Source organism: Pseudonocardia wallangbongensis (genome assembly GCF_054486945.1).
The window spans coordinates 228,150-281,432 of the sequence record NZ_JBRERS010000005.1 but is presented as its reverse complement, the minus strand read 5'-3'; the positions used below and the strand labels follow the sequence as shown (position 1 = coordinate 281,432).

Genomic DNA, 53,283 nt, shown 5'->3' with positions numbered 1-53,283 from the left:
CTCGCCCTGCGGGCTGTCCAGCCGCGGGATCGACCGGAGCAGGCCGTGCGTGTACGGGTGGCGCGGCGTGCTGAACAGCCGGTGGCGTTGGGCCCGCTCCACGATCCGGCCCGCGTACAGCACGTTCACGGTCTCGCACAACCCGGCGACCACGCCCAGGTCGTGGGTGATCATGATCAGGGCTGCCCCGGTCTCGCGCACCAGTTCGCGCAGGAGCTCGAGGATCTGCGCCTGGATCGTGACGTCCAGCGCTGTGGTCGGCTCGTCCGCGATCAGCAGCCGCGGGCTGCACGCGAGCGCGATCGCGATGAGCGCGCGCTGCCGCATGCCGCCGGACAGCTGGTGCGGGTAGGAGTCGAGCCGCCGTCGCGGGTCCGGGATGCCGACCCGGTCGAGCAGGTCGGCGGCCGCCTTCCGCGCCACCTCCTTGCTCATCCCGCGGTGCCGCCGCAGCACCTCGGTGACCTGCAGCCCGACCGGGATCACCGGGTTCAGCGACGTGAGCGGGTCCTGGAAGACCATCGACAGATCACGGCCCCGGCGCTCCCGCATCTGCGACCCGGACAGCGTCAGCAGGTCGGTGCCGTCCATCAGCACGCTGCCGCTCACGCGCACCCCGCGTTCCGGGAGCAGCCGCATGATCGCCATCGACGTCACAGACTTGCCGCAGCCGGACTCCCCGACCAGGCCCACGACCTGGCCGGGAGCGACGTCGAAGCTGACCCCGTCGACGGCGACGGTCTCGGGCTCGCCCTTGCGCTGGAACGCGACGCGCAGGTCGCGGACCGAGAGCAGCGGCTCCGTACCGGACCGCATGCCGCCGCCGTCGGCTGCCGCCATCTCACTGCTGTGCGCGGCCGTCATCGGCGCCCCTTCGGGTCGATCGCCTCGCGCAGCGACTCACCGAGCAGCGTGAACCCCAGCGCGACCAGGATGATCGCGAGCGCCGGGTAGATCGCGAGCGCGGGCCGCACGTCGAGGTAGGTCTGGGCCTGGGCGAGCATGAGCCCCCACTCGGCGCGTCCGGGGTCGGCGTCGCCGAGGCCGAGGAAGGACAGCGCCGCCGCGTCCAGGATCGCGGTGGCGAGCGTGAGCGTCGCCTGCACGATCACCGGGCCGATCGCGTTCGGCAGCATGTGCCGCAACACCACGGCGGGCCGCTTGACGCCCAGTGCGGTGGCCGCCACGACGTGGTCGCTGTGGCGCTGGGCGAGCATCGACCCGCGCAGCAGCCGCGCGAAGATCGGCACGCTCACGACCGAGACCGCGATGATCACCGTGGTCTGCGACGGGCTCGCCGCCAGCGCGGCCACCGAGATCGCGAGCAGCAGGCTCGGGATCGCCAGCAGCACGTCCGTGACCCGCATCAGCAGGGTGTCCACCCAGCCGCCGAACGCACCGGCCAGCGTGCCGATCACGATGCCGAACGTCAGGCCGATGAGCGTGGCCAGCACGCCGACGAGCAGCGTCTGTTGGGAGGCGAGGATCATCCGGGACAGGAAGTCGCGCCCGAGTTGGTCACTGCCGAGCGGGAACCCCTCCTGGGGGCCGGGGATCATCCCCGGCCTGAGGTTCTCCTGCAGCTGCGGGAACGCCTCGGTGGCGCTGTGCGGGGCGAACACGGGCGCGAACGCGGCCACCACCACGAATACCCCGATGATGATGGCCCCGATGATCGCGGCCGGTTCCCGGCGGAGCCGCCGGAACGCCTCGGCGCTGAGACTGCGTCCACCTGCGATGTCGTCGATGCGGCCGCGACGGCGTTCGAGCCACGTTGCCGTCATGACAGCCGCACCCGGGGGTCGATGATCGCGTACGAGAGGTCGACCAGCAGGTTGACCAGCACGTAGATCAGTGCGCCGAGCATCAGCACGGCCTGCAACCGCGGGTAGTCCCGGAGGGTGATCGCGTCGGCGAGCAGCGTGCCCACACCGCCCCACACGAACACCCGCTCGGTGAGCACGGCCCCGGCGAGCAACAACCCGACCTGCAGCCCGATCGTCGTGGAGACCGGCAGCAGCGCATTGCGCAGCACGTGCCGGCCACGGACGGTGCCGGGCGCGAGGCCCTTCGAGTTCGCCGTCCGGACGAAGTCGGACCCGAGCACGTCGAGCACGGACGCCCGGGTGATCCGCACGATCACCGCGAGCGGGATGGTGGCCAGCGCGAGCGCCGGTAGCACGAGGTGGTGCAGCGCGTCGAGGCTCGCGTCGAACTCGCGCGTGAGGGCCCCGTCGAGCACCGCGAAGCCGGTGACCTTGGTGGCGTCGACCGCCACGGACTGGCGGCCCGACGGCGGGAACCAGCCGAGGTCGACGGCGAAGACGTCCTTCAGCACGTAGCCGAGGAAGAACACCGGCACGGCCACGCCGATGAGCGTGCCGATCACCGTGAACACGTCGAGCGGCCGGCCGCGGTAGCTCGCGGCGAGGTAACCGAGCGGGATCCCGAGCCCGATCGCGATCACCAGTGCGGCCACCGACAGCTCGATCGTGGCCGGCAACGCCCGGCCGATCTCGTCGAGGACGGGCTGACCGGTGATCGACGACGTTCCGAAGTCGCCCGTGGCGACCCGGCCGAGGAACCGGCCGTACTGCACCCAGATCGGCTGGTCGAGGCCCATCACGCGGTTCAGCTCGGCGATGGTCTCGGGAGTCGCGCGGTCGCCGAGGAACGCCGACGCCGGCCCCCCGGGCAACGACCGCAGCCACGCGAACACCACGATCGACAGCAGCAGGAGTGTCGGGATCACCTGCAGCAGTCGGCGCACCACGAAGCGCAGCATCGCCCCCCCTCCGTCGAACCACGCCGAGAGTGGCACCGCCCCTCAGGGCGGTGCCACTCGGAGCCCCTCTCAGTCGACGCTGACCGTGAGGAACCGCTCATCGGTGAGGGGCGAGGGGATCAGCCCGCTCACGCCTTCCCTCACCACGATCGCAGGGGGCGAGCTGGAGAGCGGCACGCCCGGCAGCTGATCCATGATGACCTTGTTGACTTCCCGGTACGCGGCGGCGTGCGCCTCGTCGCCCACGGTCGCGTCCGCGTTGGTGATGCCGTCGATGATCGCCGAGTCCTTGGGGAGGGTGAGCCCGAACTCCGGGCCCGGTGAGCCGAAGAAGCTCCCCAGGAAGTTGCCGGCGTCGTTGTAGTCACCCGTCCAGCCCAGCAGGTGCAGGTCCTGCACGCCGTTGACCTGCACGTCGTCGAGGTAACCGCCGTTCCACGGCCGCGCGACCGGGTTCACGGTGATGCCGACCTGGCGCAGGTTCTCGGCGAGCGCCGTGAAGATGTTGGTGGGGTTGGGCATGTAGGGCCGGCTGACCTCGGTCGGGTAGTAGAAGTTGAGCGTCAGGTTCGACGCCCCCGCCTCGGCGAGCAGTGCCCGCGCCTTGTCCGGGTCGTACGGGATCGCCTGGATCTCCGGGTTGTACCCGGACACCGTGTCCGGGATGAACTGCGTGGCCACGACCGCGCCTTCCGGCATCTGGTTGCGCACCAGCGACTCGCGGTCGAGCGCGTACGCGATCGCCTGCCGGACCCGGACGTCCCCCAGCGCCGGGTTGTTCTTCGTGTTGATGCCGAGGTAGAGGATGTTGAACACCGGCCGGACGAGGACCTGGAAACCCGCGTCCTTCAACGACGGCCAGTCGGCCGCCGACGGGTAGTCGAAGCCGTCGATCGTGCCGGCCTGCAGCTCCTGCTTGCGCGCGTTCTCGTCCGGGATCACGCGGAAGATGAGCTTGTCGAGCTTGGCGGGCTCGCCCCAGTACTGGTCGTTGCGCACCAGCGTGATCGTCTGGTTCGTCCGGTCGTAGCTCTCGAAGCGGAACGGGCCGGTGCCCGTCGGGTGCTCCATGGCGTACGAGCTGTAGGTGAACGACTCCCCGCTCTGCGTGACCTCGTCGCCGTTGTACTGCTGGAGCGCGGCCGGGCTGGAGATCGACAGCGAGGTGAGGCCGAACGCCGCCGGGAACGCACCCTTGGCCCGGTTCAGCTTGACGACGGCCGTGGCCGGGTCGGGCGCCTGACAGGAGTTGTAGACCGGGTCCTTCGCGGCGTCGGTGAGGTTGTTCGAGTAGCCGCCGAACGTCTCGTAGTAGTAGATCGCCTGGCTCTGCGCCGCCGCCGTGGGCAGGTTGAACCAGCGGTTGAAGTTGAAGCAGACCGCCTCGGCGTTGAAGTCGGTGCCGTCGTGGAACTTCACCCCCTCGCGGAGGGTGAACGTCCACTCGGTGCCGTCCGGGTTGGACTCCCACTTGGTGGCGAGCCCGGGCGTGAGCTCGGAGGTGCCCTGCTTGTACGTGATCAGCGTGTCGTACATCTGCCGCGACACCCGGAACGTCTCCCCGTCCTGGGCGAACAGCGGGTCGAAGCTGCGCGGCGCACCGGCCGCTCCGAACACCATCGTGCCCCCGGTGCCGCCGGCACCACCCTGCTCCGCGCCGGAGTCACGCTGGGACTCGGCGCACGCGGCGAGGGTGACGGCAAGCGCGCCGGCCGCGCACACGGCCGCGAATCGTCTGGCAGCTGATCTCATGCGGGCAACACCTCTTCGTAGGAGACCCGCTGGAAACTAGTGCGATCGAATACCGATCGGTAGGTCGCCGAGTCACGGTTCCGCTACGGCCTCTAACGATCGGGTGACGCCGGGCGTGGTCCGAGCGGCTTCGGGCGTGCCGCGGATTGTCGGTGGCCCCCGGCATCCTTCCGCCCGTGGACGTGTCCTGCCGGCTGGTGCAGTCGGGTGAATGTCCACAGAGGCCGCGCCTTGCAATTGCAGGAGGACCTTGCGTACGGCAATCTAAGTATCCGGCCGACCTTCCCCGACGCCGCGGGAGCAGGCCGGGTCATCCCGAGAGGAGGCCGCCGTGACGAACACTCCGGTACCCGCCTCCGCCGTTCTGCACTCATCGCGGAGCTCCTGCAACCCAGGAACCGCCCGTCCCGGAGCGACCGGGACCCACGCCGTCCGGCAAACCCGCCGGCGAGAGCAGCGCACGGGAAGGAGCCCACTGATGTCACTGGGAAAGCACACCGGAGTCGGAGCCGCCGACCGGAGCGGATCGTCGCCATGATCATTCTGATCGTCGCAGGCTTCGGTCTTCTCGTCCTGGTCGCGATCGTGGTCGGCATCGTGGAGGCCGCACAGGCATCCAGCTGGCGACGGATCGCGGCGGAGCGGCGCGCGCAGTGGGAGGCCACGCGGCCGCAGCCGCACGGCGGCCTCGACGCCTACGCCGGTCCTCAGCCCTACGACGACGAGTCGTGGGACGACGACTAGGCGGCGCGATCCCGGGGAGTGATCGCGCGGCCGCCGGGGCCGCTCCAGGTCGGGCGGCGGCCCCGGCCGAACCGGGTCGTTCGTCGGACCCCGCTAGCGCGCGCCGAACGCGCCGTACTTGATCTCGGCCACGAACGCCGCCCATTCCTCCGAGCTGAACCTCAGCTCACGGCTGCGGTCCTTGGTGTCGCGCACCGCCACCACACCACCGCGGCGCATCCCCACCTCCACGCAGTCGCCTCCGGAGCAGAAGCTGCTGGTCCTGAACTCTGCCGCCAGGTGCTGGGTCATCTCGGTCTTCCTCCGGGGGGAGCGTGCTGGAGCTCGTATCGACGGACGATCTCCCGCGAGGCGTCCGGGTCCAGTGCCCGGTCCGACACGTCTGCGAGGACGTCTTTATACAGGTCCACATCGGACTCGTGTTCGTAGGTATCCCCCGAAGGGCCCTCGATGAACACGACATCCGCCCCGACCGCGTCGGGGAACTCGAGGATCTGGAACGGCCCTGCGTGCGCCCGGTGCAAGCCGACCGAGAAGGGGAGCACCCGCACGGTGACGTTCGGCAGGGCCGAACGCTCCCGGAGGTGGCGCAGCTGCGCGGCCATCACCTCCGGAGAGCCCACCACGCGACTCAGCACGGACTCGTCCAGCACCACTTCGAGCCGGAGCGGCGACGTCCGGGTGAGCGCCTCCTGCCGGCGCAGGCGCAGCTCGACGAGCCGGTCCACCTCGCTCCCCGTGCGCTCCGACAGCAGCGCATCCAGCACCGCACGGGTGTACTCGGGGGCTTGCAGCAGACCGTGCACCCAGGCCATCTCGAACGAGCGCACCCGCACCGCTTCCGTCTCCAACGCGGCGTACCGAGCCGGGGCGTTCATGACGAACCGCTCCGCCTGCACGCCGTCGGTGTAGCGCTCCCACCACCCCTGCTCGCGACTCTCGTGCACCAGCTTCCGGAGCCGGTCGCGCTGCTCGTCGTCGCCGACGCCGTACAGGCGCATCAACGCGACGACATCAGGCATCCGCGGGATGCCCTTGCCGTTCTCGAGACGGCTGATCTTCGACGCGGAGCAGTCCAACTCGCGGGCGGCCTCGACCAGCTGGAGGTCGGCCCGACGGCGCAGCTGGCGCAACTCGGCCCCGAGGCGTCGTCGCGGACCCGCAGGTCCTTGCGCAGTGGGCATCCGGTCCGCCGCTCGTCGAAATCCACGTGTGCAATTGCACGAGCTGGAACCGAGGATAGCGGAGGCCTCCGGCCGCCCTACGCGGGCGCGCCGTCAGACGGCGTCGAAGCCGCCGTCCTTCACCGTCCGGAGGAACTGGGCCCATTCACCCGCCGTGACCAGCCAGGGCGGCGCGTCCGGGGTGAGGGTGCTGCGCAACGCGACGCGACCGTCGGCGAGGCGCGCGGCCTCCAGACAGTCACCGACGGCACAGAATTCCCGCCCCACGAACTCGAGCTCGCGCCCCGCACCACTCAACGGTCCACCCCTCCGCTGCACGATCGAGTGATCGTACAGCGGCAGGCCGTGATCCACCGGCTCGCCGATGCACGGGCGCCGGCGGGCGAGGACTGCGATCGAAGGCCTACTCGTCGTACGTGTCGGCGACCTCCCGCAGGAAGCTCAGCAGCTCGCGACCCTCGAGGGCCTGCTTCCAGGCCGTGTCGAGGCGGTCGGAGTGGGACCGAACGATGTCGGCCTTCTCCTGGAGGCCGCCCCCGTCCTGCCCCTCGAAGAAGATGACATCACCTTCGCCGTGATCGAACGAGAGGATCTGGAACCCGCCGCCGAGCAGCCCGTGCAACCCGACGGAGAACGGGAGCACCCGCAGCTCGATCGGGGACGGACCCTCCTCGACGATGCGGGCCAGGGACCGGACCTGCTCGCGCATCACGCCCGGCCCGTGGGCGGGGCGCCGCAACACGGACTCGTCGACGAGCGCCGCGACCCGCAGGGGGTCGGGCTCCCGCTGCAGGACGCTCTTGCGGTCCAGCCGCATCCGGATCATCGTCGCCAGCGCCTCTCCGGAGACCGCGGGCTGCGACGCCGTGACGACGGCCCGGGCGTAGCGCTCGGTCTGCAGCAGACCCGGCACGGCACCCGAGGAGAACTGGCGGAGCTTGGACGCCCCGGCTTCGAGGCCGATGAAGCGGTGCAGGGTGGACCCGGGCGCGAGCAGGTCGCCGTACGAGTCGTACCACGCGGCCTGCTTGCCCTCGCCCGCCAGCTGCACCAGCTCCTCGCGGGCGCTCGGCGCCTCGTACAGGCGCAGCAGGGTGTCGATCTCCGGACGGCGGGGGGTGGACAGTCCGGTCTCGATGCGGCTGATCTTGGAGACCGAGCAGTCGAGCTCTTCCGCTGCCCGGCTGACCGCCACCCCGGCCGCTTCCCGCAGGCGCCTGAGCTCGGTGCCGAGGGTGCGACGGGACAGGACAGGGCTGGTGGCCATGCCGTTACCCCTTCGGGTCGGGCCTGAGCTGCTGACGCGCCCACCGTCGACCAGCGAGTGTGCGTGACGGATGAGAGTACTCCAGCCGTATCGCGATGGCCATCACTGTCATGCAGAACACGACACGCTTTGTGCACATCCTGTGAGCAATCCCGCTGTGCACTTGCATGGCGACGGGGCGCGCTCCACACTCGGCAGTAGGTCACCGCCCGAGGAGGCAACGATGACCGGGATCGCGTTCATCGCCATCGGAGGAGTCGTCGCACTGGTCCTGCTGGCCGTGCTCATCGGCAACGCGGACGCGCGAGCACAGCGGGAAGCGTGGAACAGGATCGCCCGCCATCGCCGGCAGCTCGGCGAATGGGAGCGGGAACTGCTCCGGGCCGCCGAGTCGGAGGGATGCCCCGCCTGCCGGCTGCTCCGGGACCGGGGCAAGCTGCACGACCCGATGTAGCGGGGGACGCTAGTTCAGGGCACGCCGGCCGGACAGGGCGCGACCGAGGGTCAGCTCGTCGGCGAACTCGAGGTCGCCGCCCATCGGGAGCCCGGACGCGAGCCGCGTGACCGTGAGGCCGGGGAAGTCGCGCAGCAACCGGACGAGGTAGGTCGCGGTGGCCTCGCCCTCGGTGTTCGGGTCGGTCGCGATGATCACCTCGGCGATCTCGGTCTCGTCGGCGGCCGGACCGGTGCCGCCGAGCCGAGCGAGCAACTCCCGGATCCGCAGCGCGTCGGGGCCCACCCCGGCCAGCGGGTCGAGCGCGCCGCCGAGCACGTGGTAACGCCCCCGGAACTCACGGGTGCGCTCCACGGCGAGCACATCCTTCGGCTCCTCCACGACGCACACCAGCGTGGGGTCCCGGCGCGCGTCGGCGCAGTAGCGGCACCGCTCCCGCTCGGACACGTTGCCGCACACCTCGCAGAAGCGGACGCCCTCCTTGACCTTCTGCAGCGCGTCCTGGAGCCGCCCGACGTCCGCGGGATCGGCCGCGAGCAGGTGGAAGGCGATCCGCTGGGCACTCTTCGGCCCCACACCCGGCAGCCGGCCGAGCTCGTCGATCAGATCCTGGACCGGTCCCTCGAACACGGCGGGAGAGCGCTACGCGTCGAGGCCGGGCAGGCCGAGACCGCCCGCGGCACCACCGAGGCCACCCGCGAGGGGCCCCATCTTCTCCGCCTGCAGCTCCTGGGCCGCTCGCGCGGCGTCCTGCAGGGCGCCGACGACGAGATCCTGCAGCGTCTCGATGTCGTCGGGGTCGACCACCTGCGGGTCGATCCGCACGGACCGCACCTCACCCGCGCCGGTGGTGGTGACCTGCACCAGCCCGTTGCCCGCCTGGCCGACCACCTCCGCGGACGCCAACTCGGCCTGCGCGGCCATCAGCTGCTGCTGCATCTGCTGCGCCTGCTGCAGGATCATCTGCATGTCGGGCTGACCCGGTTGCACCAGCGATCTCCTCGCACATCGTGCCTGTGCCGGCACGGCCGGCTCCCCTGCCAGGCTAAGCCATCCACGATCCGGGTGGCTGGCAGGCTGACCGCGTGCGCACCTCCCGATGGATCCTGCTCGTCGCGGCGGCGGTCCTGACCACCGGCGCCTGCTCGGGAGCGGCCGCCCAGCCCGCCAACCGGGACGCGGTGGCCGCGCCGTCCGCGCCGCCGGCACCGCCCGTGGTGGTGCTCGATCCGGGCCACAACGGCCGCAACGCCGCCGAGCCGGCCGCGATCCGCCGCCTGGTGTCCGACGGTCGCGGCGGGGAGAAGGCGTGCAACACCACCGGTACCTCCACCGATGCCGGCTACCCGGAACACGCCTTCGCCTTCGACGTGGCCCAGCGGGTGACGACGCGGCTGGAGGCGGCCGGTGTCCGCGTCGTGCTGACCCGCCCGGACGACGACGGCGTGGGCCCGTGCGTGGACGAGCGCGGCCACGCCGGTGCGGCGGCGGGCGCCGCGGCAGTGGTCTCGATCCACGCCGACGGGGCCGCTCGCAGCGCCGCCGGGTTCCACGTGGCCTACTCCGACCCGCCGTTGAACCCCGTGCAGGCCGGGCCGGCGCGGGAGCTCGCCACGGCCCTGCGGGACGCCCTTCGGTCCAGCGGTTTCCCGGACTCGGACTACATCGGCCGCGACGGGCTCTCGGCGCGCGACGACCTCGCCGGGCTGAACCACGCCACCCACCCGACGGCACTCGTGGAATGCGCGAACATGCGCAACCCGGACGAGGCCGCCGTGGTGTCCTCCCCCGAGGGGCGCGACCGGTACGCGGCCGCGATCGTGGACGGGGTGCTGGCCTTCCTCGACGTGAAGGGCTGACCCGCTACCGACGATCGATCGCCCGCGCTCCCAGCTGGGTGGTGAGCAGCTCGATGGCGGCTTCCTCGGGGTCACGGCGCTGGCCGTCGCTCGCCGGGACGGCGGCCTCGGCGAGCATCGCCTCCTCGTCGTCGTCCGGGGGGGCTTCGTCGTCCGGGGGCTCCGGAGGCAACGGCACTCCGTCGTCGGGGGCCGGCGACCGGCGGGCCGGGGGCGGCCGGGGAGCGCGCGCTGGCGGGGGCGCCTGCTGCGCGCGCGCCGGCGGCTCGGAGCGCCGCGGGGCGCCGCCACGACCACCGGCGAGCGGGGCGGCGGGCGCCGGGGCATCGCCCGATTCGCAGCGCACCTGCCAGCGCACCCCGAGCACCGTGTGCAGCGCGGCGGAGACGACGTCGGCGTTGCGCGACTCGGAGAGGCGGCGGGCCAGCGAGGGCGCACCGATGCCGAGCACGAGGGTGTCGCCCTGCACGGCCCGCACGGTGGCGTTGACCAGCATCGCCTCGATGCTGCGGCTCTGCGAGCGGGCCGCGGCGAGCACCTCCGACCACACGCGCCGGACGGCCGCGGCGTCCAGCGTGCCACCGGGATCCGCCACAGCCGGCTCCGCGGGCTCCGGAGGCGAGGCGGGCCGCTCCGCAGCGGCCGGCTGCGGCGCAGCCTGCTGGGGCTCGAGCGGTCCAGGCACGGACGGCTGGGGCCCGGACCGCTGAGGCTCGGACCGCTGACCTTCGGACTCCTGGCGCTCGGACTGCTGGGGTTCGGATGGCTGGGGTTCGGATGGCTGAGGCTCGGGCTGCTGAGCTTCGGGCGACTGAGCTTCGGGGGGCCGGGGCTCGGGGGGCTGCGCACGAGGAGGCGGAGCCGCGGGCGGCGGGGCGGCGGGCCGCTCGGGGGGCGGCTGCGTGGCTCGGGGTCGGGCGCCGTCCGCCCGCGCCGGCGGGCCCGGGGGCTCCGCGTCCGGTGCGGTGCCGGCGGCGGGAGCTGCCGCCGGGGCCTCGCTCGGCCGGCGGAACGTGCGCCGCCCATCTGCGGCTTCCTCGTCGCCCGACCCGGGCGGGGCCGAGGCGATGGCGCTGCGTCGCTCCAGTCGTTCGAGCCGCTCCAGAAGCCCCGGCTCGGCGGTGGTGGCCGCGGGGAGCAGCATCCGTGCGCAGAGCAGCTCCAGCAGCAGCCGTGGAGCGGTGGCGCCGCGCATCTCGGTGAGCCCGGCGTGGACGATCTCGCCGTACCGGGTGAGAGTGGAGACGCCGATCTTCCCGGCCTGCTCGGCCATGCGCGCGATCTCGTCGGCGGCCGCCTCGACCAGCCCGCGCTCGGCGGCCTCCGGCACCGCCTGCAGCAGTACGAGGTCGCGGAGCCGCTGCAACAGGTCGGCGGCGAACCGGCGGGGGTCGTGACCCGCCTCGACGAGCCGGTCGACGGCCTCGAACACCGTGGCGCGATCCCCCGCGGCGAGCGCATCGACCATGTCGTCGATCAGGGCGACGTCGGTGACGCCGAGCAGCGCGACCGCACGCTCGTACGTGACGCCCTCGGGACCGGCTCCGGCGAGCAGCTGGTCGAGCACCGAGAGGGTGTCGCGCGCCGACCCGCCACCGGCGCGCAGCACGAGCGGGTAGACCGGCGGCGCCACGACCGCCCCCTCCTCCGCGCAGATCTGCTCCAGCAGCTTCCGCAGCGTGCCGGGCGGGATGAGCCGGAACGGGTAGTGGTGGGTGCGGGAGCGGATGGTGGGCAGCACCTTGTCCGGTTCGGTGGTGGCGAACACGAACACGAGGTGCTCCGGCGGCTCCTCGACGATCTTGAGCAGGGCGTTGAAGCCCTGCGTGGTGATCATGTGGGCCTCGTCGACGATGAACACCCGGTACCGCGACTCGGCGGGCGCGAAGAACGCGCGGTCGCGCAGCTCGCGGGTGTCGTCGACACCGCCGTGCGACGCCGCGTCCAGCTCCGTGACGTCGATGTTGCCCGGCCCGCCCGGCGCGAGGGAGACGCAGGACGCGCAGACGCCGCACGGCTCGGGGGTGGGGCCCTGCTCGCAGTTGAGCGAGCGGGCCAGGATGCGGGCCGAGGACGTCTTGCCACATCCCCGCGGTCCGGAGAACAGGTACGCGTGGTTGATGCGGCCCGAGGCCAGCGCGGTGCTCAGCGGCTCGGTGACGTGCTCCTGCCCGACCACCTCGGCGAACTTCGCCGGGCGGTACTTGCGGTACAGAGCCAGCGCCACGGCCGCGAGGCTACCCACCGCCACCGACACCCGGCTGACCGGGCAAGCCCGCACTCGCACACCAACAGTGACGCCGACACACGAACTGCAGTTCGTGCGTCAGCACCACGGTTGGTGTGCGAGCGAGAGGGGGCGAGCCGACGGACCAGCGGAACGCGCGCCGCCCGAATCGGGACGCGTCGACGCCCGGGTGGCCGCTGGCCGGCTCACACACCAACCTTGGCGCCGACACACGAACTGCAGTTGGTGCGTGAGAGCCACAGTTGGTGCGTGACCACCACGGTTGGTGCGTGAGCGCTGGAGAGCGCGCCGACGGACCAACGCAACCACGGTGGGGGGTCCGGGGGGCGAAGCCCCTCCGGCAGGGGGTCTGGGGGCTTGGCCCCCAGAAGACACGATGAGCGAGGTGGGCGAAGCGCGAAGCGCGAGCACACCTCGCCCACTCGCGAAGGGGACCCCGCGCACCCGCCAGAGCCCGTTGACCCTTGCTGCCTTCCGGCCCTGGGGGAGTTCACAGGATGGACGCCGCGCGGGGTCCGGGGTCGAGTGTAGTGGAGTGGGGTCGTGGGGGCGGTGGGCGGCCCGGCTATGCTTCGACGCGGAGGATTCGCCTAGTGGCCTATGGCGCACGCTTGGAAAGCGTGTTGGGTTCACGCCCTCGCGGGTTCGAATCCCGCATCCTCCGCCGCTGAGAGCAGCGAGAACGCCCCGGGGTGCGCGAGCGCCCGCGGGGCGTTCATGCGTCTGGTCGCTTTTTCCCGGTCAGCGGCACGGTTTCGGGCCGGGTGGCCGCGAGCTCGCGGAGCAGGGCGGCGCTGTCCTCGTCGGCGGGGAGGAACGTCTCGAGGGCGAGGTCGGCGGGGCCGACGTCCAGGGGGGCGCCGAGCGTGGCGATCACGGTCTGGAGGCCGACCACGCCGAGGCGGGTCTTGAGCTCGAAGCCGGCCATGACGCCGTCGCCGGTCCATCGGGGCGGCGGGCGGCCGGCCGCGGCGGCGAGGTGCTCTTCGGATTCGAGCACGAGGTCGAGGAGCGTGTCGTCGGCGTCCTCCTCGGCCCGCCGGCGCAACCGGGTGATCAACGACCGGCTGCAGACGGGGGTGGCGGTGGAGATCCGCGGCAGTCCCTCGGGGTGGGTGGACAGCCGCAGCATGTTGACCGGCGGTGTCAGCAGCCGGGGTCGACGCCGTCCCACAGCAGGTCGGCGGCGGCGTTGGCGACCACGAGGTCCCAGCGGGCGTCGACGACGATCGCCGGGTGCGGCTCGTGGGCGGCGAGCAGCGCGTCGAGCGCCTGCCGCAGCGGGCGCATCGCCCGGTCCCGGGGACCGGGCGCGCCCTGCGGGGGCGCGTAGCCGCCGGCGAGCAGCAGCCGGTCCCGCTCGCGCAGGGGCATTTCCAGGGCGTCGCCGAGGTGGACGAGGAGCTGCCGGCTGGGACGGGCGCGTCCGTTCTCCACGAAGCTGAGGTGCTTGGTGGAGACGCCGGTGGCGGTGGCGAGCTCCAGCTGGCTGATGCCGCGGCGCTGCCGCCAGAACCGCAGCACCTCACCTGCGCCGCCCATCGCTCCAGGATAGGGCCGGGGCGGCGCTGCACCCAGGAGGTAATGGGCGGCCGTACCTGCGGCGGGCGAGGCTCGCGGCATGCGCAGTTACCGGCTCGACGCGGGATCCGGCCTCGACGGCCTCCGCCTCGACGTCTCCGAACTCCCCGTTCCCGGGCCCGGAGAGGTCCTCGTCGAGGTGCGGGCGGCGTCGCTGGGCTACCGGGAGGCGATGATCCTGGAAGGCCGGTACGTGCTCCCGGTCCGGGACGGTGGGATCCCGCTCGCCGAGGGCGTCGGCGTCGTCGTGGCGACCGGACCGGACATCGCCGGCCCGCCCGTGGGGGCGCGGGTCGTCGTCGCGGCGTTCCCGCGCTGGCAGGACGGTCCGTTCTCCCTCGACGTCGTCGACCAGATAGGTGGCTCGCTCGACGGGATGCTCGCCGAGCACGTCGTGCTGCCCGCCACCGCGCTCGTCGAGATCCCGGACGACCCCGCCGACCTCACCGACGCGGAGGCGGCCACCCTGCCGGTCGCCGGCCTCACCGCCTGGAACGCGCTCACCGGCGGGCGCGGGATACGCCGCGGGGACACCGTGCTGACCCTCGGGACGGGCGGTGTGTCGCTGTTCGCGGTCCAGCTGGCCACGGCGATGGGCGCGCGGGTGATCGCCACGACCGGGAACGACGCACGTGCGGGTCTGCTCCGGGAGCTGGGCGCGGACGTGGTGCTGAACTACCGCGACACACCGGACTGGCCGGCCTCGGTCCGCGCTGCGACGGGTGGGCGCGGCGCCGATCTCGTCGTCGAGGTGGCGGGCACCCTGGATTCGTCGCTGGCCGCCGCCGCGCTCGGGGGCGAGATCGCAGTGGTCGGCTTCGTCGGCGGACGCCCGGCGGCGTCCCTCGACCCGTATGCGATCTTCACGACGGGCGCGACACTGCGACCGGTCGCGGTCGGCAGCCGGGCCCAGCTCGTCGCGCTCGTCCGGGCGATGGGCACGCACCGGATCCGGCCGGTCCTCGACCGGGTCTTCCCCTTCGACGACGCGCCCGAGGCGTTCCGCCACTACCTCGGCGGGACCGCCCTCGGGAAGGTCGTCATCACAATCGGACCGAACCACGAGAGGATCTGAGCCATGGCTGCACGCATCGGAAGCGCGACCTGGACCGGCGACCTGCAGGACGGTAGCGGCCGCCTGGCCGTCGGTCCGAAGCGCTGGGAAGCCGACTTCAGCTTCCGCTCCCGCTTCACCGACGACGCCGTGGGCAGCACGAACCCGGAGGAGCTGCTCGCCGCCGCGCACGCAGGCTGCTTCTCGATGTCGCTGACGTACGTGCTCACGCAGGCCGGCATGGTTCCCCGCAGTGTCTCCACCAGCGCCCGGGTCCGCCTGCGCCCCGTCGACGGGGTGCCGACCATCGACCTCGTCGAGCTCGACACCACCGTCGACGCGGACGGCGTCGACGCGGCCGCCCTCCAGGCACACGCCGAGGCGGCCGAGGCGGGCTGCGCGATCTCCCGCGCCCTGACCGGGGTGGCGGAGATCAAGGTGACGGCGCGGTTGCACCCGTGAGCTCCGCGGTGCAGTCGTTCCGCGCGCCCGGCGGCGTCACGCTCGGGGTCGAGCACTTCGGCGACGCGGCGGCGCCCCTCGTGCTGCTCGCGGGCGGCACGACCATGCTGTCCTGGCCGGACGCGCTGTGCGCGGCGCTCGCGCGCGGCGGACGCCACGTCGTGCGCTACGACCTGCGCGACTCCGGCGCGTCGACGACGGTCGACCCCACGGCACCGGCGTACACGCTGCGCGACCTCGCCGCCGACGCCGCCGCGCTCGCCCGCGGACTCGACGACCGGCCCGCGCACCTGGCGGGTATCGGCGTCGGCGGGATGGTCGCCCAGGTCGCCGCGCTCGACCACCCGGACACGTTCTCGGCGCTGACCCTCGCCGGGACCCGGCCCGTCGCGCCGGGCCGGGTCGACGACGACCTGCCCGACCACGACGCGGCGGCGATGAAGCGGCGGTTCGCGCTCCCGATGCCCGACTGGTCCGACCGCGCCGCCGTGGCGGATTTCGCGGCCGCCGGCGCGGAGGTCCTCGGCGACGACCCCGCAGCGGCACGCGCGACCGCCGAACGCGTCTTCGACCGGACGCCGAGCACGGAGCCCGAGGTCCAGATGGCCAACCAGTTGGGCATGGTCTTCTCCAGGCTCGACTGCAAGCCGCGCTGGCGCGAGCGCCTGCCCGGGCTCGCGGTACCGGCGCTCGTGGTGCACGGTCGCCGCGACCCGTTCTTCCCGGTCGGCAACGGTGCGGCGCTGGCGCGCGAGATTCCCGGCGCGCGGCTGCTCGTGCTCGAACGGACCTCGACCGCGATCCCGGACACGGCCGCCGATGAGGTCGCCGCGGCGATGCTCGCGCTCTAGCTCAGGACCCGGGGGGCGTCATCCTTCGATCGGGGGCGCCGTTCCCGTGGATCACCGTCAGGGGTCCCTCGTCGGCGGACGGCACCTCGAAGTGGTCGAAGTACCGCGCGGCGACCACTTCGGAGAGCGTGAAGTCGTCCGGGTGGCTCCCGCGCCTGGCTCGGATCCGCGCCAGAACGGTCTCCCGGTCGGTCGCCAGGTAGACGGTCTCGGGAACGATGCCGGCGGGTTCCAGCAGCCGCCGGTAGTCGTCACGCATCCGACGTGACCAGAACGAGAAGTCCAGTACGACGTCCTGCCCGGCGGCGATGAGTTCCAGGAGCCGAGCGCGCAGGTCCGCCTCGATCTCGTTCCGGACCTCGTCGGACATCCCCGGGAGGCCACGCTTCCAGAGCTCCACGTCGAACGACAGCCGGACCATGCCCGCGCGCTCCAGCCGACGCGCATGGGTCGACTTCCCGGCACCCGCGGGTCCGCACATGAACACCACCCGGCTCATGCCGCCCGACCGTATGCCCCTTCGGCGCTCCGGGGGAGCTGTATCCGTGCGGCGCGGGTTGTGGTCGGGGGCAGGGACGGAGTAGCTCTTCCCCGTGACCGTGATCGCCGTGACGTTCGGGATAATCTTCCTCGCCGAACTGGCGGACACCAGCGGCCTGGTGACGCTCGTCCTGGCGACCCGGTATTCGGCATCCCTGGTGTTCGTGGGCGCCTGCGCCGCCTTCCTCGTGCAGGTGGGTATCGCGATCGCGGCCGGGAGCGTCGTCGCCCTGCTACCCGAGCGGCCGCTGGAGATCGCGCTCGCCGTCGTCTTCCTCGTGGGTGCGGTGCTGCTGCTGCGCGGGGACGACGATGACGACGACGACGCGGACCTCGGAAAGGTTCCGCTGACGCGCTGGCGGGTCGTGGCCACGGCCTTCGGGGTGACCATGCTCTCCGAGCTGGGCGACCCGACCCAGATCATCACCGCCACGCTCGCCGCGCGCTACGACGACCCGCTCGCCGTCGGGATCGGAGCCGTGCTCGCACTGTGGGCGGTGTCCGCGCTCGCGGCCTTCGGGGGCAGCCGCCTGCAACGGGTGGTGCCGGTGCGCTGGGTGACGCGGGTGACGGCCGCCATCCTCGTGGTCCTCGCCGTGCTCAGCGCGATAGACGCGATCCGCGGCTGAGCACGACCCCGCTACGCCTGACCGATCGGCTAGGAGTGGTCCCCGCCGGGAACTGCATGATCAGTGCACCCACAGCCGCATGGAGGGTGTTGCCGAGTCGCCGCTGGGCACAGCCCTCGCCGACATTACTTCAGGGGCTCGCGCCCCCCTTTCCCCTTCACGCACCGGGTCGACGGGACACACCTGGTCAGGCCGCTCCTAGTCGTCATCCGGTGCACCGGGGACGGCCGGTGCCTCGATTCCCGGCCGTTGGCCGTCGTCGTCGGAGCCCGGGGCGTCGTCGACGGGGACCAGCCCGAAGACCGAGAAGCTGATGGCCCAGTACGCGATGTAGCCGACCAGCAGTGCCGCTCCGTGCCAGCGCCGCAGGTGGCCGGTGAGCAGCGCGTACGCGGCGAACCCGTTGATCACCACGAGGGCCGGCAGGTGCCAGGTGAAGATGTCCGGGGTGATCAGGAGCGCGCCGCCGGCCAGGGCGATGATGCCGACCTTCGCGGTCACGGAGAACACGACGCTGCCGATGACGTTGCCGACGCCGATCGCGGGCGCGCCGCGCCGGGCCGGTTCCGCGGTCAGGAAGATGTCCTCCACGGAGAGCACCAGCGTCGCGATCGTCGCCCCGAAGACGGTGCCGCTGATCGCGAAGTCCTCGAGGATGCCCTCGGTGCCCTCCGTCATGGCCCAGGCGCCCACGACGAGACCGACCAGCGCGAGGAACGCCAGCAGGACGAGCAACCACCCGGGCCGGTCGTTCGACGTCCCCTCGCCCACCTCGCCGGTCTCGTAGAGGTCGCCGGCACCGCTGCCACCGCCTCCCCCGGTGTTCCCGACGCCGGCGGCCGCGAGCTCGCGGGTGTCGAGCCTCTCCAGCACCTCCGTGCTGCGGAACGTCGGCATCGCACGCCGGGACTCGCGGTAGCCGACGTAGGCGACGAACAGGACGAACAGCGCGATGAAAACGATCGCCGTCGCGGTCCCCAGCTGCCCCAGCAACGCCGGCACGATCAGCACGAGCGGGGAGATCGCGAACAAGGCGATGTAGTCCTTGGGGATCTCCACGCGAGACGGGGCCACGAGAGCGGCGATCGCGAGCACCAGGCCCGTCATGGAGATGACGGTTCCGAAGATGACGCCGAGCGCGACGTCCTCGAGGCCTTCGAGGTTGAGCGCCACACCGAAGACGAGGTCGTCGAACTCGATCCCGGTGAACAGGATGGCCAGCAGGAACAGCGAGATCGCCAGGCCACGGGCCGCGCCGACCAGGTGGGTGATCAGCTTCTCGGCGCTGTAGACCAGGATCGCCGCTCCGACGACGAATATGAGAATGGACGTCATTCGGCTGCTCCCCCTTGAGCAACGGACAGGCGAGGTCCCCCGGGCCCACCTGTGACGGTCAGTTGTGGAGCGTCTCGCCACCGGACGGGATCGGGGGTCCGGTGCCGCATCACCAGCGTCGCAAAACCACTACCGGCCGCGCGACCTCCGTTGGAGGATCCGTGCCGGTCGCGCGCGACCGGTTCGTCCCGTCCGCCCGGAGACGGGTGTGATCGCAGCGAAGCGCGACGGCCCCGTCACCTGGCCGATCAGGCTCGGCGTCGAGGATCACGACCGGCAGGACGGGCCGGGAGGAGCGGGGCGCCCGGCGGTGGGCGGGGCCAGCCGAAAGGGCAGGGCGGTGGCCGGGCGCAGACGCTGTCGCCGAGGAGGGTGGAGTTGTGGTCAGACCGGTCACCAGTGCGGGACCCGCGGGCGTCCACGGTCATAGCCTGTGAGTGGGCCCGCGACCGCGGCACCCCCGGACGAGGGCGTCGTACCCGGCACGACAAGACGGCGCACCGGAGGTGTGTCATGGCATGGCTCGTGCTGGTGGTGTCGGGCGTCCTGGAGACGGTCTGGGCGGCGGCCCTGAGCCGCTCGGAGGGCTTCAGCAGGCTCGTGCCGTCGCTCGTCTTCGCGGTCGCGCTGGTGTTGAGCATGCTCGGGCTGGCCTTCGCCCTCCGCGAGATCCCGGTGGGGAGCGGTTACGCGATCTGGGTCGGGATCGGGGCCGTCGGCACCGCGCTGTACGGGATGGCGGTTCTCGGAGAGCCGGTCACGGCGCTGCGGCTGTTGTGCCTCGTCGCGATCGTCTGCGGCGTCGTCGGCCTGAAGTTCCTGCATTAACCGGAGCCCGATCGGGAACACGCCCGAAGCGGGTCGTCAAGAGCGGCCCCGAAGCGGGACTCAGGAGGAACGGTGACCGTCACGGGCATCATCACCGCGATCATCATCGGCGCCATCATCGGATTCCTCGGCCGCCTGGTGGCACCGGGGAAGCAGGACATCCCGATCTGGCTGACCATCCTGGTCGGCATCGTCGCCGCGTTCATCGGCACCTGGATCGCCGGGTTGTTCGGGGTGGCCGACACCGGGGGGATCGACTGGATCGAACTCATCATGCAGATCGTCGTGGCCGCCATCGGCGTCACGGTCGTGGCGGGCATCTACGGCCGCCGCGCGGTCCGGCACTAGCGGGTCCGGATCAGGGGTCGGGTCCCCGGCGCGCCGCACGTGCGCGCCGGGGATCTGCTCTGCGAGCCGAGCGGCGGGTGAGCACCTCGGTGCACCGGACTCCCCAGCGGGGCATGATCGGACGAGCCGAACCGCGACAGGAGGACGATGCCGACGCCACCCACCTTCGTCGACGTGCAGGCCGCCGCGGAACGGATCCGCGGGCACGCGCACCGCACGCCGGTGCTGACCTCACGCCGGATCGACGCCGACACCGGCGCTCACCTGCATTTCAAGTGCGAGAACTTCCAGCGCATGGGGGCGTTCAAGTTCCGCGGCGCGTTCAACGCGTTGTCGCGGTTCGACGAGGATCAGCGCCGGGCCGGCGTCGTGACCTACTCGTCGGGCAACCACGCCCAGGGGATCGCGCTGGCCGCGAACATCCTCGGCATCCCGGCCACCATCCTCATGCCGGACGACGCGCCCGAGAGCAAGGTGGCCGCGACGCTCGGGTACGGCGCCTCGGTGGTGCGGTTCGACCGCTACGGCGAGGACCGCGAGGAGATCGGCCGCGCACTCGCCGCCGACAAGGGCCTCACCCTGGTGCCGCCGTACGACCACCCGGACATCATCGCGGGGCAGGGCACGGCCGCCATGGAACTGTTCGAGCAGGTCGGAGAGCTCGACGCGCTGTTCGTCTGCCTCGGCGGCGGAGGTCTCCTGTCGGGTTCCGCGCTCGCCGCGCGGGCGCTCGCGCCCTCGTGCCGCGTCATCGGCGTCGAGCCGGAGGCGGGCGACGACGGGCTCCGGTCGTTGCGCGCCGGCTCCATCGTGCACATCGACACACCGGTGACGATCGCCGACGGCGCCCAGACCCAGCACCTCGGCGTGCTGCCGTTCGAGATCATCCGCCGGGACGTCGACGACATCGTGACGGCGAGCGACGCGGAGCTGGTGGCGGCCATGCGCGTGTTCGCGTCGACGATGAAGATCGTCGTGGAGCCCACCGGCTGCCTCGCGTTCGCGGCCGTCCGCCGGCTCGCCGCCGAGCTCTCCGGGCAGCGGGTCGGGGTGCTGGTGAGCGGCGGGAACGTCGACCTCGACCGCTTCGCGGCGCTCGTCACGAGCTGATCGCGGTTCAGGACGCGTCGGGCGGAGCCGTCACACCGAGCTCGACAGGCAGGGTGTCGACCCCGAAGACGAACGACAGCCTCCGGAACGGCAGCTCGGACGGCTCCATGCCGAGCCGGATGTCGGGGAAGCGGCGGACGAGCGCGGGGTAGGCGGCGCGCAGCTCCATGCGCGCGAGCTCGGCGCCGATGCACCGGTGCAGCCCGTGCCCGAAGGCGAGGTGCGGCCGGGCGGCACGGCTCGGGTCGAAGTCGTCCTGGTTCCCGTCGCGGTTGGCCGCGCTGAGCGAGCAGATGACGATGTCGCCCTCCTCGATGGTGGCGTCACCGATCCGAACCCGCTCCCTGGCGAAGCGCGGGAACGCGACCTGCACGACCGTGAGGTATCGCAGCAGCTCGTCGACGAACGGGTCGACCGCCTCCCCGCCCTCCCGCACCGCCTCGCGGCTCTCCGGGTGCTGCATGAGCACGATGGTGCCGAGCGCCAGCATGCTGGCCGTGGTCTCCAGTCCGCCGGTGAGCAGGCCGTCGGCCAGCCCGGCGAGCTCGTGGTCGGACAGGTTGTCACCGTGCTCGCGCACGAGGCGGCCGAGCAGCCCGTCGCCGGGTTCCCCCCGCTGCTTCTGCACGATCTTGAGCAGGTACTCCATGGACTCGGAGATCGCGCCGAGCGAACCGGTGACCCCACCGAGCAGGTCGAAGCGGGTGGTGGACAGGCGCTGGAACTCGGCGCGGTCGGAGTAGGGCACGCCGAGCAGCTCGCAGATCGTGAGCGACGGGATCGGCAGCGCGAAGCTCTGGACGAGGTCCACCCGCTGCCCGTCGGCTGCGAGGTCCTGCATCTCGTCCAGCTGGCCGTCGACGATGGCCTCGATCCGCGGCGCGAGCCTGCGCAGCCGGTGCCCAGTGAACTCCGGAGTGAGCAGCTTGCGCAGCCGCGTGTGGTCCGGCGGGTCGGTGAAGCCCAGGCCGCCCGGGTTCTGCTCGGCGGTGATCCCGACCGTGCCGACGAGGTTGGTGAAGTCGTTGCTGAACGCGGGGGCGTTCGCGAGCACCGCCTTCGTCTCCTCGTACCCGGTGACCAGCCACGCCCGCAGCCCGAAGGGGAGCTTCATCCGGCTGATCGGCGCGACGGCGCGCAGGTCGCCGAGCTCGGCGACGGGGTCCAGCCCGGCGCGCTGCAGCGGCACCATGGCCGAGTCGGGCAGAACGGACAGCAGTGCGTCCGTGCTGCCGCCGCGCCTACGTCCCAGCCGCAGCCGGGCGAGTGTGGCGATGATGCGTCTGCGGGCCCCCCACATGCGGCAGAACTCTATGCAGGTGGGCCACCCCGGTGGTGAGAGTGTGCTGAGATCGGTCCTTCTCCGTCGGTGAGGAACGTCCGCAGCGCTCCGGCCAGCTCGTCCGGCGCCTCCTCGGCCATGTGGTGGCCGGACTCGATCGGTCCGCCGCCGCGCAGGTCGGTGGCCCAGCCGCGCCAGATCTCCCGCGGGTCGCCGTAGAGGTCTTCCAGGTCGTCGTGCCGCGACCACAGCACCAGCAGCGGGCAGGTCACGCGCCGCCCGGCGGCCCGGTCGGCCTCCTCGTGCGCACGGTCGATGCCGAGCCCGGCCCGGTAGTCCTCGAGCATCGCCCGCACCGTCTCCGGGTTCCGGACCGCGCTGCGGAACTCCGCGAACGCCTCCTCCCCGATGTGCCGTGGGCTGCCGCCGTACCAGGCGTCCGGATCGGCGAGGATCGCCCGCTCCGGCTTCTCGGGCTGCGCGAAGAAGAACCAGTGCCACCACGACCCGGCGAACCGGTCGTCGCACCTCGCCAGGTGCTCGGAGATCGGGATGCAGTCGAGGAGCACGAGGCGATCGACCGCCGCCGGGTGGTCGAGGGCGAGGCGCAGCGCGACGTAGCTGCCGCGGTCGTGCCCGGCCAGGGCGAACCGGTCGTGGCCGAGCCGGCGCATCAGGCGCACCATGTCGCCCGCCATCGCGCGCTTGGAGTACGGCGCGTGGTCCGGGGTGGTCGGCGGCTTCGACGAACGCCCGTAGCCACGCAGGTCCGGCACCACGACGGTGTGCCCGGCCGCAACGAGCTGCGGCGCCACGCGGTGCCAGGTGGCGCCGGTGCGCGGATGGCCGTGCAGGAGCAGCACGGGTGGCCCGCCGCCGCCGTGGCGCACGTACAGCTGCGCCTCGCCGACATCGATCGACCCGGTGGTGAAGCCCTCGAACAGCGGCACCCGACCATGCTCGGCCAGCCGGGTTACGCTCGCAAGCGCGATGCCGAACCCGCCCGACACCCAGGACGCCGTGCTCGCCCTGATGTCGGCGCGCACCGGGCACTTCCCGCTGGAGTCCGGCCACCACGGGGAGCTGTGGCTGGAGCTGGACGCGTTGTTCTGGGAGCCCACGCGGTTGGAGCCGGCGGCCCGGCAGCTGGCCGAGCTGATCCGCCCGCACGGACCCGACGTCGTGTGTGGCCCGCTGGTGGGCGGCGCGTTCCTCGCGCATGTCGTCGCCTCGCGGCTCGGCGTCCGCTGCTGCCACACCGAGCGCGCGTCGGCGGGCGACGGCGGCCTCTACGCGGCCACCTACCGGCTGCCCGACGCGCTGGCAGCCCGGCTCCCCGGCGCGCGGGTGGCCGTGGTCGACGACGTGGTCAACGCCGGGTCGGCCGTGCGGGCCACCGTCGCGGCGCTCGCGGAGGCCGGCGCCCGGCCGGTGGCGCTCGGGGCACTGCTCACGCTCGGCACCACACCGACCGCGGTGGCCGACTCCCTCGGTCTGCCACTGGAGACCCTCGCGACCCGCGAGAACGAGATCTGGGAGCCGGAGCGCTGCCCGCGGTGCGCAAACGGGGAGCCCCTGCAGACGCCGTGATGGATCATCGGGGCATGGCGGTGCTCGACGTGATCGTCCCGAAGCTCGTCGCGCTCCCGGGGGTCGTCGCCGTGGTGCTCGGCGGGAGCCGGGCGCGCGGCACGGAGCGCCCCGACAGCGACTGGGACATCGGGCTCTACTACCGCGGCGGCTTCGACGCCGCGCTCATCGCCGGGCTCGGATTCCCCGGGCACGTCGCGTCGCCCGGTGAGTGGGGCCGGATCATCAACGGCGGGGCGTGGATCTCGGTCGAGGGCGAGCCGGTGGACGTGCTCCTGCGGGACCTCGACGTCGTGGAGGGCTGGTGGGCGGACGCGCAGGCCGGCCGGTTCGACATCGACAACGTCGAGGGCCACATCGCCGGCCTGCCCACCTACACCCCGGTCGGCGAGCTCGCGACCTGCCGGGTGCTGCACGGCCGGCTGCCGCGGGTGACCTACCCGGACGCGCTGCGGGCGGCAGCGCGTCGACGGTGGAGCTGGAACGGCGCCTTCTCGCTCGCCTTCGCCGAGAAGTACGCGGCGCGCGGGGACGTCACGCTCGCCGCGGGCACGATGGCGCGGGCCACCGCGCAGACGGCGCACGGCGTACTGGCCGGGCGAGGCGAGTGGGTGCTGAACGAGAAGGGCATCGTCGACGCCGCCGGTCTCGGCGCGGCCCACGCGATCATCGGCGGGTGTGCCGACGATCCGGAAGGAGCGGTTCGGACGCTCCGGGACCTCCTGTCCCCGCCCGCCCTCGACCAGCTGAACGCCCGCACGAATCCACCGATCAGAAATCCTCCGCCACGTCGTCAGTTCTGATAGCCCCTCGCACCGGTGGAAGGATTGACGACCATGACCGACGCCAGACCGCTGGGCGTCGACGAGGCCACGTTCCTCGCGGCGGTCCGCTCGGACGACACGGCGCGGTTCGCACTCGTCACGGAGCGCCACCGGCGTGAGCTGCAGGTGCACTGCTACCGGATGCTCGCGAACTACGAGGACGCCCAGGACATGACGCAGGAGACGTTCCTGCGAGCGTGGAACAAGCGGGAGTCGTTCAAGGGCCACGCTGCGCTGCGGACCTGGCTGTACCGGATCGCGACGAACGCCTGCCTCGACTTCCTGGAGAAGCGCAGGAACCGCACACCCGTACCGACCGAGCTGCCGGATGCCGGCTCCGAGGTGCCGTACCTGCAGCCGTACCCGGACCGGATGCTCCCCGAGGACCCGGAGGAATCGGTGGTGGCGCGGGAGACGATCGAGCTGGCGTTCATCGTCGCCGTCCAGCACCTGCCGCCGCGGCAGCGGGCGGTGTTCATCCTGCGCGACGTCCTCGGCTGGCCGGCGTCGAAGGCCGCCGACGCCCTCGAGCTGACCGTCGCATCGGTGACGAGCGCACTGCAGCGGGCCCGTGTGACGATGCGCGAGCAGCTGCCCGCCCGCCGCCTCGACTGGCGGAGCCCCGCCACCCACGAGCTGTCGAACGAAGAGCGCGGCGTGGTGGGGTCGTACATCGACGCCCATGAGCGCAACGACCTCGACGGGCTGATGTCCCTGCTGCGCGGCGACCTGCGCTTCGCGATGCTGCCCGATCCGGGCACTGTGATCATGACGGCCGAGGACGCGGTGGACGGCTGGGTCTCCGGTGGGCTCTTCCAGCGCGGCCACGACGACTGGCGCGGTATCGCCACGACGGTCAACCGCATGCCTGCCGCCGTGCTGTACCTCCGCACCCCGGACGCCCCGGAGTACCGGCTTTTTGCCATCGCGGTCCTGCGCATCGTCGACGGGAAGATCGCCGAGCTCACCGGGTTCGACGCCACCGACAAACCATGGCTGGGCCTGCCCCCGACGCTGTGATGGCACAAGCCGTGCTCATCGCCTCGTCTCGTACCGGGTCAGCACCACGCCGCCGGGGAACGTCCGCGTCTCCACCAGGTTCAGGTTCACCCAGCTGTCCAGCGCCGTGAAGAACGGCGTGCCGCCGCCCACCAGGACCGGCACGGTGACCAGCGCGTACTCGTCGATCAGCCCGGCCCGCACGGCGGCCCCGGCGAGCGTTGCGCCGGCGATGCCCATCGGCCCGCCGTCCTCGGCCTTGAGCCGGGTGATCTCGGCGACCGCGTCGCCGGTGACCAGGCGGGTGTTCCAGTCGACCTTGTCGATCGTCGAGGAGAACACCACCTTCGGCGTGTCCCGCCAGTTCCGCGCGAACTCGATCTCCGCCGGGCCGGCGCCGGGCTGCTGGTCGCCGGTCGGCCAGTAGGAGCTCATCGCCTCCCACAGCTTGCGCCCGTACAGCAACAGTTCGTTCGCCCGCTCCCGGTCGAGCCACCACTGGAACAGCTCGTCGCTCGGCCCACCGTGCGCGCCGGAGTCCCCGCCGCTCCAGCCGATGTCGTCGCCGGTCGCGGCGGTGTAGCCGTCCAGGGTCACGTTCATGCCGAAGATCAGTTTCCGCATCGTGCCAGCCTCCAGTGAGTCGGTCTCACACGTACAGACGGGCGCGGCGCGGAAACCTGATCGGCGCATGATCCGCGTCCGCAGGTAGTCCTCGCGTCGACGACGAACGCCGGGTCCTCCCTCGGGGGAGGCCCGGCGTTCGCCCTGCTGAGGCTGGCGGTAGCGGTGGGATTTGAACCCACGGACGCTTGCACGTCACGCGCTTTCGAGGCGCGCTCCTTCGGCCGCTCGGACACGCTACCGCCGAAGAGCTTACTAGGCGCCCGGACTGCGTGACGCCCCGCCCGGGGGCCGGTGGAGAATCCAGCGGTGATCTCCTCGTCAGCCGCACGGCGGGTGCTGGTGGCGGCCGCCCTCGTCCTCTCCGCCGCCGCGTGTGCGCCCGAGCCGGCGGCACCGCCGGCCTCCGGCGGATCGTCCTGCGAGCCCGGCGCCCTGCCCACCCTCACGGCGGGGACGCTCACGCTCGGCACCGACCAACCGGTCTACCCGCCGTGGTACCTGGACGACGACCCGGCGTCCGGCCGTGGTTTCGAGAGCGCCGTGGCCTACGCGATCGCCGACGGGCTCGGCTACCCGCGGGACGAGGTCGCCTGGGTCCGCGTGCCGTTCAACGCGTCCATCCAGCCCGGGCCGAAGTCGTACGACCTGAACCTCACCGAGTTCTCGATCACCCCGGAGCGGGCGCAGGCCGTGGACTTCTCCGCGCCGTACTACGACGTGAAGCAGGCGGTCGTCGCGCTGGGGACCGGCCCGGGCGCGGGCGTCGCCTCGATCGCCGACCTGAAGGGCCTGCGGCTCGGCGCGCAGGTGGGCACCACGAGCTACCAGGCGATCGTCGACCAGATCGTCCCCACGAGCGGGCCCGCGGTGTTCAACACCAACGACGACGCGAAGCTCGCCCTGTCGAACGGGCAGGTCGACGCGATCGTGGTGGACCTGCCCACGGCGTTCTACATCACCTCCGCGGAGCTGGAGAACGCGAAGATCGTCGGGCAGCTGCCGCTGGGCCGCGGCACCCCGGAGCAGTTCGGGGCCGTGCTGGACAAGGACAGCCCGCTCACCGCGTGCGTCTCGGCCGTGGTCGAGCGGCTCCGCGCGGACGGCACGCTCGCCGCGCTGGAGGAGCAGTGGCTCGCGTCGGCGGAGACCGCCCCGGAACTGCGGTGATCCTGAGTCCGCTCGCCCAGGGGCGGCTCGCGTACCGCCGCTACCGGGCCCGGCGCTCCACCCTGGTCGCGCTCGCGTCCACCGTGGTGTTCGCCGCGGCCGTGGCGATCGGGGTGACCAGTGCACCGGGCTGGCCGCGCGTCCAGGAGACGTTCCTCGACGTGCGGGTCGGCTGGGACTCGCTGCCCGAGGTCCTCGCCGGCCTGTGGCTGAACATCCGGGTGCTCGTCGTCGCCGAGCTCGGGGTCCTCACGCTCGGGCTGCTGCTCGCCGTGCTGCGCACGCTGCGCGGCCCGGTGTTCTTCCCGCTGCGCGCGCTGGCCACCGGGTACGTGGACCTGTTCCGCGGAGTGCCACTGCTCATCGCGCTCTACCTGATCGGCTTCGGGCTGCCCGCGCTGCGCCTGCAGGGCGTGCCGACGGACACCGCGGTACTCGGCACGATCACGCTGATCCTCGTCTACTCCGCTTACGTGGCCGAGGTCTTCCGGGCGGGGATCGAGTCGGTGCACCCGTCGCAGCGCGCCGCGGCCCGCTCGCTGGGTCTGAGCCACCGCCAGTCGATGCGGCTGGTGATCCTTCCGCAGGCGGTCCGGCGGGTCCTGCCGCCGCTGCTCAACGACTTCGTCGCCCTGCAGAAGGACGTCGGGCTGATCTCGGTGCTCGGCGCGGTGGACGCGATCCGGGCCGCCCAGATCACGTCGGCGCGCACGTTCGACTTCACGCCCTACGTCGTGGCGGCACTGCTGTTCGTGCTGCTCGCGGTGCCCACCGCGCGGATCGCCGACGCCGTGGCCGCACGGGCCACCCGCCGGCAGGGGCTCGCATGACCTCGGTGCTGGAGGTGCGCGGCCTCGTCAAGCGCTACGGCGACGCCACCGTGCTCGACCACGTCGACCTCACGGTCGGCGAGCACCAGGTCGTCACGGTGATCGGCTCGTCGGGTTCCGGCAAGTCGACGCTGCTGCGCTGCGTCGATCTCCTCGAGGAGGTCGACGACGGCCAGGTGCTGCTCGACGGCGTCGACGTCTCCGACCCGCGGGCCGACGTGGCGGCGGCGCAGCGGCGCATGGCGATCGTGTTCCAGGCGTTCAACCTGTTCCCGCACATGACCGCGCTGCAGAACGTCGCGCTGGCCCCGCGGGTGGTGCACGGCCTGCCCGCCGCGGAGGCCGACGAGCGAGCGGGCCGGCTGCTCGACCGCGTCGGGCTCGCGGGCAGGGCCGGCGACCATCCCGACCGGCTCTCCGGCGGCCAGCAGCAGCGGGTGGCGATCGCCCGTGCGCTCGCGGTCCGCCCGCGCCTGCTCCTCCTCGACGAGATCACCTCCGCCCTGGACCCCGAACTGGTCGGCGAGGTGCTCGCCATCGTCCGTGAGCTCGCCACCGAGGGCGTCACCATCCTGATGGCGACGCACGAGATGGGCTTCGCCCGCCAGGTGTCGGATCGGGTCTGCTTCCTCGACGGCGGGCGCGTGCTCGAGTCCGGCCCGCCGGCCCAGGTTCTCGGCGACCCCGTGCAGGAACGCACGCGGCAGTTCCTGTCCCGGGTGATCGCCGCGGGGCGACTGGGTTAATCGCGTTCACGTTCCTCCAATACGGTGACCCGCATGCGCCGGTTGCTCGCCGCCCTGCCCGTCGTGTTGCTGCTGCTCGCGGGCTGCGGATCGACATCCACACCGCCGCCTCCCCCACCGCCACCTCCTGCCCCGGTGACACCCACGGCGGAGACCACGGCGGGCGAGTGGGCCGGCCGGATCGGGATCCCCGGCGCACCGCTCGAGATCGGCATCCGGCTGACGGCCGAGAACGGCGCGCTGCACGGCGAGATCGACATCCCGGCGCAGGCCATCAAGGCCATGCCGCTCACCGACGTGCAGCTCGAGGCGCGCGACCTCTACTTCCGCCTCCCCGACGTGGGGGGCGACGCCTGGTACCGGGGCACGTTCGAGGCGGACGGCAAGAGCATCCCCGGCGCGTTCACGCAGTACGGCCAGTCGTTCCCGCTCGTGCTGCGCCCCGGACCCGTCGCGGGCCGGCCGCAGGAGCCGAAGCCCCCGTTCCCGTACCGCATCGAGGAGGTCAAGTACCCCGGCCAGGGCGTCGACATCGCCGGCACGCTGACCCTCCCGCAGGGACCGGGCCCGTTCACCACGGTCGTGCTCCTCACCGGCAGCGGCGCGCAGAACCGCGACGAGGAGCTCTTCGGGCACAAGCCGTTCCTGCTGCTCGCCGACATCCTGACGCGCGCCGGGTACGCGGTGCTGCGCGTCGACGACCGCGGCATCGGCGGGTCGACCGGATCGATCTACGACTCGAACTACGACCAGCTCACCGGCGACGTCGTGGCCGGCCTGGACTACCTGCGCAGCCGCCAGGACATCAACGGCGCGAAGATCGGGCTGCTCGGGCACAGCGAGGGCGGCTACCTCGTTCCGCTGGTCGCGCAGCGCACCCCGATCGCGTTCGCGATCATGATGGCCGGGCCCGCCGCACCCGGTGAGGAGGTGCTGGCGCTGCAGAACCAGCTGCTGCTCGAGTCCGCGGGGGCCCCGCCCCAGGTCGTGTCGCAGCAGATCGCATACGTGCACACGCTGGTCGCCCTGCTGCGGGCCGAGGACTACCAGCGGGCGCGTGCGCTCGCCGTACGGCAGCTCGTGTCCCAGGCCACGGGCCTGCCGCCGGAGCAGCAGCCCAGCCCGGACCAGATCGAGGCCCAGGTGGCGGCCACCGTCAACCCGTACTACCGCTCGTGGGCGGTGCACGACCCGGCCCCCGCGTTGCAGGCGCTCCGGGTGCCCGCGCTCGCGTTCTTCGGCGGCGCGGACCTGCAGGTCCCGGCGGGGCAGAACGAGCCGCTGATGCGCTCGCTGCTCGCGGGGGACCCGGACGCCACGGTCCGGACCCTGCCCGGGCTCAACCACCTCATGCAGCCGGCCGGGACCGGCGGCCTGGACGAGTACGCCACCATCGACACGACCATCGACCCGTCCGCGCTCGACCTGGTGCGCAGCTGGCTCACGCAGCGGTTCCCGGCGTAGGGCGGCCGCCCGAACTAGTGTCCCGAGCGGTGGGGCGCGAAGAACTCCTCCAGCAGCTCGGCGCACTCCGCCTCCAGCACGCCGCCCACCACCTCGGGGCGGTGGTTCAGGCGCCGGTCGCGCAGCACGTCCCACAGGGAGCCCGCGGCGCCCGTCCGCGGTTCCCAGGCGCCGAAGACGACCCGCCGCACCCGGGCCAGCCCGAGCGCTCCCGCGCACATCGTGCACGGCTCGACCGTGACGGCGACCGTGCAGCCCTCCAAGCGCCACTCGCCGGCGACGCCCGCCGCCGCGCGCAGGGCGAGCAGCTCGGCGTGCGCGGTGGGGTCGCCCAGGGCCTCGCGCGCGTTGCAGGCCGCCGCCAGCTCGCGGCCCGCGGCGTCGACGACGATCGCACCGATCGGGACGTCGCCGGTGGCCGGTGCGGCCGCGGCCACCACGAGCGCACGCCGGACGAGCGCCTCGTCCGAGGCGAGCGGTGGCAATGTCACCCGGGCCTACTCGACGACCTCGGCAAGAGCGTTGGCGAACCCGCAGCGACGGCCGATCGTGGCCAGCTGCTCGTCGGGATAGAGCTCGACCTCGACGGCGAGCACCTCCAGCTCGTCGGCGGGCAGGCCGAGGTCGGCGAGGATCGCGAGGTCGCCCTCCGGCCACGGCGGCGCATCGAGCGCGTCCTCCTCGGCGGGGAGCTCGACGCGCAGCAGGTCGAGCACGTCGGCGGCCACGTCGTAGTCGAGGGCCGCGACAGCGTCGGAGACCATCAGCGCAACCCCACCCGGCGTGGGGCGCAACAGCACGAAGAACTCGTCGTCGACGTCGAGCAGGCCGAGCACCGCGCCGGTGGAGCGCAGCGCGCGCAGCTCGGTGATCGCCGTGTCGAGGTCGACCAGCGCCTCGGGTGCCAGACGCAGGCAACGCCACAGGCCGTCCTCCCGGATCGCCGCGACGGCGTATCCGGGCAGGGCCTGTTCCCGCACGTCCGCGGGACGCTCGACGCTCTGCACCGCCATAGCCCATACGGTAAGCCTCCGGGCGACTGTGCTCCAAACCACAACGGGAAGTTGGCCCTCGCGTCACCTCCCGGAGATGCCAGGATCGTGCACATGTCGCTACCGGGTGCCCCGATCGACGGACTGCACGCCCACGCCCGCAGTGTCCAGCCACGCACGGTGACGTTGCGGCGTGCGCTGCACCGCCATCCGGAGCTGGGGCTCGACCTGCCCCGCACGCGGGATGCCGTGGTCACCGCGCTCGCCGACCTGCCGGTGCAGGTGCACCTCGGCCGCTCGGTCAGCTCGGTGGTGGCGGTGCTGGAGGGCCATCGACCCGGCCCCACGATCCTGCTGCGCGGCGACATGGACGCGCTGCCCCTGCCGGAGGACACGGGGCTCCCGTTCGCCTCCGAGGTGCCCGGCAGCATGCACGCCTGCGGGCATGACACGCACGTGGCGATGCTCGCGTCGGCGGCCCACGTGCTCGCCGACCGTCGCGACGAGCTCAGAGGGCGCGTCGTGTTCATGTTCCAGCCCGGCGAGGAGGGCTTCCACGGCGCCCGGTACATGATCGAGGAGGGCCTGCTCGACCGCACCGGTCCCACCGGCCGGCCGGACGCCGCGTTCGCCCTGCACATCTCCGCGACGCTGCCGTCCGGCGAGGTGCACGCCCGTCCCGGGCCGTTGATGGCGGCCGCCGACGTCATCCGGGTCACCGTCAGCGGCCGCGGCGGCCACGCCTCGGCCCCGCACGACGCGCTCGACCCGGTGCCCGCGACCGCGGCGATGGTGGGGGCGCTGCAGACCGCGGTGACGCGGCGCATCGACACCCACCAACCGGTGGTGCTCACGATCGCGCACATCATGGCCGGCACCACCAACAACGTCATCCCGGAGACCGCCGTCCTCGAGGGCACGCTGCGCAGCCTCTCCGAGACGACCCGCGCCACCATGTACGAGGAGATCCGGCGGGTCTGCCGGCACACCGCCATGGCCCACGGGTGCACGGCCGAGGTGGAGATCGAGCCGGGATATCCCGTCACGGTCAACGACTCCGGGGCGGTCGACCACGTCTCCGCCCTCGCCGGCGACGTGCTCGGGCGCGACAACGTGGTCCCGATGTCCAGCCCGATCATGGGCGCCGAGGACTTCTCCTACGTGCTCGCCGAAGTGCCCGGCGCGCTCGCGTTCCTCGGCGGCTGCCCGCCCAGCGTCGACCCCGCGCTCGCCCCGCCCAACCACTCCAACCGCGTCGTCTTCGACGAGGAGGCGATGGCCGCGGGTGTCGCCGTCTACGCCGGCCTGGCCTTAGGAGCGCACTGACGAGCTGTGGCCTACTGCGCGGCGCCCAGGCGGCCACCTCGCTGCGTTGTCGTCGTCGCAGACACAACCCGGTATCGGCCTCCTCCTCCGCCTTGCGATGCGACCACCTGGACACCGCTCGCTACGGCCGCAGCTCGTCAGCACCCTCCCAACCGGCCTGTAAGGATGGCGGGGTGCTGCCTGATCTCCGCGAACTCGGCATGTCCCTGCGCTCCCGGGAGCTCTCCGCCACCGAGCACGTCCGGGACGTCCTGGACCGCCTCGCCGCCGACACGTGCAACGCCGTCATCGCCCTGGACTCCGAACGCGCGCTGGCCGCGGCCGCGGAGCGGGACGCGGAGCTGGCGCGCGGGGAGTGGCGCGGGCCACTGCACGGCGTCGCGGTGGGTGTGAAGGACCTGATCGACGTGGAAGGCCTCCCGACCCGGGCCGGCTCGAACGTCCTCGCCGACGCTCCGCCTGCGGCCGTCGACGCACCGGTGGTCGCCCGGTTGCGCGAGGCGGGCGCCGTGGTCGTCGCGAAGCTGCACACCCACGAGTTCGCCTACGGACCGACGGGCGACGTCGCCGCCACGGGACCCGCGCACAACCCGCACGACCCGTCGCGGATCACCGGGGGCTCCTCGTCGGGCTCCGCGGCCGCCGTCGGCGCGGGGCACCTGCCGCTCGCGCTCGGCACGGACACCGGCGCGAGCGTGCGCACCCCGGCCGCGCTCTGCGGCGTGGTCGGGCTGAAGCCGGCGTTCGGCGCCCTGCCGGTCGACGGGTGCTTCCCGCTCTCGGAGTCCCTCGACCACGTCGGCGTGCTCGCCCCCGACGTGCACGCGGCATCCGTCGCGTGGGACGTGCTCAGCCGGCCGGACGGCACCGGCGGCGGTATCCAGAGCCCCGGCGTCGGCGGCGTGCGCGTCGGCCTGCTCACCGACGAGTACTGGCGCGCGCTCGACCCGGCCCTCGCCAAGGCGGTCGACACCGCGGCCGCCCGGCTGCAGGCACGCGGGGCGCACCTGCACGAGGTGTCCACCCCGATGATCGAGGAGCTCGCCGCCACGTACCCGGTGATCGTCGGCGCCGAGGCGTACGCCACGCACGCCCGGTGGCTCGCCGACCGGCCGCAGGACTACCAGCCGATCACGCGCGAGCGGCTGCTGCCGTTCGCCGACCAGCCGGCGCGGGCCTACGTCGACGCCCTGCGCGCCCGGCGGCGCCTCAAGGCGGCCCTGCGCGCGTCCGTCGCCCACCTCGACGTCCTGCTGCTGCCCACCACCCGGCTGCGGGCCACCCCGATCGGGCAGGCCGACGTCACGGTCGACGGCGCCGAGGTGGCGGTCCGGCCCCAGCTGCTCGGGCTCACCCTGCCGTTCAACCTCACCGGGTGGCCCGCCGCCTCCGTGCCCGGCGAGGTGACCGACGGCGGCCTCCCCGCGGGCGTCCAGATCGTCGGCGTGCGGCTGGAGGAGCGCGGGGTCCTGCGCGTGGCGGGGGCGCTCGCCCGCGGCTGAGGGCGGGCCGCGTACCGTTCCGCGGCGTGACGGAGCGGGCGGTGTGCGTGATCGGCGCCGGGTTGATCGGCGGGTCGCTGATGCGGGCCGCGGACAAGGCCGGGCGGACCGTCTGGGGCACCAGTGCATCCGACGGGACCGCGGCGGAGGCGCGTGCCGACGGGTTCGACGTCGGCACCGACACCGACGCCGCGCTGCGCCGGGCCGCCGAGGCGGACGCGCTCGTGGTGCTGGCCGTCCCGCTGCCGGCCGTCGACGGCGTGCTGCGGCGGGTCGCCGCCGTGGCGCCCACGTGCCGGCTCACCGACGCGGTGAGCGTCAAGGTCGCGGTGGCCGACGCCGTGGCCCGGACCGCGCCACGGGCCCGTTACGTGGGCGGGCACCCGATGGCGGGCACCTCCGAGTCGGGCTGGGCCGCGGGGAACGGCGGCCTGTTCGCCGATGCCGCCTGGGTGGTGGCCGCGGACGACGGCGTCGACCTCGACGTGTGGGCCGACGTCGCGGAGCTCGCGTGGGCCTGCGGGTCGCGCGTGGTGCCGGCCGCGTCCGACGAGCACGACCTCGCGGTGGCGCGCGTCTCGCACCTGCCGCACCTGCTCGCGGCCGTGCTCGCGGCCGTGGGCGCCGCGGGCGACGACGACCTGCCGCTCGCGCTGGCCGCCTCGTCGTTCGCCGACGGCACGCGGGTGGCCGGCACCCGCCCCGAGCTCGTGCTCGCGATGTGCGAGGGCAACCGGGACGCGCTGCTCGCCGCCGTGGACGACGCGCTGGGCCGCCTCGGCGCGATGCGCGGCGCGCTCGCCTCCACCGGCGGGCTGGCGGCGACCGTCCGGGCTGGCCACGAGGGCCGCCTGCGCTGGGCCGCGGCCCGCACCCCGCGGCACGTGCGGGTGCGGCGGGGCGCCACCCCCGGCGAGCTGCGGGAGATCGGCCGCCGCGGCGACGCCGTCGTCGGCTGGGCCTGAGCGAAATCACCGCGAACCTGCGTCCGGATCTTGGTACGGTCCGTTCCGTGCACCTCTACTTCCTCTGAGACGTCGGCGCCGTCCGACGTCCATCGCACATCTCCCGGACCCTCCCGGCCTTCCTGAGCCGGTGACTGCGCCTGCGCGACGCGGGGTGGCTACCGCATCCGGCTGGCCTGCCTGCTGGGCGCGCGGCACGACCTGGCTGCTGCTCGACGAGCCGACCAACCACCTCGACGCCGGCGGCCTCGAGCACCTCACCGCCCGGCTGCGCGAACACCCGGGCGGGGTGGTGCTGGTCAGCCACGACCGCGCGCTGCTCGCCGACGTCGTCACCGCGGTGCTCGACCTGGACCCGACGAGCGACGGGCGCCCGCGCACGTACGCCGGCGGGCTCGCCGGCTACCGCGAGGGGTACCGCGCGGAGCGTGAGCGCTGGGCGGCCGAGCACCGGGAGCAGCAGCGCGAGCGGCAGCGTCTCGCCGACGACCTGTCGGCGGCGCGGAACCGGCTCTCCACCGGCTGGCGCCCGGACAAGGGCACCGGCAAGCACACGCGCGCGACCCGGGCCCCGGCGCTGGTGCGGGCCGTGCACCGGCGGCGGGAGGACCTCGACGCGCACCCCGTCACGGCACCGGAGCCGCCGCTGCGGTTCGCCGCGCCACGGATGCCGGCGCTCCCGGGCGCCACGCTGCTGGAGGCCGAGGACGTGACGGTCGGCGGGCGGTTGGACCGCGCGCGGTCGCTCGCGCTGCGCTCGGGGGACCGGCTCGTCGTCACCGGGGCGAACGGATCCGGGAAGTCCAGCCTGCTCGCGGTGCTCGCCGGGCGGCTCGAGCCCGGCACGGGCTGCGTGCACCGGTCGCGCTCGGCCCGGATCGGGCTCCTCGCACAGGAGTCACCGCCGCCGTCGCGGCGGCGCGCGTTCGACGTCCACGACGCGGTGGTCGGCCGGCTCGTCAGCGCGGGCCGCCTCGCCGAGAGCGAGGTGGTGCCGCTCGGCGCGCTCGGCCTCCTCACCTCCCGGGACGCGCGGCGTCCGGTCACCGAGCTGTCGGTGGGCCAGCAGCGCCGCCTCGACCTGGCACTGCTGCTGGCCGTCCGACCGCACGTCATCCTGCTCGACGAGCCGACGAACCACCTGTCGATCACGCTCGTCGAGGAGCTCACCGAGGCCGTCGGCGCCACACCGGCCGCGGTGGTGGTGGCGACCCACGACCGGCAGCTGCTGCGCGACACCGGGAACTGGCCCCGCCTGGCGCTGTGATGCTCAGTACGAGAAGCCCCAGCTGTCCTCCCACCAGGGCTTGCTGCAGGGACCGGGGTGGCGGCCCTGCGAGATGTGCCATTCGCGGTCCTTCTGGCAGTCCTGCTTCGTCTTGTACCCGTCCACGTACATCGCGGGCACGGTGGGCTGTGCCGCGACGGCCGGTCCTGCGGCGAGCAGCAGACCGAGCGGAACGGCAGCCACGGCCGCCCAGCGCATCATCTTCATGTCGATCAGTCTTGATCGACGATCAACCCGGGTCGAGGCCAACGACCGGCCATCGACCGGACAGGTCAGCTGGCGGCGGGCTCCAGCCGGCGGGCGAGGCCCGGGTAGGTGGTCACGACGCCCTCGGCGTCGACCACGAGGTCGGCGCTGAAGTCTCCCCACCGGAACCCGATCTCGGCGTGGCCGGTGCGCTCGTCCAGCTCGGAGACGGTGCGGTAGGTCTGCTCGACCACGCGCACCTCCAGGTCGGGCAGCGACACGAACACCATCGGCAGGGTGTGCTCGCCCGCCTGCCGGTGCAGGCCGAGCCTGCGGATCGGAATCGCGTTGAACATCGGGCTGTACGCCAGGTCGACGTCGACCGCGCCCGCGCAGTCGTCGCGGACGGCACCGGAGCCGGCGCCGGTGTCGAGCAGCCAGACGCCGTCGTCGGTGCGGTTGATCGTGAGGTGCCGTTCCCGCTCGGCGGTGGCGCTGGTGACCGAGAGCCGGGAGAGCGCGCCGTCGTCGCCGACCACGAGCCGGTAGGAGGAGGTGAAACCGCCGTCCAGTTCCACCCGCACCATGCGCCCGAGGGCCCGGAACCCACCGTGACCGGGGATCATCCGCACGCCCTCGAGGCCGTGGCCGTCCTCGGCCTGCCACGTCAGCATCGTCGTCACCGGAGCCACCGTAGCCGAGCGCCGGGCCCGTCGTGGCCTTGCACCATGCATGATCGCTGCACGTGGCCTCCTCGTCGCCGCGCGTGATCCGACACCGACATTCTCGGCCGTTCAGCCCTCGAACTCCACGTGAGCGGGGTCCAGGTCGTCGCGCACCCCGCGGAACACGGGATGCCAGAGCCGCCCGGCCCCCGTCCAGCCGGTATGGCTCACCTCGACCGCCGTGTCGGGCTCGCACCAACGGGAGCCGGCCACCTCCGCGCGCGGCAGCGACCCGGCGAACGGCGAGGCCTCCACCTGCGTCAGCCGCTCCTGCAGGAGCCGCTGCACGCGCTCGCCCGCGAGACCGGACCCGACGCGGCCCACGTACCGCAGCGCGCCGCCGTCGGGCACGCCGAGCAGCAGCGCCCCGATCCGGTTCGAGCCGCCGCGCTCCGGCCGCCACCCGCCGACGATGCAGGCCTGCGCGTGCCGGTGGGTGATCTTCGTCCAGCCGGGGCTGCGCCGTCCGGGCCGGTACACGCCGTCACGCTTCTTCGCGACGACGCCCTCCATCCCCCGCTCCCGCGTGGCGTCGAGCAGCGCTGCCCCGTCGGTGTAGACCGGGGAGAGCGAGAGCACCGGGACCGAGGCGAGGCCGAGGCGTTCGAGGGTGCCGCGACGCTCCGCGAACGGGCGGTCCAGCAGCGGCACGCCGTAGAGCCGGAGCACGTCGAACACCATGAACGTGATGGGCCGGGCCTGCGCGACCCGCGGTGCGACCGGGCCGTGCATCCGGTCGGCCAACGCCGCGAAGCTGGGCACGCCGTTCTCCAGGAGCACCACCTCGCCGTCGAGCAGCACGTCGGGGGCGAGGTCGGTGAGCGCCGCGAGCTCGGGGAAGTTCGCGGTGACGTCCCGCTCGCTGCGGCTGGAGAGCCGAACCCGGCCGTCGGCGACGTCGGCGAGCAACCGCATGCCGTCCCATTTCACCTCGAACAGCCACTCCGGGCCGCTCGGAAGGGCGCCGGGGGTGGCGAGCATGGGCTGCACGCCGCCATGCTGGCACCTGGTGCAAGGAACGCGGAGGAAATGGGGGCTCGCATGCGCGCGATGTGGAGCGGCGCGGTGTCGTTCGGACTGGTGAGCGTGCCGGTGAAGGCGTACTCGGCCACGTCCAACCACGACATCAGGTTCCACCAGGTGCACGCGGCCGACGGTGGACGGATCAGGTACAAGCGCACCTGCTCGATCGACGGCGAGGAGGTCGAGTACGCGGACATCGTCAAGGGCTACGAGACCGACGACGGCGAGCTGATCACCCTCGACGAGGAGGACCTCGACTCGCTGCCCACGAAGTCCGGGCACGAGATCGACGTGATCGAGTTCGTGCCGGCCGACCAGATCGACCCGCTGCTGTTCGAGAAGAGCTACTACCTCGAGCCGGAGGCCAAGGCGGCCAAGCCGTACGCGCTGCTGCGCGAGGCGCTGGTGCAGACCGACCGGATGGCGGTCGTCAAGGTGGCGTTGCGGCAGCGGGAGAGCGTCGCGCTGCTGCGCGTGCGCGACAAGGCGATCGTGCTGCAGACGATGCTGTGGCCCGACGAGGTGCGCGAGCCCGAGTTCGACATCCTCGACACCGAGGTGGAGCTGCGGCCCCAGGAGCTGACGATGGCCGCCTCCCTCGTCGAGAGCCTGGGCGCCGAGTTCGACCCCACGCAGTTCCACGACGAGTACCGCGACGCGGTCGTCGAGCTGATCGAGCGCAAGCGCACCACCGGCGACACCCGGCCCGCCCCGGCGGCGGAGAAGCGCGAGGAGGGCCCGGACAGCATGACCGACCTGCTCAGCGCGCTGCAGGCGAGCGTGGAGGCCGCGCGGTCCGCGAGCGGGAAGCCGGCCGAGGCCCCTGAGGAACCGGCGGAGGAGAAGCCGACCCGGAAGTCGTCCTCACGGAAGAAGGACGACGACGAGGCCCCCCGCAAGCGGCGCAAGCCCGCCTGAGCGCCATCACGAACCGATGAACGTCGCGTTCGTCGGATGGGTCAGGGGCCGAGCGCGTTGTCCGGGGGCCGTTCGTCCGCCGCCAGTGCCCCGAACAGCGCCTTCGAGCGCGTGCGGTCCCAGTTGACCACGCCGTCGCGGACCGGGACCGTGGTCGAGATGCCGTCGGAGAGCCCGCGCATCGCCAGGCCGAGCTGGGCCAGGTGCCAGACGTGGGTGCCGCGGTCCACCGCGATCGAGTTGGACAGCCCGGTGGCCAGCGGGATCGTCCGGAACGGGTTGAACAGCGTGCTCGGGCTCGTGGCCTTGTCCAGCAGCGCGGAGATGAACGCGCGCTGGCGCTCCACCCGCCCGAAGTCCGACGAGGCGGTGGCCCTGGTGCGCACGTAGCCCAGCGCGGTGGCCTCGTCGAGGGTCTGGCAGCCCTCCTCGATGTCCAGCGCGGCCTTGGGGTCCTTGATCGCCTCCGGGACGCACATCTCGACGCCGCCCACCGCGTCGACCACGGAGACGATGCCGAGGAACCCGATCTCGATGTAGTGGTCGATGCGCAGGCCGGTGGCGTTCTCGACGGTGCTGACGAGCAGCTCGGGGCCACCGCCCTCGGCGCCGCCGCCGCGGCCGTACGCCGAATTGATCTTGTGGCGGCCCTTGCCGGGGATGTCGACGATGGAGTCACGCGGGATGCTGACCAGCGTGGTGGGGCCGCTCCCGGTGTGCAGGAGCATGATCGTGTCGGTGAGTTCCGACTCCGGGTCGCCGGTGGCGTACTCCTTGCGCTGCTCGGCCGTGAGGTTCGCCCTGCTGTCGGAGCCGACGATCAGCCAGTTCGTGCCCGCCGAGGACGCCTCGCTGTCCGACGGAAGCGCCGGCACGCGGGCGAGCGAACCGTCCACGTAGAGCGCGAACGCGGCCACGGCGGCCACGAGGGCGACCAGCGCGATGCCCAGGCGGCGCCCCCAGCGCGGCCGGCGCCGAACGGGCCTCGGCCGGCCCGGGCGCCGCGGCGGCGCCCCCGCCGCTCCCTGCGGGCGCCTGCGGCGCTGGGCCGGCAGGAGCGCCGTGCGCTGCAGGGGACGCGGCCTGCGCGGAGGCACCTGGGGCGGGTGGCCCGCTCCCCGCCCGGGCGGTGGCGGCGGGGGTGGATAGGCTCGCCCCGGGTGCGGCCGTTGCGGCTGCCCCCACTGGGGCGCTCCGCCGCGGCGCCCCGGCCCGGGCGGCCGAGGCGGCGGCCCACCGCGGCCACGGAACTCGTCCATGCTCCCCACCCGTCGCGATCGATGTACACGTCTTCCACATAGAGGGACGCACGAGTGGGCGGTCGGGTTCCACCGGGGCGCCCGCCGGGTGTCAGGACGAGAGCAGCGGCTCCCCCTCGAAGAAGCCGAGCTTCTCGCAGTAGAACTCGAGCCCGACGCCGTTGGGGTCGCGGAGGTACAGGCTGTTCTCCACGCCCCGGTCCGGCCCGAGGTAGGAGATGCCGGCGGCGTCCAGGCGCTCCCTCGCGGCCGCGAACTCCTCCGGCGAGGTGGAGAGCGCGAGGTGCTGGACGGCGCCGATCGTCTCGCTGAAGTCCGGGTGGTCGTGCCCCGGGAAGTCGAAGAAGCCCAGCAGGTTGCTGTTGCCGATGTCGAAGAAGAAGTGGCTGGACCCGGCGTAGTCGCGGTTCTCCACGAGCTCGACCAGCGGGAACCCGAGCAGCTCCTGGTAGAACCGGATCGTCTCCTCCGCGTCGCGGCAGATCAGCGCGAGGTGGTGCACCCCGAGCACGGTGGACTCCGGGCGCTTGGCGGGCTCGACGAGGTAACGCTCCCTCAGCTCCCCGCGTCGGGCACGGATCGTGTCGAGCTCGGCTCCCTGTGGCTGCGGCATCGGATGGTCCTTTCATCTAGAACTAGAGCATCCCGGTGTGGAGGACGAGTCCGTCGACGGCGGCGGCGTGCTCGGCCTCACGCAACCGGGCCAGCATCTTCGGCCCCATGTGGGTGAGCACCAGCCGGCCCGCCGCCAACTCGCCAGCATGCTCGCGCAGGGTGCGGTAGTCGAGGTGGTAGCGCACCTGCTGATCCCAGGTGTAGGCCTCGCACGCGAAGACGTCCGCCCCGTCCGCGGCCGTGACGAGCGCAGGCGTCCACGCGGTGTCGCCCGAGTAGCCGAAGCCGTACCCGCCCGCGTCGACCCGCACCGCGAGCGCCGGCGCGCCGCTGGCGTGGTCGACCTCCCAGCTGCGCACCGCGAACGGCCCGTGCCGGCGGGTACCGCCGGCCCCGTCCAGCTCCACCACCTCGACCTCGAACCGCCGCTGCACCCCGGTGGAACCCGGGTAGAACGTCTCCATCGCGGTGTGCAGCCGGTCCCGCGTGCCCACCGGCCCGAACACGACGAGGGGCGCCGTCCGCCGGCTGAACTGGCCGTCGAGGACGAGGAACGGGAGCCCACCGAAGTGGTCGCCGTGCAGGTGCGTGAGGACGACGGCCCCGACCTCGCCCGGGTCGACGCCCTGCGCGCGCATCGCCGTGAGGCTGGTGGCCCCGCAGTCGACGAGGACGGTGGCCCCGTCGGCCCGTACCCGGATGCACGTCTGGAAGCGGCCACCACTGCCGAACGCGTCGCCGCTGCCGACGAAGGTGATCTCCACCGCGGCACTGTGCCACCCGGTTCGGGGACGCGCAGCACCCGGTGTGGGTGGGGCGAGCGGCGCGTTCGCTCGCTAGGAGGGTGCCGTTCGCTCCGCCCGAGGGGCTCGTCACCGCATCAGAGCCAGCGCGGCGGGGCCGGGGCGGGGGCGAGGGTGCCGTCGGCCGCGACCGCCTCGACGGCGCCGGAGCGGCCCACCAGCCAGCCGAGCACCTGCGCCGCCTCGCCGCGCACCTGCACGGGGTCGCCCGAGGCCGGGCCGAGCGCCCACGTCCGCTCGCGGTCGGTGGGCGCCAGCACCGCGGCCGGACACCCTTCGGCGGCCGAGAGCGTGCCCGTGGAGTCGTCGAGCAGGGTGTCCACGACGTCGGGGGCGACATCCGCGACCGCGACCCCGGCGTCGAGGTCCACCGCGTGCAGCCACACCTCGCGCACCCGCATCCACGGGATCTCGGCCGCCGGGATCGGCCGCCCGAGCGCGCTGCGGACCTCCGCCTTCCAGGTGGTGCCGTCCAGCGCGGCGAGGGCGGCGTCCAGCTCCTCCGCGGTGCCGGTGAGCTCGGCGCGCAGGACGTCGACGGACGACTGCGCGGACGTCTCGATCTCGGCGGCCCGGTGCTCCCGGGACGGGTACATCGGGCTCTCGACGCCGGTGCGCGCCCAGGTGGCGAGGCGGATGAGCGCCTCGGCGTTGCGCGCGACGTGGGCGACGACATGGGCGCGGCTCCAGCCGGGCAGCGCGCTCGGGGCGCGCAGCGCGTCGTCGGGCAGGGCGTCGACCGCCCGGGTGAGGAGCTCGGTGCCCGAGCCCATCCACGGCAGGGTCACGGCGACATCACGGCGATCCACGTACGGATCGTAGGCCGCGATCAGCCGCCCGCGAGCGGATCCGGCCGGGCGGCCCGGTGCAGCTCCGGGATGCGCAGGCGCCGCGCCCGGGCCGCACTGCGGCCCGCCACCAGGCCGAGGCCCGCCCGCAGGGCGCTGGCGGCGTCGAGCGTGGCGTCCCGGGCGGTGGCGGACAGGGCGGTGAAGCTGGCGTAGCCGTGCACCAGGCCCGGGAAGCGCCGGGCGACCACCGGCACCCCGGCTTCGCGCAGCCGGGCGGCGAGCTCCTCGCCCTCGTCGCGCAGCGGGTCGAACCCCGCCGTCGCGAGGTACACCGGCGGCATGCCGGACAGGTCACTGGCGCGCAGGACCGCGCCGCGGGTGTCGTCGGTGGGCACGCCGTCGGGCAGGTACATGCGCTCGAGCTCGCGCAGGAGGCCGGCGGTGAGCCCGAACCCGGTGGCGAAGAGCTCCCGCGACCCGCCGGTGCGGTCGACGTCCGTGACGGGGTAGAGCGCGAGCACGAACGCGGGCAGCGGGCCGCCGAGGAGGGCCTGCTGGTGGGCCACCACGAGCGCGAGGTTGCCGCCCGCGCTGTCGCCGCCGACCGCGACCAGATCCGGCTGAGCCCCGAACGCGGCCGCGTCCGCCCGGACCGACCGGAACGCCGAGAGGGAGTCCTCCAGCGCCGCCGGGTACGGGTGCTCGGGCGCAAGCCGGTACTCCACCGAGAGCACGCGCACCCCGGACTGGGCGGCGAGCAGCCGGCAGAGCGGGTCGGTGGAGGCGACGCTGCCCATCACGAACCCGCCGCCGTGGAAGTAGATCATCAACGACCGGGTGTCCGGCACCGCGGGAGGCACGTACAGCCGGGCGGGCAGCGGCCCGGTCTCGCCCGGGACCTGCAGGTCACGCGTCTCGATGTGGGCGAGGAGGGCGTCGGCAACGAGGTCGGCGGCGACGTCGGCCTGGCGCCGCTGCTCCGCGAGCGTGGCCCGATCCACCGTGCCGCCGTCCTTGCTGGCGAGCAGCCGGTCGATCCGGCCGAGGAGCTGCAGGTCGAGGTCGAGCTCCTGGGCGTCCACGGAGATCGCGCGGCCCGCGAGGAGGCGCTTGACCGGTCTCGGCAGCCCGAACAGGACGCGGAACACCCACCGCAGCGCCTGCACGCGCACCTTCTGCCCGATCACAACCTAACGGTACGCCGCGACGCGCGGGATTACCGGGTACGCGCTACTTCATCGCACCCACGGCGAGCCCGTCCTGGATCCGCCGCTGGAACGTGATGTACACCGCCAGCACCGGGAGCAGGGCGATCACCAGACCGGCGAAGAGCGCGCTCCAGTCGGAGCGGTACCCCTGGTTGGCCGCGAGCACCGCGAGCCCCTGCGAGAGGACGTACCGGTCCTGGTCCGGCATGAGCACCAGCGGCAGCAGGAACTGGTTCCACAGGCCGAAGAAGTTGAGGATGCCGACGCTGATCATCCCCGGCCTGGCCAGCGGCAGCATGATCCGGAAGAACGCGCCCGCGTGCGAGCAGCCGTCGAGCATCGCCGCCTCGACGAGCGCGCCCGGCAGCGTCCGGAAGAAGCCGGTGAGGAAGAACACCGTGAACGGCAGCGCGTACGCCGTGTAGACGAGGATCAGCCCGTGGTAGGTGCCGAGCATGCCGAGGTTCTGCACCACGAAGAACAGCGGCACGAGCGCCAGGAAGATCGGGAACGTCATCCCGGCGACGAGGGTGTAGTAGATCGCGTTGCGGCCCGGGAACTCGTACCGGGCGAGCACGTAGGCGACCATCGCCCCGAGCAACATCACCAGCACGACCGCCGCGCAGACGACGATCGCGCTGTTGATGAAGTAGCGGCCGATGTTGGCCGTGGTCCAGGCCCGCACGAAGTTGTCGAAGTGCCACTCGGTGGGCAGGCTCCACGGGCTCGTGAAGATCTCGCGGTCGGACTTGAAGCTGGTGAGCGCCGCCCAGAGCAGGGGCACCACGCCCAGCAGCATCCACACGACGAGCAGCCCGTGCGACACGACGCTCAGGCCGCGCTCGCCCGCCGAACCCCCCTCCGGTGCGCGCCGGGCCGACGGCCGCGACGGCACGGAGGCCGGTGCGCGCGTGTCGATCGACATCTGGATCCCCTCAGAACTCGACTCGCTCGCGGCGGCCCATGCGCAGGACCACGATCGCGAGCACCAGCGTCACCAGGCAGAGCGCCACCCCGATGGCCGACGCGTAGCCGAACCGGCCGTCGGTGAACGCCGCGCGGTACAGGTACTGGGCCACCACCTCGGTGGACCCGTCCGGGCCGCCGTCGGGCAGCATCACCTGCAGCAGCGCGAAGCCGTCGAGCATCAGGATCCCCAGGTAGATGTAGGAGGACTTGATGCTGTCGGTGAGCATCGGGAGCGTGATGCTCACGAACGTCCGGATCCCGCCGGCCCCGTCCAGCACCGCCGCCTCGAACACCTCCAAGGGCAACGACTTCATGGCCGCGCTGAGCACGACGTAGAAGAAGCCCACGAAACTCCAGATCAGCACGGCCATCACCGCAGGCAGCGCGAACGTCGTGTCCCCGAGCCACGGGCGGGTGAGCCAGTCGAACCCGACCAGCCGCAGCAGCCCGTTCAGCAGGCCGGCCTCCGGGTTGTAGAAGAACCCGAACAGCACACCCGCGATCACCAGCGGCACGACGTGCGGGAAGACGAACACGACCTGGTAGAACCGCGAGCCGCGCACCCCGCCGCGCCCGACGGTGCCGCGCCGCCCCGCCACCGTGGTCATGGTGGCGAGGAACAGCGCGATCGCCAGCGTCACGACCGGCACGACGATCAGCAGCAGCAGGTTGTGCCACATCGCCCGCCAGAACCGCGTGTCGCCTGCGAGCTCCACGTAGTTCGCCAGCCCGACGAAGTTCCGGTCGGCGGAGAACCCCCGCCAGTCGGTCATCGAGATGTAGATCGCCTGCAGGTACGGCGACACCACGAAGACGATGTAGAGCAGGAGCGGCAACGCGAGGAAGCTCGCGATGAACCGGTACTTCCCGTAGCGCATGGATACCCCTCAGCGCTGGAACTTGGGCACGTTCTGGTCGGCGGCGAGCTTGTCGGACTCCGACTGCACGGTGGAGATGAACGTGTTCGCGTCGATCCGGCCGGCGAGCAGGTTGCCGAGCTGCTGCTGCAGCACCGACTTCCAGAAGTTCACGTACCAGGTGTTGATCTGCCAGGAGAAGACGTCGCTGCCCGCGGCGTCCAGCGCGGCCGTCACCGACTTGAGCGCCGGCGTGGCCGCGGCACCGGCGTCGGCCCCGCGGACGCTCGGCACCGAGGCCGTGAGCTCGGCGAACTTCGACGCGCCCTCCTTGGACATCATGAGCCGCAGGTACTCCAGCCCGCCGTTCACGTTCGCAGCGTGCGCCGGCACGATGAACGCCTCCGTGGGCTGGGTGCGCAGCGCCGCGACCGGCAGGGCCGAGCCGCTGTCGAGCACGGGCACCGGGGCGGCCGTCATCGTGAAGTCCGGCGGAGCGATCCCCTTCATCTCGTTCTCCAGCCACGACCCCGAGACGTAGAAGGCGGCCTTGCCCTGTACCCACGCGGTCTGCGCCTCGGTGTGCTTGAGGCCCTCGGACCCGGGCATGAAGTAGCCCTTGCGGACCATCTCCTCGATCGCCTGCGCACCGGCCACCACGACGTCCTGCTGCCATGCTCCGGACTCGAGGTTGTCGATCTTCTTGGCGACGTCCGGCCCGCCCTGCTTGACCGCCATGCCGAGGGAGAGGTCGAACACGTAGTCGGCGGCGTTCGTGCCCCCGTAGGCCCACGGCGAGATGCCGGCGGCCTTGATCTGCTCGCAGAGCGCGAGCATCTCGTCGAGGGTGGTGGGCGGCTGCCAGCCGTGCTGGTCGAACAGCGGCTTCGAGTACCACATCGGGAACGCGGCGTAGACGTAGTTCAGCATGAGGAACTTGCCGTCGTAGGTGCCCTGCTCCAGCACACCGGGCAGGAGCTGGTCGCGGATCTTGACGTTCGGGTCGTCCACGCTCGGGGCGTCCAGGAGTTGGGCGAGGTCGGTGCACTGCCCCTCGGCGGCCAGCGTCGCGTAGTCGATCTTCTGTGCACCCGAGTTGTCCAGCACGTCCGGCGGGTTGCCGGCCACGAACCGCGGCTGCATCTCCTGCGCGATCTGCGTGGTGGCGGTGTGCTTGATCTCCGCCTGCGGGTAGGCCTTCTTGTAGAGCTCCTCGTGGAACAGCGCGTACTCGTCGCCGTAGCCGCCCTTGAAGATCACCACGTCGAGCCCGGCGTCGGCCGCGACGCCCAGCGGGTTCTGCGCGCTCACGTCGCCCTGCGCCGAGGTACTGGGACCGCCACCGCCCGTCGCGCACGCCGACAGCACGCCTGCGCTCGACACGGCGAACAGCCCCACGGCGGCCTGCCTCAGGAACTGCCTGCGGTCGAGTCCGGGACGGGCCCCTGTCATGACTGCCTCCTCATCGTCGAGTTTCCTGCTGCGACGGCCACGACGGCCGGACTTCGTCAGGCGGGACGGCGGATGCGTCCCGCGTAGCGCGCTTCGAGCGCGTCGTTGTGGGCGTCGCCCTCCGGCACGTTGGACGACAGGTAGACGGGTGGGGTCTCCCCCGCGGTGTGCATCGCGCGCACGACCTCGGCGACGATCATCTGCGCCAGCAGCGCCGCCGTGATGGACGAGATCGCGCAGACGGTGATGCCGCCGGTCGCGAGGACGGCGTCGCCGTAGGGCGCTCCGTTGTCGAGCACGACGTCGGCGAGCTCGTGGAGGCGCAGTCCCGACGGGTGCCGGGAGGTCACCCGCCCGGTGTGCGCCATCGACGTGATGACGACGAGCGGGTGACCGTGTTCCTTCACGGCGTGCGCGAGCTCGACCACCGAGCCGTTGCCGCCGGAGTTCGACGCCATGACGAACACGTCCGACGGCGACACACCCGCGAGGTCGTAGAGCCTCCGGCCGACCGCCGGGTCGCGCTCGAGGTGCTGGGCGAACAGCAGCTCCGGCGGCTCACCGCCCAGCAGAACGAGATCGCGCAGGGCGATCATGTTCGTCGGCACGAGCCCGCCCGCCCGGCCACTGATCTCCATGGCGAGGGCCTGCGAGTGCCCGGTGCCGAAGGCCTGCACGACCCCGCCGGCGCGCAGGCCTTCGACCACCAGGTTCGCGGCGGCCGCGACGGCGGCCGCCTGTTCCCGGGCCACCCGCCGCACCGCCTCCTCGGCGGCCTCGGCGAAGGCCGCGGCGGAGACCGCGTCCCGGGTGGTGCCGTCGATCGTCATCAGGCACCTCCGCGTGCGGGCTCGGTGGGATCGGCGCCGCGGCGGGCGCGGGTCTCGTACGGCGCGCGGTGCGGGGCGACGGCGTCGGCCGCGCGCATCCAGGTCTGCGTCGCGCGCTCGTGCGTGCGCTGGGCGACGGCGAGGTAGAGCAGGTCGAGCACGAGGAACTGGGAGTGCCGGGCCGACATCTCCCCCGAGCGGTACGAGGTCTCGCGCACCGAGGTGCACAGCAGGTGCTCGGCGACGTCGGCGATCGCGGACGTCGAGAAGTTCGTGATCGCCACCGTGGTGGCGCCGCTCGCCCTGGCCTGCTCGAGCATGTCGACGGTCTCGGTGGACCGGCCGCTGTGCGAGAGCGCGATCGCGACGTCGCCCGGCCCGAGCTGAGCGCCGCTCATCAGGCCGGCGTGCACGTCCGACCACGTCCACGACGCGATCCCGATGCGGTGCATCCGCATCTGCATGTCGCCGAGCACGGCGGCGCTGCCGCCCACGCCGTAGAGGTCGACGCGGCGGGCGGAGACCACGGCCTCGATCACGGTCTCGACCGTGCGCAGGTCGAGACCGGCGGCGGTCTCGTGCATCGCCTGCAGGTCGACGGCGAGCAGGGTGCGCAGCACGCGGTCGAGCGGGTCGGTGGGCAGCACGTCGGCGCCGATGCCGACCTCCCAACCCGCCTGGTCGGCTCGGCCGATGTCGGTGGCGATCCCGACGCGCAGCTCCGTGTAGCCGGCGAGGCCCAGGCTGCGGCAGAAGCGGGTGACGGTGGCCGATGACGTCCCGCTGCGCTCACCGAGCTCGACGATCGTGGCCCGGGACGCCCACGCCGGGTCCTCGAGGATCACGTTCCCCACCTGGCGCAGGGCTCCGGCGAGGCCGGGAAGCACGCTGCGCAGGTGGGAGAGCAGCTGACCCGTTCCCGCCTCGACGGGCGGGTCGGATCCGGCTGTCACTGCCATCGACAAACCTTTCAAGGCCGGGCGGAGTGGGTGAAAATTTCCACCACGGCGGGTGAACTGTCAAGACTCCGGTAAGACATTTCCGCAACGAAGGGGTAACGACATGGCCCTGTACGTCGGGATGGACGCCGGTGGCAGCCGCTCCCGCGCCGCCGTCATCGAGGCGACCGGGGCGCTGCGCGGCGCGGCCGTCGGCCCCGGCGCCAATCCCGTCGCGCACACGCCCGACCGCACCTTCGACGCACTCGCCGGCACGCTGCGAGCCGCGCTCGCGGGACTCCCGCCGACGACGTCCGGGAGCTGGTGCTGGGGCTGGCCGGATCCGGGACGGCCGACGCCGACGCGGCCGCGGGCCTAGCTCGCGAGGCCGGCCTGACGTGCCCGGTGCACGTGGTGGGCGATGTCGTCACGGCGTTCGCGGCGGGCACCGCACGGCCCGACGGCACGGTCCTGGTCGCGGGCACGGGAGCCGGCGCCGTCCGGATCGTCGCGCGGTGCGAGGCGCAGGTGGCCGACTGCCACGGCTGGCCGGTCGGCGACGAAGGTTCGGGCTTCTGGCTGGGACGGGAGGCCGTTCGCGCCACGCTCGCGGCCCTGGACGGCCGGGGCGCCCCGACCGCGCTCCTCCCGGGCGTCACCGCCGCACTCCTGGGCGCACCACTGGATCCGCGCGCCGGGCGCCGGGAGGGTTCGTGGCCGCCGCGCACCGCGAGCCGCCCGACTCGAGCCATCAGCACCATGGAGCCGTAGTGCTGTTCTTAGGGCCTGCAGATCGCGTTGTGGCTCCATGACGCGACCCACGGCGCCCCCCGTCTACGGCCGCGCGACACCCATCGCGTTCGGGTACGGCACCGCGCCCGCCGCCGCCAGCGACCGGGCCACGGGACCGAGGGCGTCGCAGAGCACCCGCAGCGCGGCCTCGTCGAGCGTGCGCAGCGCGACCGCCGCCGATCGGTCGGTGCCGCGCTCGATCCCGGTGCGCAGCTCCTGGCCGGCCGGCGTCCTCTCGCCTGCGGCGTCGACCAGGCCGCGGGCGCGCAGCCGCTCGCCGGCGTCGGCCCAATCCTCCTCGGCCCACCCCCGGAACTCCCGCTGCTGCGAGACCAGCGAACCCCCGTGCAGGCGATGGCACTCCACGCCGTCCACCCCGGCGGAGACGAGCTCGGCCACGTGGCCGTCGCCGCGGTACTCCCGCAGCACGGTCGCGGCGTGCCAGACCCGGGACAGCGGCTCGGTGGGCACCGGGACGTCCAGGTGCGCGGCCGCGAGCGGCCGGCCCGAGACGTCGAGCGCGGCAAGCACGGGGCCGAGCAGGCCGGCGGCGCCATCGATCCCGTCGCCCGCGTGCGGGGCGAGCGCAGACCGGGCCAGCTCCAGCCGGGCGTCGAGCACCCGCCCGCGGTCGGCGAAGCCCCACGCGTCGGGCAGTGCCCGCTCCACCATCCACGGCGCGAACCCGTAGAAGAGCGCGGTGACCAGCCGCGGCCCCGGCGTGCCGAGCGCCGCGGAACGGGAGGCGAAGTAGCCCATCCAGTACCCGCGCAGGCCCAGATCCCCGTACGCCGCCTTCGCCCCGGGCGCGAAGTACACGACCGCGTGCACCGCCTCCAGCGCCCGCCACAGCTCGCGCTCCAGGAGCGCCCGTTCGGTCATGCCTGCGGTCTACCGCCCCGACCGCGACCCCACAAGCGGGCCGAATGAGCTATCTGAGTATTGCAGGATTGTTGAACGATACGTATCGTGGTCGTGCGCAGGTCAGCGGAGCACATGGAGGCATGATGCGAGCGGCACTGGTCGACGATCTCCCCACCGGCTTGTCCCGCCGCGACCTGCGGCTGCTGCACGCCGTGGCCGACGGCCGCGTCGAGTGCACCGGGAGCGTCGAGCCCGACTTCTTCATCGACGGCTTCGCCTGCTGCGACCACGTGGCCGCCCGCGCGCTCGTGCGCGGCGGCATGATCCGCTCTGCCGGGGCGGGCGGGCGCGTCGCGGTGCAGCTGACGCCGGCGGGCGCGGAAGCGCTCGCGGCGGTCTAGTCGTCCGTCGACGCGGCCCCGGCGCGGTCGCACACCAACATTCGCGCTCGCACACCAACTGCAGTTCATGTGCCGGCGACACAGTTGGTGTGCGAGGTGGCTCCCGTACGCTTCGCGGCGTGACGGCCGGCAGCGCGCGACTGGGCATCGGGCTCGCCGCCGTCGCCCGTCCCGCCTACATCAACTCGGGCCGCGCCGCCGATCTGGGCGCACACCGCAGCGTCGCCGACCTGCGGGCCCGCACCGAGGCCGTTCTCGACGCCGCGTACGCCGCCGGCATCCGCTACATCGACGTGGCCCGTTCCTACGGCCGGGCGGAGGAGTTCCTCGCCGGCTGGCTGGCCCACCACCCGGAGGCCGACGACGTCGAGATCGGGTCGAAGTGGGGCTACCGGTACGTGGGTGACTGGCGGCTCGACGCGCCCGTGCACGAGGTGAAGGACCACTCCCTCGCGGCGTTCACCGAGCAGCTCGCCGAGACCGCGGCCCTGCTCGGCCCCCGCCTCGCCGTCTACCACGTGCACTCCGCGACGCTCGACACCGGCGTGCTCGACGACGCGGCCCTGCACCGGGCGCTCGCCGGGCTGCGCGACCACGGCGTGCGGGTCGGCCTGTCCACCTCCGGCCCCGCCCAGGCCGACGCGGTGCGCCGGGCGCTCGGCATCCGGATCGGCGGGGCTCCGCTCTTCACCTCCGTCCAGTCCACCTGGAACGTGCTGGAACCCTCGGTCGCCCCCGCGCTCGCGGAGGCGGCCGACGCGGGCGCCCGGGTGATCGTCAAGGAGGCCGTGGCCAACGGGCGCCTCACGCCCGGGGCCCCCGACGCCCCGCCCGGGGCCGCGACGCTCGCCGAGGAGCTGGGCATCCCGCTGGACCAGCTCGCCGTCGCGGCGGCGCTCGCGCAGCCGTGGGCGTGGTGCGTGCTCTCCGGCGGGGTCGACCCGGCCCAGGTGGCGAGCAACGCGGCGGCCGCCACCCTGTCTCTCCCCGCCGACGCGCTGGCCGAGCTCGACACGTACGCCGAGAAGCCGGGGGACTACTGGTCGGCGCGCTCGGCCCGCGGGTGGAGCTGACGGGAGTGTGCTGAGGGGCCCCGGCCGTAGCGAGTGGCGGCCAGGCGGTGTCGGCGCAAGACGGCCGATCATGCCCGAAGCGGCGCGGAGCGCCCTTGAGCTGTGAGGGGTGGCCCCGCACACCGCGCGGTGCCACCGGTGGGTGCTACCCAGGCGGAGGAGGAAGCCGATACCGGCGCCGCGCGGTAGGTCGGGGCCCTTCAGCGCGCTCCCCGTGCAACAGTAAGGCTCCAACCTGCCCACGTCGCTTGGACAGAGCCCGCGCCTTGTGCGATGTTGCGCATCAGCGCCAGGAGTGATCGCGTTCACCGCCGAACGCAGCTCCCTCAGCAGGAGGTGCCATGGTCGTCACCACCAGGAGCCGGGACCGTCGAGGCCTGGCCGTCGTCATCGCAGCAGGGGCGCTGCTCCTCGCCGCGTGCGGGGGCGGTGGGGAGGCCGCCGCACCGGGGGCGGACGGATCGCTGTCCATCGCGACGGGAGGCACCGGCGGCGTCTACTACCCGTACGGCGGCGCGATGGGCACGCTGCTCTCCGAGAAGATGCAGGGCATCACGGCCACCGCCCAGGAGACGAACGCCTCCGTCGACAACGTGCTGCTGGTGCAGGACGGCGGGGCGGACATCGCCTTCGCGCTCGGCGACACCGTGGCCGACGCGGTGGCGGGCAAGGCCCAGTTCGAGGGCCGCGAGATCACGGTCTGCACGCTCGGCAAGCTCTACGACAACTTCACCCAGGCCGTCACCACCAGCGGCACGGGCATCCGCAGCGTCGCCGACATGCGCGGTAAGCGCGTGTCGGTCGGTTCCCCCGGGTCGGGCACCGAGGTGCTCGCGCTGCGGCTCCTGGAGGCGGCCGGGCTCAACCCCGAGGCGGACATCCAGCGCAGCCAGCTCGGCGTCGGCGAGACCGCGCAGGCCCTGCGTGACGGCACGATCGACGCCGG

At 72.9% G+C, this 53,283-nt stretch carries 59 protein-coding genes, 2 tRNA genes, 1 other RNA gene, 2 pseudogenes and 1 riboswitch (2 of these 65 running past the window's edge); of the genes and pseudogenes, 28 read left to right on the top strand and 36 right to left on the bottom strand.

Annotated features, from left to right (window positions below; all coding sequences use genetic code 11):
* The 4 genes from ACU436_RS20370 to ACU436_RS20355 all read right to left on the bottom strand — a co-directional run.
* On the bottom strand, positions 1 to 816 hold the 5' portion of the coding sequence (locus ACU436_RS20370) for an ABC transporter ATP-binding protein (protein ID WP_459028167.1). The gene continues 177 nt to the left of window position 1, outside the view; only the first 816 of its 993 coding nucleotides appear in the window; the start codon lies at positions 814 to 816; its stop codon lies off the left edge, out of view.
* Between the two features lie 44 nt (positions 817 to 860).
* The gene (locus ACU436_RS20365; protein ID WP_459027531.1) at positions 861 to 1,784 is read right to left on the bottom strand and encodes an ABC transporter permease; all 924 of its coding nucleotides are present in this window, start codon (positions 1,782 to 1,784) and stop codon (positions 861 to 863) included.
* Positions 1,781 to 2,785, bottom strand: coding sequence for an ABC transporter permease (locus ACU436_RS20360; RefSeq protein WP_459027529.1), 1,005 nt, complete (start codon positions 2,783 to 2,785; stop codon positions 1,781 to 1,783). The genes ACU436_RS20365 and ACU436_RS20360 overlap by 4 nt, the downstream gene beginning before the upstream one ends.
* Before the next feature lie 69 nt (positions 2,786 to 2,854).
* Positions 2,855 to 4,537, bottom strand: coding sequence for an ABC transporter substrate-binding protein (locus ACU436_RS20355; RefSeq protein WP_459027527.1), 1,683 nt, complete (start codon positions 4,535 to 4,537; stop codon positions 2,855 to 2,857).
* A 534-nt stretch (positions 4,538 to 5,071) separates the two neighbouring features.
* On the opposite strand from ACU436_RS20355, the gene ACU436_RS20350 reads away from it, so the two are divergent.
* Positions 5,072 to 5,281: a hypothetical protein gene (locus tag ACU436_RS20350; protein ID WP_459027525.1), complete on the top strand. Its 210-nt coding sequence runs from the start codon at positions 5,072 to 5,074 to the stop codon at positions 5,279 to 5,281.
* Positions 5,282 to 5,374: 93 nt separating this feature from the next.
* Here ACU436_RS20350 and ACU436_RS20345 read toward each other — a convergent pair whose 3' ends face one another.
* The 4 genes from ACU436_RS20345 to ACU436_RS20330 form a co-directional block, all read right to left on the bottom strand.
* Positions 5,375 to 5,572, bottom strand: a complete 198-nt coding sequence (locus ACU436_RS20345; RefSeq protein ID WP_459027523.1) for a DUF397 domain-containing protein — start codon at positions 5,570 to 5,572, stop codon at positions 5,375 to 5,377.
* The gene (locus tag ACU436_RS20340; RefSeq protein WP_459027521.1) at positions 5,569 to 6,465 is read right to left on the bottom strand and encodes a helix-turn-helix domain-containing protein; all 897 of its coding nucleotides are present in this window, start codon (positions 6,463 to 6,465) and stop codon (positions 5,569 to 5,571) included. The genes ACU436_RS20345 and ACU436_RS20340 overlap by 4 nt, the downstream gene beginning before the upstream one ends.
* 93 nt (positions 6,466 to 6,558) lie before the next feature.
* Positions 6,559 to 6,762: a DUF397 domain-containing protein gene (locus ACU436_RS20335; protein ID WP_459027519.1), complete on the bottom strand. Its 204-nt coding sequence runs from the start codon at positions 6,760 to 6,762 to the stop codon at positions 6,559 to 6,561.
* Positions 6,763 to 6,868: 106 nt separating this feature from the next.
* Positions 6,869 to 7,732: a helix-turn-helix domain-containing protein gene (locus ACU436_RS20330; protein ID WP_459027517.1), complete on the bottom strand. Its 864-nt coding sequence runs from the start codon at positions 7,730 to 7,732 to the stop codon at positions 6,869 to 6,871.
* A gap of 223 nt (positions 7,733 to 7,955) precedes the next feature.
* Between ACU436_RS20330 and ACU436_RS20325 the strand changes: the two genes are divergently transcribed.
* Entirely contained in the window at positions 7,956 to 8,186 is a 231-nt protein-coding gene (locus tag ACU436_RS20325; RefSeq protein WP_459027515.1) for a hypothetical protein, read from the top strand.
* Between the two features lie 9 nt (positions 8,187 to 8,195).
* Here ACU436_RS20325 and recR read toward each other — a convergent pair whose 3' ends face one another.
* Positions 8,196 to 8,816: a recombination mediator RecR gene (recR, locus tag ACU436_RS20320; RefSeq protein WP_459027513.1), complete on the bottom strand. Its 621-nt coding sequence runs from the start codon at positions 8,814 to 8,816 to the stop codon at positions 8,196 to 8,198.
* A gap of 12 nt (positions 8,817 to 8,828) precedes the next feature.
* Positions 8,829 to 9,176 carry a YbaB/EbfC family nucleoid-associated protein gene (locus ACU436_RS20315; protein ID WP_459027511.1) on the bottom strand — a complete coding sequence of 116 codons (348 nt, stop codon included), beginning with the start codon at positions 9,174 to 9,176 and terminating at the stop codon, positions 8,829 to 8,831.
* Between the two features lie 95 nt (positions 9,177 to 9,271).
* On the opposite strand from ACU436_RS20315, the gene ACU436_RS20310 reads away from it, so the two are divergent.
* The gene (locus tag ACU436_RS20310; RefSeq protein WP_459027509.1) at positions 9,272 to 10,045 is read left to right on the top strand and encodes an N-acetylmuramoyl-L-alanine amidase; all 774 of its coding nucleotides are present in this window, start codon (positions 9,272 to 9,274) and stop codon (positions 10,043 to 10,045) included.
* A gap of 4 nt (positions 10,046 to 10,049) precedes the next feature.
* Here the strand turns inward: ACU436_RS20310 and ACU436_RS20305 are convergent, their stop codons facing one another.
* The gene (locus tag ACU436_RS20305; protein ID WP_459027507.1) at positions 10,050 to 12,272 is read right to left on the bottom strand and encodes a DNA polymerase III subunit gamma and tau; all 2,223 of its coding nucleotides are present in this window, start codon (positions 12,270 to 12,272) and stop codon (positions 10,050 to 10,052) included.
* A gap of 446 nt (positions 12,273 to 12,718) precedes the next feature.
* Positions 12,719 to 12,813: signal recognition particle sRNA small type (gene ffs / locus ACU436_RS20300), an RNA gene on the bottom strand.
* 59 nt (positions 12,814 to 12,872) lie between these two features.
* On the opposite strand from ffs, the gene ACU436_RS20295 reads away from it, so the two are divergent.
* Positions 12,873 to 12,957: transfer RNA gene (locus ACU436_RS20295), tRNA-Ser, on the top strand.
* Positions 12,958 to 13,008: 51 nt separating this feature from the next.
* Here ACU436_RS20295 and ACU436_RS20290 read toward each other — a convergent pair.
* Both ACU436_RS20290 and ACU436_RS20285 read right to left on the bottom strand, forming a co-directional pair.
* Positions 13,009 to 13,425: an MmyB family transcriptional regulator gene (locus tag ACU436_RS20290; RefSeq protein ID WP_459027505.1), complete on the bottom strand. Its 417-nt coding sequence runs from the start codon at positions 13,423 to 13,425 to the stop codon at positions 13,009 to 13,011.
* Between the two features lie 14 nt (positions 13,426 to 13,439).
* Positions 13,440 to 13,835: a helix-turn-helix domain-containing protein gene (locus tag ACU436_RS20285; RefSeq protein ID WP_459027503.1), complete on the bottom strand. Its 396-nt coding sequence runs from the start codon at positions 13,833 to 13,835 to the stop codon at positions 13,440 to 13,442.
* A gap of 79 nt (positions 13,836 to 13,914) precedes the next feature.
* Between ACU436_RS20285 and ACU436_RS20280 the strand changes: the two genes are divergently transcribed.
* From ACU436_RS20280 to ACU436_RS20270, 3 genes are read left to right on the top strand one after another with little or no spacing between them, the layout of a single operon-like run.
* Positions 13,915 to 14,949 (top strand): zinc-dependent alcohol dehydrogenase family protein, encoded by a 1,035-nt coding sequence (locus ACU436_RS20280; RefSeq protein WP_459027501.1) that lies wholly within the window; start codon positions 13,915 to 13,917, stop codon positions 14,947 to 14,949.
* A 3-nt stretch (positions 14,950 to 14,952) separates the two neighbouring features.
* The gene (locus ACU436_RS20275; protein ID WP_459027499.1) at positions 14,953 to 15,390 is read left to right on the top strand and encodes an OsmC family peroxiredoxin; all 438 of its coding nucleotides are present in this window, start codon (positions 14,953 to 14,955) and stop codon (positions 15,388 to 15,390) included.
* Entirely contained in the window at positions 15,387 to 16,241 is an 855-nt protein-coding gene (locus tag ACU436_RS20270; RefSeq protein ID WP_459027497.1) for an alpha/beta fold hydrolase, read from the top strand. The genes ACU436_RS20275 and ACU436_RS20270 overlap by 4 nt, the downstream gene beginning before the upstream one ends.
* Position 16,242: 1 nt before the next feature.
* On the opposite strand, the gene ACU436_RS20265 is transcribed toward ACU436_RS20270, so the two are convergent.
* Positions 16,243 to 16,740: an AAA family ATPase gene (locus ACU436_RS20265; RefSeq protein ID WP_459027495.1), complete on the bottom strand. Its 498-nt coding sequence runs from the start codon at positions 16,738 to 16,740 to the stop codon at positions 16,243 to 16,245.
* Between the two features lie 109 nt (positions 16,741 to 16,849).
* Here ACU436_RS20265 and ACU436_RS20260 point away from each other — a divergent pair, with 109 nt between their 5' ends.
* Positions 16,850 to 17,410: a TMEM165/GDT1 family protein gene (locus ACU436_RS20260; RefSeq protein ID WP_459027493.1), complete on the top strand. Its 561-nt coding sequence runs from the start codon at positions 16,850 to 16,852 to the stop codon at positions 17,408 to 17,410.
* A gap of 198 nt (positions 17,411 to 17,608) precedes the next feature.
* On the opposite strand, the gene ACU436_RS20255 is transcribed toward ACU436_RS20260, so the two are convergent.
* Entirely contained in the window at positions 17,609 to 18,745 is a 1,137-nt protein-coding gene (locus tag ACU436_RS20255) for a sodium:calcium antiporter (protein ID WP_459027491.1), read from the bottom strand.
* 436 nt (positions 18,746 to 19,181) lie between these two features.
* Positions 19,182 to 19,247: riboswitch (guanidine-III (ykkC-III) riboswitch) on the top strand.
* Between the two features lie 11 nt (positions 19,248 to 19,258).
* On the opposite strand from ACU436_RS20255, the gene ACU436_RS20250 reads away from it, so the two are divergent.
* From ACU436_RS20250 to ACU436_RS20240, 3 genes are all read left to right on the top strand, one after another.
* The gene (locus tag ACU436_RS20250; RefSeq protein WP_459027489.1) at positions 19,259 to 19,573 is read left to right on the top strand and encodes a DMT family transporter; all 315 of its coding nucleotides are present in this window, start codon (positions 19,259 to 19,261) and stop codon (positions 19,571 to 19,573) included.
* A gap of 72 nt (positions 19,574 to 19,645) precedes the next feature.
* Complete coding sequence (locus tag ACU436_RS20245) at positions 19,646 to 19,921, top strand: GlsB/YeaQ/YmgE family stress response membrane protein (RefSeq protein WP_459027487.1); 276 nt, start codon at positions 19,646 to 19,648, stop codon at positions 19,919 to 19,921.
* Between the two features lie 147 nt (positions 19,922 to 20,068).
* Entirely contained in the window at positions 20,069 to 21,031 is a 963-nt protein-coding gene (locus ACU436_RS20240; RefSeq protein ID WP_459027485.1) for a threo-3-hydroxy-L-aspartate ammonia-lyase, read from the top strand.
* A 7-nt stretch (positions 21,032 to 21,038) separates the two neighbouring features.
* Here the strand turns inward: ACU436_RS20240 and ACU436_RS20235 are convergent, their stop codons facing one another.
* On the bottom strand, positions 21,039 to 22,331 hold the full coding sequence (locus ACU436_RS20235) for a cytochrome P450 (RefSeq protein ID WP_459027483.1): 1,293 nt from the start codon (positions 22,329 to 22,331) through the stop codon (positions 21,039 to 21,041).
* A gap of 11 nt (positions 22,332 to 22,342) precedes the next feature.
* The gene (locus ACU436_RS20230) at positions 22,343 to 23,257 is read right to left on the bottom strand and encodes an alpha/beta fold hydrolase (RefSeq protein WP_459028165.1); all 915 of its coding nucleotides are present in this window, start codon (positions 23,255 to 23,257) and stop codon (positions 22,343 to 22,345) included.
* Positions 23,258 to 23,303: 46 nt separating this feature from the next.
* Here ACU436_RS20230 and ACU436_RS20225 point away from each other — a divergent pair, with 46 nt between their 5' ends.
* The 3 genes from ACU436_RS20225 to ACU436_RS20215 are packed head-to-tail and all read left to right on the top strand — an operon-like array spanning position 23,304 to position 25,747.
* Positions 23,304 to 23,903 (top strand): phosphoribosyltransferase family protein, encoded by a 600-nt coding sequence (locus ACU436_RS20225; RefSeq protein WP_459027481.1) that lies wholly within the window; start codon positions 23,304 to 23,306, stop codon positions 23,901 to 23,903.
* A gap of 14 nt (positions 23,904 to 23,917) precedes the next feature.
* Positions 23,918 to 24,706: a nucleotidyltransferase domain-containing protein gene (locus ACU436_RS20220; RefSeq protein WP_459027479.1), complete on the top strand. Its 789-nt coding sequence runs from the start codon at positions 23,918 to 23,920 to the stop codon at positions 24,704 to 24,706.
* Between the two features lie 33 nt (positions 24,707 to 24,739).
* Complete coding sequence (locus ACU436_RS20215; protein ID WP_459027477.1) at positions 24,740 to 25,747, top strand: RNA polymerase subunit sigma-70; 1,008 nt, start codon at positions 24,740 to 24,742, stop codon at positions 25,745 to 25,747.
* 15 nt (positions 25,748 to 25,762) lie between these two features.
* On the opposite strand, the gene ACU436_RS20210 is transcribed toward ACU436_RS20215, so the two are convergent.
* Entirely contained in the window at positions 25,763 to 26,350 is a 588-nt protein-coding gene (locus ACU436_RS20210; RefSeq protein WP_459027475.1) for a dihydrofolate reductase family protein, read from the bottom strand.
* Positions 26,351 to 26,504: 154 nt separating this feature from the next.
* Positions 26,505 to 26,592, bottom strand: a tRNA-Ser gene (locus ACU436_RS20205).
* 67 nt (positions 26,593 to 26,659) lie between these two features.
* On the opposite strand from ACU436_RS20205, the gene ACU436_RS20200 reads away from it, so the two are divergent.
* From ACU436_RS20200 to ACU436_RS20185, 4 genes are read left to right on the top strand one after another with little or no spacing between them, the layout of a single operon-like run.
* Positions 26,660 to 27,520, top strand: coding sequence for an ABC transporter substrate-binding protein (locus ACU436_RS20200; protein WP_459027473.1), 861 nt, complete (start codon positions 26,660 to 26,662; stop codon positions 27,518 to 27,520).
* Entirely contained in the window at positions 27,517 to 28,350 is an 834-nt protein-coding gene (locus ACU436_RS20195) for an amino acid ABC transporter permease (RefSeq protein WP_459027471.1), read from the top strand. Before ACU436_RS20200 ends, ACU436_RS20195 begins: the two co-directional genes overlap by 4 nt.
* Positions 28,347 to 29,096 carry an amino acid ABC transporter ATP-binding protein gene (locus ACU436_RS20190; RefSeq protein ID WP_459027469.1) on the top strand — a complete coding sequence of 250 codons (750 nt, stop codon included), beginning with the start codon at positions 28,347 to 28,349 and terminating at the stop codon, positions 29,094 to 29,096. Before ACU436_RS20195 ends, ACU436_RS20190 begins: the two co-directional genes overlap by 4 nt.
* A 33-nt stretch (positions 29,097 to 29,129) precedes the next feature.
* A complete protein-coding gene (locus ACU436_RS20185; RefSeq protein ID WP_459027467.1) occupies positions 29,130 to 30,560 on the top strand; it encodes an alpha/beta hydrolase family protein in 1,431 nt (476 codons plus the stop codon).
* Positions 30,561 to 30,574: 14 nt separating this feature from the next.
* Here the strand turns inward: ACU436_RS20185 and ACU436_RS20180 are convergent, their stop codons facing one another.
* Together ACU436_RS20180 and ACU436_RS20175 are read right to left on the bottom strand one after the other, a co-directional pair.
* On the bottom strand, positions 30,575 to 31,045 hold the full coding sequence (locus ACU436_RS20180; protein WP_459028163.1) for a nucleoside deaminase: 471 nt from the start codon (positions 31,043 to 31,045) through the stop codon (positions 30,575 to 30,577).
* A 12-nt stretch (positions 31,046 to 31,057) separates the two neighbouring features.
* Positions 31,058 to 31,573 (bottom strand): tRNA adenosine deaminase-associated protein, encoded by a 516-nt coding sequence (locus ACU436_RS20175; protein WP_459027465.1) that lies wholly within the window; start codon positions 31,571 to 31,573, stop codon positions 31,058 to 31,060.
* A gap of 93 nt (positions 31,574 to 31,666) precedes the next feature.
* Between ACU436_RS20175 and ACU436_RS20170 the strand changes: the two genes are divergently transcribed.
* The 4 genes and pseudogenes from ACU436_RS20170 to ACU436_RS20155 all read left to right on the top strand — a co-directional run.
* The gene (locus ACU436_RS20170; RefSeq protein ID WP_459027463.1) at positions 31,667 to 32,878 is read left to right on the top strand and encodes a M20 metallopeptidase family protein; all 1,212 of its coding nucleotides are present in this window, start codon (positions 31,667 to 31,669) and stop codon (positions 32,876 to 32,878) included.
* A gap of 173 nt (positions 32,879 to 33,051) precedes the next feature.
* Positions 33,052 to 34,380 carry an amidase gene (locus ACU436_RS20165; protein WP_459027461.1) on the top strand — a complete coding sequence of 443 codons (1,329 nt, stop codon included), beginning with the start codon at positions 33,052 to 33,054 and terminating at the stop codon, positions 34,378 to 34,380.
* Positions 34,381 to 34,406: 26 nt separating this feature from the next.
* A complete protein-coding gene (locus ACU436_RS20160) occupies positions 34,407 to 35,345 on the top strand; it encodes a prephenate dehydrogenase (protein WP_459027459.1) in 939 nt (312 codons plus the stop codon).
* 159 nt (positions 35,346 to 35,504) lie between these two features.
* Positions 35,505 to 36,612, top strand: a pseudogene (locus tag ACU436_RS20155) (ATP-binding cassette domain-containing protein); the annotation flags it as partial.
* 3 nt (positions 36,613 to 36,615) lie between these two features.
* Here the strand turns inward: ACU436_RS20155 and ACU436_RS20150 are convergent.
* The 3 genes from ACU436_RS20150 to ligD all read right to left on the bottom strand — a co-directional run bounded on the left by ACU436_RS20150 (position 36,616) and on the right by ligD (position 38,525).
* Positions 36,616 to 36,840 carry a hypothetical protein gene (locus ACU436_RS20150; RefSeq protein ID WP_459027457.1) on the bottom strand — a complete coding sequence of 75 codons (225 nt, stop codon included), beginning with the start codon at positions 36,838 to 36,840 and terminating at the stop codon, positions 36,616 to 36,618.
* Between the two features lie 65 nt (positions 36,841 to 36,905).
* Complete coding sequence (locus tag ACU436_RS20145) at positions 36,906 to 37,493, bottom strand: putative glycolipid-binding domain-containing protein (protein ID WP_459028161.1); 588 nt, start codon at positions 37,491 to 37,493, stop codon at positions 36,906 to 36,908.
* A 120-nt stretch (positions 37,494 to 37,613) separates the two neighbouring features.
* Positions 37,614 to 38,525 carry a non-homologous end-joining DNA ligase gene (gene ligD / locus ACU436_RS20140; protein ID WP_459028159.1) on the bottom strand — a complete coding sequence of 304 codons (912 nt, stop codon included), beginning with the start codon at positions 38,523 to 38,525 and terminating at the stop codon, positions 37,614 to 37,616.
* A 60-nt stretch (positions 38,526 to 38,585) separates the two neighbouring features.
* Between ligD and ku the strand changes: the two genes are divergently transcribed.
* Entirely contained in the window at positions 38,586 to 39,485 is a 900-nt protein-coding gene (gene ku / locus ACU436_RS20135; protein WP_459027455.1) for a non-homologous end joining protein Ku, read from the top strand.
* A gap of 41 nt (positions 39,486 to 39,526) precedes the next feature.
* Here ku and ACU436_RS20130 read toward each other — a convergent pair whose 3' ends face one another.
* The 10 genes from ACU436_RS20130 to ACU436_RS20085 all read right to left on the bottom strand — a co-directional run bounded on the left by ACU436_RS20130 (position 39,527) and on the right by ACU436_RS20085 (position 49,228).
* Positions 39,527 to 40,582 (bottom strand): LCP family protein, encoded by a 1,056-nt coding sequence (locus ACU436_RS20130; protein WP_459027453.1) that lies wholly within the window; start codon positions 40,580 to 40,582, stop codon positions 39,527 to 39,529.
* Between the two features lie 253 nt (positions 40,583 to 40,835).
* The gene (locus ACU436_RS20125; protein ID WP_459027451.1) at positions 40,836 to 41,357 is read right to left on the bottom strand and encodes a VOC family protein; all 522 of its coding nucleotides are present in this window, start codon (positions 41,355 to 41,357) and stop codon (positions 40,836 to 40,838) included.
* A gap of 22 nt (positions 41,358 to 41,379) precedes the next feature.
* Positions 41,380 to 42,123 carry an MBL fold metallo-hydrolase gene (locus tag ACU436_RS20120; protein WP_459027449.1) on the bottom strand — a complete coding sequence of 248 codons (744 nt, stop codon included), beginning with the start codon at positions 42,121 to 42,123 and terminating at the stop codon, positions 41,380 to 41,382.
* 116 nt (positions 42,124 to 42,239) lie between these two features.
* On the bottom strand, positions 42,240 to 42,971 hold the full coding sequence (locus ACU436_RS20115; protein ID WP_459027447.1) for a maleylpyruvate isomerase family mycothiol-dependent enzyme: 732 nt from the start codon (positions 42,969 to 42,971) through the stop codon (positions 42,240 to 42,242).
* Between the two features lie 20 nt (positions 42,972 to 42,991).
* The gene (locus tag ACU436_RS20110; protein WP_459027445.1) at positions 42,992 to 44,140 is read right to left on the bottom strand and encodes an alpha/beta hydrolase; all 1,149 of its coding nucleotides are present in this window, start codon (positions 44,138 to 44,140) and stop codon (positions 42,992 to 42,994) included.
* A 43-nt stretch (positions 44,141 to 44,183) separates the two neighbouring features.
* Positions 44,184 to 45,086, bottom strand: coding sequence for a carbohydrate ABC transporter permease (locus ACU436_RS20105; protein WP_459027443.1), 903 nt, complete (start codon positions 45,084 to 45,086; stop codon positions 44,184 to 44,186).
* Positions 45,087 to 45,096: 10 nt separating this feature from the next.
* Positions 45,097 to 46,008, bottom strand: a complete 912-nt coding sequence (locus ACU436_RS20100; RefSeq protein ID WP_459027441.1) for a carbohydrate ABC transporter permease — start codon at positions 46,006 to 46,008, stop codon at positions 45,097 to 45,099.
* Between the two features lie 9 nt (positions 46,009 to 46,017).
* Positions 46,018 to 47,439 (bottom strand): N-acetylglucosamine/diacetylchitobiose ABC transporter substrate-binding protein, encoded by a 1,422-nt coding sequence (gene ngcE / locus ACU436_RS20095; protein ID WP_459027439.1) that lies wholly within the window; start codon positions 47,437 to 47,439, stop codon positions 46,018 to 46,020.
* Positions 47,440 to 47,495: 56 nt separating this feature from the next.
* Positions 47,496 to 48,269 carry a sugar isomerase domain-containing protein gene (locus ACU436_RS20090; protein ID WP_459027437.1) on the bottom strand — a complete coding sequence of 258 codons (774 nt, stop codon included), beginning with the start codon at positions 48,267 to 48,269 and terminating at the stop codon, positions 47,496 to 47,498.
* The gene (locus ACU436_RS20085; RefSeq protein ID WP_459027435.1) at positions 48,269 to 49,228 is read right to left on the bottom strand and encodes a MurR/RpiR family transcriptional regulator; all 960 of its coding nucleotides are present in this window, start codon (positions 49,226 to 49,228) and stop codon (positions 48,269 to 48,271) included. The genes ACU436_RS20090 and ACU436_RS20085 overlap by 1 nt, the downstream gene beginning before the upstream one ends.
* 103 nt (positions 49,229 to 49,331) lie before the next feature.
* Here ACU436_RS20085 and ACU436_RS20080 point away from each other — a divergent pair, with 103 nt between their 5' ends.
* Both ACU436_RS20080 and ACU436_RS20075 read left to right on the top strand, forming a co-directional pair.
* Positions 49,332 to 49,586 carry a hypothetical protein gene (locus ACU436_RS20080; protein WP_459027433.1) on the top strand — a complete coding sequence of 85 codons (255 nt, stop codon included), beginning with the start codon at positions 49,332 to 49,334 and terminating at the stop codon, positions 49,584 to 49,586.
* Positions 49,502 to 49,978 (top strand): annotated as a pseudogene (locus ACU436_RS20075) (BadF/BadG/BcrA/BcrD ATPase family protein); the annotation flags it as partial. The gene ACU436_RS20080 and the pseudogene ACU436_RS20075, both read left to right, overlap by 85 nt.
* A 63-nt stretch (positions 49,979 to 50,041) precedes the next feature.
* Here ACU436_RS20075 and ACU436_RS20070 read toward each other — a convergent pair.
* The gene (locus ACU436_RS20070) at positions 50,042 to 50,881 is read right to left on the bottom strand and encodes an SCO6745 family protein (RefSeq protein ID WP_459027431.1); all 840 of its coding nucleotides are present in this window, start codon (positions 50,879 to 50,881) and stop codon (positions 50,042 to 50,044) included.
* A gap of 122 nt (positions 50,882 to 51,003) precedes the next feature.
* Between ACU436_RS20070 and ACU436_RS20065 the strand changes: the two genes are divergently transcribed.
* From ACU436_RS20065 to ACU436_RS20055, 3 genes are all read left to right on the top strand, one after another.
* Entirely contained in the window at positions 51,004 to 51,264 is a 261-nt protein-coding gene (locus ACU436_RS20065; RefSeq protein WP_459027430.1) for a hypothetical protein, read from the top strand.
* Positions 51,265 to 51,383: 119 nt separating this feature from the next.
* Positions 51,384 to 52,337 carry an aldo/keto reductase gene (locus tag ACU436_RS20060; protein ID WP_459027428.1) on the top strand — a complete coding sequence of 318 codons (954 nt, stop codon included), beginning with the start codon at positions 51,384 to 51,386 and terminating at the stop codon, positions 52,335 to 52,337.
* A 341-nt stretch (positions 52,338 to 52,678) separates the two neighbouring features.
* On the top strand, positions 52,679 to 53,283 hold the 5' portion of the coding sequence (locus ACU436_RS20055) for a TAXI family TRAP transporter solute-binding subunit (RefSeq protein ID WP_459027426.1). The gene runs 385 nt beyond the window's last position; the window shows 605 of its 990 coding nt (coding positions 1-605); the start codon lies at positions 52,679 to 52,681; its stop codon lies beyond the right edge, outside the window.

Bases quoted from the DNA above. Each gene is read 5' to 3' on its own strand.
- ACU436_RS20105 (WP_459027443.1), bottom strand. From the start codon at position 45,086: ATGTCGATCGACACGCGCGCACCGGCCTCCGTGCCGTCGCGGCCGTCG.
- ACU436_RS20235 (WP_459027483.1), bottom strand. From the start codon at position 22,331: ATGTGGGGGGCCCGCAGACGCATCATCGCCACACTCGCCCGGCTGCGG.
- ACU436_RS20225 (WP_459027481.1), top strand. From the start codon at position 23,304: ATGCCGAACCCGCCCGACACCCAGGACGCCGTGCTCGCCCTGATGTCG.
- ACU436_RS20240 (WP_459027485.1), top strand. From the start codon at position 20,069: ATGCCGACGCCACCCACCTTCGTCGACGTGCAGGCCGCCGCGGAACGG.
- ACU436_RS20100 (WP_459027441.1), bottom strand. From the start codon at position 46,008: ATGCGCTACGGGAAGTACCGGTTCATCGCGAGCTTCCTCGCGTTGCCG.
- ACU436_RS20365 (WP_459027531.1), bottom strand. From the start codon at position 1,784: ATGACGGCAACGTGGCTCGAACGCCGTCGCGGCCGCATCGACGACATC.
- ACU436_RS20350 (WP_459027525.1), top strand. From the start codon at position 5,072: ATGATCATTCTGATCGTCGCAGGCTTCGGTCTTCTCGTCCTGGTCGCG.
- ACU436_RS20360 (WP_459027529.1), bottom strand. From the start codon at position 2,785: ATGCTGCGCTTCGTGGTGCGCCGACTGCTGCAGGTGATCCCGACACTC.
- ACU436_RS20265 (WP_459027495.1), bottom strand. From the start codon at position 16,740: ATGAGCCGGGTGGTGTTCATGTGCGGACCCGCGGGTGCCGGGAAGTCG.
- ACU436_RS20185 (WP_459027467.1), top strand. From the start codon at position 29,130: ATGCGCCGGTTGCTCGCCGCCCTGCCCGTCGTGTTGCTGCTGCTCGCG.
- ACU436_RS20175 (WP_459027465.1), bottom strand. From the start codon at position 31,573: ATGGCGGTGCAGAGCGTCGAGCGTCCCGCGGACGTGCGGGAACAGGCC.
- ACU436_RS20285 (WP_459027503.1), bottom strand. From the start codon at position 13,835: ATGGGCGGCGCAGGTGAGGTGCTGCGGTTCTGGCGGCAGCGCCGCGGC.
- ACU436_RS20125 (WP_459027451.1), bottom strand. From the start codon at position 41,357: ATGCCGCAGCCACAGGGAGCCGAGCTCGACACGATCCGTGCCCGACGC.
- ACU436_RS20170 (WP_459027463.1), top strand. From the start codon at position 31,667: ATGTCGCTACCGGGTGCCCCGATCGACGGACTGCACGCCCACGCCCGC.
- ACU436_RS20330 (WP_459027517.1), bottom strand. From the start codon at position 7,732: ATGGCCACCAGCCCTGTCCTGTCCCGTCGCACCCTCGGCACCGAGCTC.
- ACU436_RS20255 (WP_459027491.1), bottom strand. From the start codon at position 18,745: ATGACGTCCATTCTCATATTCGTCGTCGGAGCGGCGATCCTGGTCTAC.
- ACU436_RS20290 (WP_459027505.1), bottom strand. From the start codon at position 13,425: ATGCTGCGGCTGTCCACCCACCCCGAGGGACTGCCGCGGATCTCCACC.
- ACU436_RS20250 (WP_459027489.1), top strand. From the start codon at position 19,259: ATGGCATGGCTCGTGCTGGTGGTGTCGGGCGTCCTGGAGACGGTCTGG.
- ACU436_RS20340 (WP_459027521.1), bottom strand. From the start codon at position 6,465: ATGCCCACTGCGCAAGGACCTGCGGGTCCGCGACGACGCCTCGGGGCC.
- ACU436_RS20215 (WP_459027477.1), top strand. From the start codon at position 24,740: ATGACCGACGCCAGACCGCTGGGCGTCGACGAGGCCACGTTCCTCGCG.
- ligD (WP_459028159.1), bottom strand. From the start codon at position 38,525: ATGCTCGCCACCCCCGGCGCCCTTCCGAGCGGCCCGGAGTGGCTGTTC.
- ACU436_RS20070 (WP_459027431.1), bottom strand. From the start codon at position 50,881: ATGACCGAACGGGCGCTCCTGGAGCGCGAGCTGTGGCGGGCGCTGGAG.
- ACU436_RS20210 (WP_459027475.1), bottom strand. From the start codon at position 26,350: ATGCGGAAACTGATCTTCGGCATGAACGTGACCCTGGACGGCTACACC.
- ACU436_RS20080 (WP_459027433.1), top strand. From the start codon at position 49,332: ATGGCCCTGTACGTCGGGATGGACGCCGGTGGCAGCCGCTCCCGCGCC.
- ACU436_RS20150 (WP_459027457.1), bottom strand. From the start codon at position 36,840: ATGAAGATGATGCGCTGGGCGGCCGTGGCTGCCGTTCCGCTCGGTCTG.
- ACU436_RS20190 (WP_459027469.1), top strand. From the start codon at position 28,347: ATGACCTCGGTGCTGGAGGTGCGCGGCCTCGTCAAGCGCTACGGCGAC.
- ACU436_RS20345 (WP_459027523.1), bottom strand. From the start codon at position 5,572: ATGACCCAGCACCTGGCGGCAGAGTTCAGGACCAGCAGCTTCTGCTCC.
- ngcE (WP_459027439.1), bottom strand. From the start codon at position 47,439: ATGACAGGGGCCCGTCCCGGACTCGACCGCAGGCAGTTCCTGAGGCAG.
- ACU436_RS20085 (WP_459027435.1), bottom strand. From the start codon at position 49,228: ATGGCAGTGACAGCCGGATCCGACCCGCCCGTCGAGGCGGGAACGGGT.
- ACU436_RS20325 (WP_459027515.1), top strand. From the start codon at position 7,956: ATGACCGGGATCGCGTTCATCGCCATCGGAGGAGTCGTCGCACTGGTC.
- ACU436_RS20275 (WP_459027499.1), top strand. From the start codon at position 14,953: ATGGCTGCACGCATCGGAAGCGCGACCTGGACCGGCGACCTGCAGGAC.
- ACU436_RS20355 (WP_459027527.1), bottom strand. From the start codon at position 4,537: ATGAGATCAGCTGCCAGACGATTCGCGGCCGTGTGCGCGGCCGGCGCG.
- ACU436_RS20220 (WP_459027479.1), top strand. From the start codon at position 23,918: ATGGCGGTGCTCGACGTGATCGTCCCGAAGCTCGTCGCGCTCCCGGGG.
- ACU436_RS20090 (WP_459027437.1), bottom strand. From the start codon at position 48,269: ATGACGATCGACGGCACCACCCGGGACGCGGTCTCCGCCGCGGCCTTC.
- ACU436_RS20280 (WP_459027501.1), top strand. From the start codon at position 13,915: ATGCGCAGTTACCGGCTCGACGCGGGATCCGGCCTCGACGGCCTCCGC.
- ACU436_RS20065 (WP_459027430.1), top strand. From the start codon at position 51,004: ATGATGCGAGCGGCACTGGTCGACGATCTCCCCACCGGCTTGTCCCGC.
- ku (WP_459027455.1), top strand. From the start codon at position 38,586: ATGCGCGCGATGTGGAGCGGCGCGGTGTCGTTCGGACTGGTGAGCGTG.
- ACU436_RS20145 (WP_459028161.1), bottom strand. From the start codon at position 37,493: ATGCTGACGTGGCAGGCCGAGGACGGCCACGGCCTCGAGGGCGTGCGG.